Origin of the sequence: Rhodococcus sp. NPDC056506, from assembly GCF_042794945.1 — a bacterium.
GTDB lineage: Bacteria > Actinomycetota > Actinomycetes > Mycobacteriales > Mycobacteriaceae > Rhodococcus_F.
The window spans coordinates 1-45,943 of the sequence record NZ_JBHTSW010000049.1; the positions used below are offsets into that span (position 1 = coordinate 1).

The 45,943-nt window shown below is 62.8% G+C and carries 44 protein-coding genes; 31 read left to right on the plus strand and 13 right to left on the minus strand.

Annotation, left to right across the window (positions count from 1 at the left end):
• Positions 1–1,114 (plus strand): S1 RNA-binding domain-containing protein (locus ACFQ6H_RS26070; RefSeq protein WP_378649480.1); only part of this gene is annotated, 1,114 nt, incomplete at its 5' end.
• Positions 1,115–1,288: 174 nt separating this feature from the next.
• Here the strand turns inward: ACFQ6H_RS26070 and ACFQ6H_RS26075 are convergent.
• A complete protein-coding gene (locus ACFQ6H_RS26075) occupies positions 1,289–1,504 on the minus strand; it encodes a hypothetical protein (protein ID WP_003944056.1) in 216 nt (71 codons plus the stop codon).
• A 159-nt stretch (positions 1,505–1,663) separates the two neighbouring features.
• On the opposite strand from ACFQ6H_RS26075, the gene coaE reads away from it, so the two are divergent.
• Positions 1,664–2,878, plus strand: a complete 1,215-nt coding sequence (gene coaE, locus ACFQ6H_RS26080; RefSeq protein WP_378649482.1) for a dephospho-CoA kinase — start codon at positions 1,664–1,666, stop codon at positions 2,876–2,878.
• Positions 2,879–2,882: 4 nt separating this feature from the next.
• Here the strand turns inward: coaE and ACFQ6H_RS26085 are convergent, their stop codons facing one another.
• Positions 2,883–3,401 carry a DUF402 domain-containing protein gene (locus tag ACFQ6H_RS26085; protein WP_378649484.1) on the minus strand — a complete coding sequence of 173 codons (519 nt, stop codon included), beginning with the start codon at positions 3,399–3,401 and terminating at the stop codon, positions 2,883–2,885.
• An 86-nt stretch (positions 3,402–3,487) separates the two neighbouring features.
• On the opposite strand from ACFQ6H_RS26085, the gene uvrB reads away from it, so the two are divergent.
• The 3 genes from uvrB to ACFQ6H_RS26100 all read left to right on the plus strand — a co-directional run bounded on the left by uvrB (position 3,488) and on the right by ACFQ6H_RS26100 (position 7,212).
• Positions 3,488–5,650, plus strand: a complete 2,163-nt coding sequence (gene uvrB / locus ACFQ6H_RS26090; protein ID WP_019748629.1) for an excinuclease ABC subunit UvrB — start codon at positions 3,488–3,490, stop codon at positions 5,648–5,650.
• 45 nt (positions 5,651–5,695) lie between these two features.
• On the plus strand, positions 5,696–6,571 hold the full coding sequence (locus tag ACFQ6H_RS26095) for a hypothetical protein (RefSeq protein WP_378539703.1): 876 nt from the start codon (positions 5,696–5,698) through the stop codon (positions 6,569–6,571).
• Between the two features lie 188 nt (positions 6,572–6,759).
• Positions 6,760–7,212 (plus strand): universal stress protein, encoded by a 453-nt coding sequence (locus ACFQ6H_RS26100; RefSeq protein WP_019748627.1) that lies wholly within the window; start codon positions 6,760–6,762, stop codon positions 7,210–7,212.
• 1 nt (position 7,213) lies between these two features.
• Here the strand turns inward: ACFQ6H_RS26100 and ACFQ6H_RS26105 are convergent, their stop codons facing one another.
• The 3 genes from ACFQ6H_RS26105 to ACFQ6H_RS26115 all read right to left on the minus strand — a co-directional run bounded on the left by ACFQ6H_RS26105 (position 7,214) and on the right by ACFQ6H_RS26115 (position 11,106).
• The gene (locus tag ACFQ6H_RS26105; protein WP_378649534.1) at positions 7,214–7,621 is read right to left on the minus strand and encodes a hypothetical protein; all 408 of its coding nucleotides are present in this window, start codon (positions 7,619–7,621) and stop codon (positions 7,214–7,216) included.
• Between the two features lie 137 nt (positions 7,622–7,758).
• A complete protein-coding gene (locus tag ACFQ6H_RS26110) occupies positions 7,759–10,041 on the minus strand; it encodes a HelD family protein (RefSeq protein WP_378539702.1) in 2,283 nt (760 codons plus the stop codon).
• 132 nt (positions 10,042–10,173) lie between these two features.
• Positions 10,174–11,106, minus strand: coding sequence for a DoxX family membrane protein (locus ACFQ6H_RS26115; RefSeq protein ID WP_378649502.1), 933 nt, complete (start codon positions 11,104–11,106; stop codon positions 10,174–10,176).
• Positions 11,107–11,351: 245 nt separating this feature from the next.
• Between ACFQ6H_RS26115 and ACFQ6H_RS26120 the strand changes: the two genes are divergently transcribed.
• Complete coding sequence (locus tag ACFQ6H_RS26120) at positions 11,352–11,921, plus strand: DUF2716 domain-containing protein (protein ID WP_378649504.1); 570 nt, start codon at positions 11,352–11,354, stop codon at positions 11,919–11,921.
• 28 nt (positions 11,922–11,949) lie between these two features.
• On the opposite strand, the gene ACFQ6H_RS26125 is transcribed toward ACFQ6H_RS26120, so the two are convergent.
• The gene (locus ACFQ6H_RS26125; protein WP_378539699.1) at positions 11,950–12,636 is read right to left on the minus strand and encodes an MBL fold metallo-hydrolase; all 687 of its coding nucleotides are present in this window, start codon (positions 12,634–12,636) and stop codon (positions 11,950–11,952) included.
• Positions 12,637–12,810: 174 nt separating this feature from the next.
• Here ACFQ6H_RS26125 and uvrA point away from each other — a divergent pair, with 174 nt between their 5' ends.
• Positions 12,811–15,771, plus strand: coding sequence for an excinuclease ABC subunit UvrA (uvrA, locus tag ACFQ6H_RS26130; RefSeq protein WP_176720913.1), 2,961 nt, complete (start codon positions 12,811–12,813; stop codon positions 15,769–15,771).
• A 57-nt stretch (positions 15,772–15,828) separates the two neighbouring features.
• Here the strand turns inward: uvrA and ACFQ6H_RS26135 are convergent, their stop codons facing one another.
• Positions 15,829–16,536 (minus strand): alpha/beta fold hydrolase, encoded by a 708-nt coding sequence (locus ACFQ6H_RS26135; RefSeq protein ID WP_378649506.1) that lies wholly within the window; start codon positions 16,534–16,536, stop codon positions 15,829–15,831.
• An 80-nt stretch (positions 16,537–16,616) separates the two neighbouring features.
• Between ACFQ6H_RS26135 and ACFQ6H_RS26140 the strand changes: the two genes are divergently transcribed.
• Positions 16,617–17,327 carry a helix-turn-helix transcriptional regulator gene (locus tag ACFQ6H_RS26140; RefSeq protein ID WP_378640276.1) on the plus strand — a complete coding sequence of 237 codons (711 nt, stop codon included), beginning with the start codon at positions 16,617–16,619 and terminating at the stop codon, positions 17,325–17,327.
• 5 nt (positions 17,328–17,332) lie between these two features.
• On the opposite strand, the gene ACFQ6H_RS26145 is transcribed toward ACFQ6H_RS26140, so the two are convergent.
• Both ACFQ6H_RS26145 and ACFQ6H_RS26150 read right to left on the minus strand, forming a co-directional pair.
• Positions 17,333–17,749 carry a DUF1801 domain-containing protein gene (locus ACFQ6H_RS26145; protein WP_378649508.1) on the minus strand — a complete coding sequence of 139 codons (417 nt, stop codon included), beginning with the start codon at positions 17,747–17,749 and terminating at the stop codon, positions 17,333–17,335.
• A gap of 1 nt (position 17,750) precedes the next feature.
• Positions 17,751–18,119, minus strand: a complete 369-nt coding sequence (locus ACFQ6H_RS26150) for a DUF1844 domain-containing protein (RefSeq protein WP_020907885.1) — start codon at positions 18,117–18,119, stop codon at positions 17,751–17,753.
• Between the two features lie 388 nt (positions 18,120–18,507).
• Between ACFQ6H_RS26150 and infC the strand changes: the two genes are divergently transcribed.
• The 6 genes from infC (at position 18,508) to pheT (ending at position 24,517) form a co-directional block, all read left to right on the plus strand.
• Complete coding sequence (infC, locus tag ACFQ6H_RS26155) at positions 18,508–19,200, plus strand: translation initiation factor IF-3 (protein WP_378450004.1); 693 nt, start codon at positions 18,508–18,510, stop codon at positions 19,198–19,200.
• 43 nt (positions 19,201–19,243) lie between these two features.
• Entirely contained in the window at positions 19,244–19,438 is a 195-nt protein-coding gene (gene rpmI / locus ACFQ6H_RS26160) for a 50S ribosomal protein L35 (protein ID WP_003944043.1), read from the plus strand.
• A gap of 63 nt (positions 19,439–19,501) precedes the next feature.
• The gene (rplT, locus tag ACFQ6H_RS26165) at positions 19,502–19,891 is read left to right on the plus strand and encodes a 50S ribosomal protein L20 (protein WP_019748616.1); all 390 of its coding nucleotides are present in this window, start codon (positions 19,502–19,504) and stop codon (positions 19,889–19,891) included.
• Positions 19,892–19,914: 23 nt separating this feature from the next.
• Positions 19,915–20,745: a TrmH family RNA methyltransferase gene (locus tag ACFQ6H_RS26170; protein WP_378539694.1), complete on the plus strand. Its 831-nt coding sequence runs from the start codon at positions 19,915–19,917 to the stop codon at positions 20,743–20,745.
• Between the two features lie 154 nt (positions 20,746–20,899).
• The gene (gene pheS, locus ACFQ6H_RS26175) at positions 20,900–21,970 is read left to right on the plus strand and encodes a phenylalanine--tRNA ligase subunit alpha (protein ID WP_378649510.1); all 1,071 of its coding nucleotides are present in this window, start codon (positions 20,900–20,902) and stop codon (positions 21,968–21,970) included.
• A 60-nt stretch (positions 21,971–22,030) separates the two neighbouring features.
• Positions 22,031–24,517 carry a phenylalanine--tRNA ligase subunit beta gene (gene pheT / locus ACFQ6H_RS26180; RefSeq protein ID WP_378649512.1) on the plus strand — a complete coding sequence of 829 codons (2,487 nt, stop codon included), beginning with the start codon at positions 22,031–22,033 and terminating at the stop codon, positions 24,515–24,517.
• Positions 24,518–24,575: 58 nt separating this feature from the next.
• Here the strand turns inward: pheT and ACFQ6H_RS26185 are convergent, their stop codons facing one another.
• A complete protein-coding gene (locus tag ACFQ6H_RS26185; protein ID WP_378649536.1) occupies positions 24,576–25,607 on the minus strand; it encodes an Lrp/AsnC family transcriptional regulator in 1,032 nt (343 codons plus the stop codon).
• Between the two features lie 88 nt (positions 25,608–25,695).
• Between ACFQ6H_RS26185 and ACFQ6H_RS26190 the strand changes: the two genes are divergently transcribed.
• The 15 genes from ACFQ6H_RS26190 (at position 25,696) to ACFQ6H_RS26260 (ending at position 41,463) form a co-directional block, all read left to right on the plus strand.
• Positions 25,696–27,015, plus strand: coding sequence for a flavin-containing monooxygenase (locus ACFQ6H_RS26190; protein WP_378649514.1), 1,320 nt, complete (start codon positions 25,696–25,698; stop codon positions 27,013–27,015).
• Positions 27,015–27,560 (plus strand): bile acid:sodium symporter family protein, encoded by a 546-nt coding sequence (locus ACFQ6H_RS26195; protein ID WP_378649516.1) that lies wholly within the window; start codon positions 27,015–27,017, stop codon positions 27,558–27,560. The genes ACFQ6H_RS26190 and ACFQ6H_RS26195 overlap by 1 nt, the downstream gene beginning before the upstream one ends.
• Positions 27,557–27,925, plus strand: a complete 369-nt coding sequence (locus ACFQ6H_RS26200) for a bile acid:sodium symporter family protein (protein ID WP_378649518.1) — start codon at positions 27,557–27,559, stop codon at positions 27,923–27,925. The genes ACFQ6H_RS26195 and ACFQ6H_RS26200 overlap by 4 nt, the downstream gene beginning before the upstream one ends.
• On the plus strand, positions 27,922–28,857 hold the full coding sequence (locus ACFQ6H_RS26205) for an SDR family oxidoreductase (RefSeq protein ID WP_378649520.1): 936 nt from the start codon (positions 27,922–27,924) through the stop codon (positions 28,855–28,857). The genes ACFQ6H_RS26200 and ACFQ6H_RS26205 overlap by 4 nt, the downstream gene beginning before the upstream one ends.
• Positions 28,858–28,974: 117 nt before the next feature.
• Positions 28,975–29,442: a hypothetical protein gene (locus ACFQ6H_RS26210; protein WP_378649522.1), complete on the plus strand. Its 468-nt coding sequence runs from the start codon at positions 28,975–28,977 to the stop codon at positions 29,440–29,442.
• A gap of 38 nt (positions 29,443–29,480) precedes the next feature.
• Positions 29,481–30,551 carry an N-acetyl-gamma-glutamyl-phosphate reductase gene (argC, locus tag ACFQ6H_RS26215; protein ID WP_378649524.1) on the plus strand — a complete coding sequence of 357 codons (1,071 nt, stop codon included), beginning with the start codon at positions 29,481–29,483 and terminating at the stop codon, positions 30,549–30,551.
• 44 nt (positions 30,552–30,595) lie between these two features.
• Positions 30,596–31,807 carry a bifunctional glutamate N-acetyltransferase/amino-acid acetyltransferase ArgJ gene (gene argJ / locus ACFQ6H_RS26220; protein ID WP_317828995.1) on the plus strand — a complete coding sequence of 404 codons (1,212 nt, stop codon included), beginning with the start codon at positions 30,596–30,598 and terminating at the stop codon, positions 31,805–31,807.
• Positions 31,804–32,727: an acetylglutamate kinase gene (gene argB, locus ACFQ6H_RS26225; protein WP_019748607.1), complete on the plus strand. Its 924-nt coding sequence runs from the start codon at positions 31,804–31,806 to the stop codon at positions 32,725–32,727. Before argJ ends, argB begins: the two co-directional genes overlap by 4 nt.
• A complete protein-coding gene (locus ACFQ6H_RS26230; protein ID WP_378649526.1) occupies positions 32,724–33,923 on the plus strand; it encodes an acetylornithine transaminase in 1,200 nt (399 codons plus the stop codon). Before argB ends, ACFQ6H_RS26230 begins: the two co-directional genes overlap by 4 nt.
• Complete coding sequence (gene argF, locus ACFQ6H_RS26235) at positions 33,920–34,870, plus strand: ornithine carbamoyltransferase (RefSeq protein ID WP_021334039.1); 951 nt, start codon at positions 33,920–33,922, stop codon at positions 34,868–34,870. The genes ACFQ6H_RS26230 and argF overlap by 4 nt, the downstream gene beginning before the upstream one ends.
• Complete coding sequence (locus ACFQ6H_RS26240) at positions 34,867–35,346, plus strand: arginine repressor (RefSeq protein ID WP_020907875.1); 480 nt, start codon at positions 34,867–34,869, stop codon at positions 35,344–35,346. The genes argF and ACFQ6H_RS26240 overlap by 4 nt, the downstream gene beginning before the upstream one ends.
• 47 nt (positions 35,347–35,393) lie before the next feature.
• A complete protein-coding gene (locus tag ACFQ6H_RS26245) occupies positions 35,394–36,593 on the plus strand; it encodes an argininosuccinate synthase (protein ID WP_003944066.1) in 1,200 nt (399 codons plus the stop codon).
• A 3-nt stretch (positions 36,594–36,596) separates the two neighbouring features.
• Positions 36,597–38,066, plus strand: a complete 1,470-nt coding sequence (gene argH, locus ACFQ6H_RS26250) for an argininosuccinate lyase (RefSeq protein WP_378649528.1) — start codon at positions 36,597–36,599, stop codon at positions 38,064–38,066.
• Between the two features lie 169 nt (positions 38,067–38,235).
• Complete coding sequence (locus ACFQ6H_RS26255; protein ID WP_378450017.1) at positions 38,236–41,217, plus strand: acyl-CoA synthetase; 2,982 nt, start codon at positions 38,236–38,238, stop codon at positions 41,215–41,217.
• 39 nt (positions 41,218–41,256) lie between these two features.
• Positions 41,257–41,463 (plus strand): Trm112 family protein, encoded by a 207-nt coding sequence (locus ACFQ6H_RS26260; protein WP_003944045.1) that lies wholly within the window; start codon positions 41,257–41,259, stop codon positions 41,461–41,463.
• On the opposite strand, the gene ACFQ6H_RS26265 is transcribed toward ACFQ6H_RS26260, so the two are convergent.
• The 3 genes from ACFQ6H_RS26265 to ACFQ6H_RS26275 are packed head-to-tail and all read right to left on the minus strand — an operon-like array spanning position 41,460 to position 43,560.
• On the minus strand, positions 41,460–42,077 hold the full coding sequence (locus ACFQ6H_RS26265) for a TetR family transcriptional regulator (protein WP_378649530.1): 618 nt from the start codon (positions 42,075–42,077) through the stop codon (positions 41,460–41,462). The genes ACFQ6H_RS26260 and ACFQ6H_RS26265 overlap by 4 nt on opposite strands.
• The gene (locus ACFQ6H_RS26270; RefSeq protein WP_003944033.1) at positions 42,074–42,829 is read right to left on the minus strand and encodes an ABC transporter permease; all 756 of its coding nucleotides are present in this window, start codon (positions 42,827–42,829) and stop codon (positions 42,074–42,076) included. Before ACFQ6H_RS26270 ends, ACFQ6H_RS26265 begins: the two co-directional genes overlap by 4 nt.
• Positions 42,826–43,560: an ABC transporter ATP-binding protein gene (locus ACFQ6H_RS26275; protein WP_378649532.1), complete on the minus strand. Its 735-nt coding sequence runs from the start codon at positions 43,558–43,560 to the stop codon at positions 42,826–42,828. Before ACFQ6H_RS26275 ends, ACFQ6H_RS26270 begins: the two co-directional genes overlap by 4 nt.
• 86 nt (positions 43,561–43,646) lie before the next feature.
• Between ACFQ6H_RS26275 and ACFQ6H_RS26280 the strand changes: the two genes are divergently transcribed.
• Together ACFQ6H_RS26280 and tyrS are read left to right on the plus strand one after the other, a co-directional pair.
• Positions 43,647–44,255 (plus strand): DNA-3-methyladenine glycosylase, encoded by a 609-nt coding sequence (locus ACFQ6H_RS26280; protein WP_378640245.1) that lies wholly within the window; start codon positions 43,647–43,649, stop codon positions 44,253–44,255.
• Between the two features lie 19 nt (positions 44,256–44,274).
• Positions 44,275–45,552: a tyrosine--tRNA ligase gene (gene tyrS, locus ACFQ6H_RS26285; protein WP_037131306.1), complete on the plus strand. Its 1,278-nt coding sequence runs from the start codon at positions 44,275–44,277 to the stop codon at positions 45,550–45,552.
• Positions 45,553–45,943 lie beyond the last annotated feature (391 nt).

Here is a 45,943-nt window from a genome sequence, read left to right on the forward strand (position 1 = left end):
GTGCCGCAGCGGAACTGACTATCGCAAACGGGGCGGCCTCATCCTTGACATCGGTCTTCGTGGCTTCCTCCCCGCTTCGCTCGTCGAAATGCGTCGCGTCCGCGACCTCCAGCCGTACGTCGGCAAGGAGATCGAGGCCAAGATCATCGAGCTCGACAAGAACCGCAACAACGTGGTCCTCTCGCGCCGCGCATGGCTCGAGCAGACTCAGTCCGAGGTTCGCAGCGAATTCCTGCACCAGCTCCAGAAGGGCCAGGTCCGCAAGGGCGTCGTGTCCTCCATCGTCAACTTCGGTGCATTCGTGGACCTGGGCGGCGTAGACGGTCTGGTTCACGTTTCCGAGCTGTCTTGGAAGCACATCGATCACCCGTCCGAGGTTGTCGAGGTCGGCACCGAGGTCACCGTCGAGGTTCTCGACGTCGACCTGGACCGCGAGCGCGTCTCCCTGTCGCTCAAGGCAACGCAGGAAGATCCGTGGCGTCAGTTCGCCCGCACGCACGCCATCGGTCAGATCGTGCCCGGCAAGGTCACGAAGCTGGTTCCGTTCGGTGCATTCGTGCGCGTCGAAGAGGGAATCGAAGGCCTCGTTCACATCTCGGAGCTCGCTGAGCGCCACGTCGAGGTTCCGGACCAGGTTGTCGGCGTCGGCGACGATGCACTCGTGAAGGTCATCGACATCGATCTCGAGCGTCGTCGTATCTCGCTGTCGCTGAAGCAGGCCAACGAGGATTACAACGCCGAGTTCGATCCGTCCAAGTACGGCATGGCTGACTCGTACGACGACCAGGGCAACTACATCTTCCCCGAGGGCTTCGATCCCGAGACCAACGAATGGCTCGAGGGCTTCGACAAGCAGCGTGAAGAGTGGGAGAACCGCTACGCCGAGGCTGAGCGTCGCCACAAGATGCACACCACTCAGATGGAGAAGACTGCTGCAGACGAGGCCGCTGAGGCTGCCACCGCTGCTGCCGGCTACTCCTCGGAGACGGCTGCTGCAGACGACACCGAGGCTCCGGCTGCTGCCGGCTCCGCTCCGGCCGAGTCTGCTGGCGGATCGCTTGCCAGCGATGCACAGCTCGCCGCACTTCGCGAGAAGCTGTCGGGCAACGCATAAGGATTACCGCTTGATCTGATCAAGCGAGATCTGTGAAGAACCCCGGCCCTGCACTTGCAGGGGCGGGGTTCTTTTCCTGTCAGGTATCACTTGTCGGCGGAAGATTGCGTGAGTGAACACAAAAATGACCGGCACCGAATGGTTGCCGGTCATTTTGTATTTCGTGAAGAGAACTCAGTTTGCGGGAGCAGGCACCCAATAGGTGGCGGTCGCTTCGGCTGTGCGCTTACGCATCGATGCGAAGCTGTGTCGGCCTTGGCTCACGAGCATCGTGAACCACGTACGACGGTGCTCTGCCAGGGCAAAAGCGACTTCGGGAAACTCTATGCAGTGCACGCCGTTCGGCATTCCGAGGCGGTGCTGACCGTGATGGTCGCGATCTGCTCGCATGGCGTCCACTTTCTCGAGAAGTTGCAGGTACAGGTGCGTTCGCTAGAACATAACCGCACGGTCACCGAAATTGTGGTATTTGAGCCTCGAAGGCCTCGGCGTGTTCGATCCGTAGGCGTGTCTGAATCTCTCGGGCGCAGAGATGAGAGACTGTCGAGTGTGTTGAGAGTAGGCCTCACTGGAGGCATCGGAGCCGGTAAGTCGACAGTGTCGAAAATCCTCAGCGAACTGGGAGCCGTCATCGTCGATGCCGACTTGATCGCCCGAGAAGTGGTCGAGCCCGGTACTCCTGGACTTGCCGCTCTGGTCGATGCATTCGGCGACGGGATTCTGTCCGAGGACGGCAGCCTCAACCGCCCCGCGTTGGCGTCGTTGGCGTTTGCCGACGACACGTCACGCGGAACTCTGAACGGCATCCTTCACCCATTGATCGGTGCGCGGACGATGGAGCAGATCTCGTCCGCGCCGTCGGATGCAGTGCTCGTTCAAGACATTCCGCTCTTGGTCGAGGGTTCCATGGCGCCGGCATTCAACTTGGTCGTCATCGTCTACGTCGACGAGGAGGAGCGAGTTCGACGCCTGGTGGGCTCACGCGGTATGCCGGAATCCGACGCGCGTGCGCGCATCGCAGCGCAGGCAAGTGACGATCAGCGTCGTGCTGTTGCCGACGTGTGGCTCGACAACAGCGGCGAGCAGGGTTCACTTGACGACGTGGTCCGCGACCTGTGGGCGAATCGACTTGTTCCCTTCGAGAAGAACCTCCGCGAGGGCACGGTGGTGCGCGCGCTTCCCGAGCTGACTCCTGCTGACCCGACGTGGCCGGCGCAGGCGGAACGAATCATCGGCCGGTTGTCACTGGCGGCCGGTGACCGCGCGCGCCGTATCGATCACATCGGATCGACCGCAGTGCCTGGTCTCGATGCCAAGGACGTGATCGACATTCAGATCACTGTCGAGCACCTCGGCGTTGCCGACGACCTCGCGCAGGATTTGGCCGCTGCCGGGTTCCCCCGGATCGAGCACATCGTCGCTGACGACCCGAAGCCGTCGTACCTCGGTGGCGAGACCGACCCGGCGGTGTGGGCGAAGCGAATTCACGGCAGCGCAGATCCAGGCCGCCGCGCGAACATCCACATTCGGGTGGACGGTTGGCCGGGTCAGCAGTTCGCGATCCTCTTCCGTGACTGGCTTCGCGCCGACGCGTCGGCGCGTGCCGAGTATGCCGAACTCAAGGTCAAGGCAGCCTCGAGCGCTGCCGGCATCGACGACTACGCCTCGGCGATCGACGCCTATCTGGGGGTCAAGACCCCGTGGTTCGACGCCGCATTCCACCGGGCGTGGGAATGGGCCGAGAAATCAGGCTGGTCCCTCTAACGGCTCAGCGCCACGTGACCGGCATGCCCAACGAGTCGAGCCAGGCGTCGAGGTTGTGACCGTGGGCGGCGATACCGTCGATGGCTCGGGCAGCGTTCAGCATTGCGCGCTCGGACGTCTTCGGGTCGAGGATTCCGACGGTGTTCGCCTCGAGCAACTCGTCGACGTCGAGCAGTTCGATGCTGTGTCCGGTCTGCACGATCAGGTCCAGGTAGTGGTCCTCCGAGGTCCACAAGTGCTCGCCGCGGGTGAATTCACCGATGTCGACGTAGAAATCCCAGTCTTTGACGTGTTCCGGGGTGAAGTGGAAAATCGATGCCCGAATTCCGAGTTCGGGAATGATCCAGGACTCGAGATAGTGAAACTGGGGATGGTCGGCGTGGCGCGCCATGTACAGCCCCCACGGTTCCTCGCGGTAGTGCTCGACCGGGCGAACGAAACCCTTGGGATCGACGTTGGTGCGAGCTGCGATGTCGAAGGTTTCGACCTTCGGCCGGTGAATGTGGGGACGTTCCTCGCTCATGGTCGAAGAACCTACCGCCGAAGTGCGATTTCAGCTGAATGCGGACGAGCGGGCATTGTGTCGGTGGGTGCGCTTACCCTGGTTTCATGGCGTTTGCTTCCGAACATCCCGTGGTCGCCCATTCCGAGTTTCGTCCGGTTGGTGACATCGAGCGCTCAGACGCGCGCTTCGAGGTCGTCAGTCCGTACGAACCGGCAGGCGATCAGCCGGCGGCTATCGCCGAGCTGGAAAAACGGATCAACGAGGGGGAGAAGGACGTCGTCCTTCTCGGTGCGACCGGTACCGGTAAGTCCGCGACCACAGCGTGGTTGATCGAAAAGCTGCAACGCCCCGCTCTGGTGATGGCTCCGAACAAGACTCTGGCTGCTCAGCTCGCGAACGAGCTTCGGGAGATGCTTCCCAACAATGCGGTCGAGTACTTCGTCTCGTACTACGACTACTACCAACCCGAGGCGTACATCGCCCAGACCGACACCTACATCGAGAAGGATTCGTCGGTCAACGACGACGTGGAGCGGCTGCGCCACTCGGCGACGTCCAGCCTTCTCTCACGACGGGACGTGGTCGTGGTGGCCTCGGTGTCGTGCATCTACGGCCTCGGTACGCCGCAGTCGTACCTCGATCGCTCGATTCAGCTCGACGTCGGTGTCGAGGTACCGCGCGATGCATTCCTGCGTCTACTCGTCGATGTCCAGTACAACCGCAACGACATGGCGTTCACGCGAGGTTCGTTCCGCGTGCGCGGCGACACGGTCGAGATCATTCCGTCCTACGAAGAGTTGGCGGTACGCATCGAATTCTTCGGTGACGAGATCGAAGCGCTGTACTACCTGCATCCACTGACCGGTGACATCGTTCGTCAGGTCGACACGGTCCGTATCTTTCCGGCGACACACTACGTCGCCGGCCCAGAACGCATGGAGCGTGCGGCCAAGGACATCGAGGCAGAACTCGAAGAGCGGCTCGCCGAACTCGAGGGCAAGGGCAAGCTTCTCGAAGCTCAGCGTCTGCGCATGCGAACGCAATACGACCTCGAGATGATCAAGCAGGTCGGGTTCTGCTCCGGCATCGAGAACTACTCGCGCCACATCGACGGCCGCGGTCCTGGAACTGCCCCCGCAACGCTGATCGACTATTTCCCCGAAGATTTCCTTCTGGTCATCGACGAGTCGCACGTGACCGTCCCGCAGATCGGCGCCATGTACGAAGGCGATATGTCGCGCAAGCGCAACCTGGTCGAATTCGGATTCCGGCTGCCGTCGGCCACCGACAACCGCCCCCTGACGTGGGAAGAATTCAGTAAGCGGATCGGTCAGACCGTCTACCTGTCGGCAACCCCCGGCAAGTACGAGTTGGGTCAGTCCGGCGGTGAGTTCGTCGAGCAGGTGATTCGCCCGACCGGATTGATCGATCCCGAGGTCATCGTCAAACCCACCAAGGGGCAGATCGACGATCTCGTTCACGAGATCCGTGAGCGCGCCGAACGCGACGAGCGTGTGCTGGTGACGACTCTGACCAAGAAGATGTCGGAAGACCTGACCGACTATCTTCTCGAACTCGGTATTCGCGTCCGGTATCTGCACTCGGATATCGATACGCTCCGGCGAGTCGAGCTGCTCCGGCAGCTCCGCCTGGGGGAGTACGACGTGCTGGTCGGCATCAACCTCCTGCGTGAGGGACTCGACCTTCCCGAGGTGTCGCTGGTCGCGATCCTCGATGCCGACAAGGAAGGCTTCCTCCGTAGCTCCACCAGCCTTATTCAGACGATTGGTCGAGCGGCTCGAAATGTGTCCGGCCAAGTGCACATGTATGCGGACAAGATCACCGCATCCATGGCGCAGGCGATCGAGGAAACCGAGCGACGGCGCGAGAAGCAGGTCGCCTACAACGAGAAGATGGGCGTCGACCCGCAACCGCTACGCAAGAAGATCGCGGACATTCTCGATCAGGTGTACGAGGAGGCGGAGGACACCGCAGCTTCGGTCGACGTCGGGGGTTCGGGTCGCAATGCGACGCGCGGTCGGCGCGCACAGGGCGAGGCCGGTCGTGCGGTCAGCGCCGGTGTGTACGAGGGGCGCGATACCAAGTCGATGCCTCGCGCCGAATTGGCGGATCTGGTCAAGGAACTCACCGATCAGATGATGAATGCTGCACGCGACCTTCAGTTCGAGTTGGCTGGGCGATTGCGAGACGAAATCTCGGATTTGAAGAAGGAACTTCGAGGGATGGACGCCGCAGGCCTCAAGTAGGTCGCCTCGCGCACGTTCGTGCTCGCGCCCGCTACGGTTTCAGGTATGGATGCACAGACTGCAGGCAAGACCGCGCGGACTCTCGAACTTCTTCACTCGCTGGCCTACTTCGTGCCGGAGACGGAGAAGGAACTTGTCGGCGTCGGGTTGGAACCTGGCCGAATGGTGTACTTCGCGGGGCGATCAGCGCCGCTCGGCGCTCCGCCCGCGACTGTCGTCACGGCCACCTTCTTCAACTTCAATCCTGAACTGATCGCCAGTGTCATTCCGCGTGCCTGGGAATTGGCAAGGGCCACAGAGGTTGTCGCGGCGCGGTATCGAGCAGTCGACGCTGCGTACGTCCGCCTGTTCGGTGCAGATGTGACGGGGTCGGCGGACATGGCCGAGGCCGCCGAACTCGTCTCGATCGCGGCGCAGAACATTCCCGGAGTGGACGGCCGCCCGCTGTACGCGGGTTGGGCGTCGCTCGACTGGCCGACCGAACCGCACCTGCGTTTCTGGCATGCGCTGACACTGCTGCGTGAGTATCGCGGCGACGGCCACATTGCTGCCCTTCAGACCGCGGGATTGAACGGACTGGACGCGTTGATCACGCACACAGCCACGGGAATCGGGTTTCAGCGTAAGTTCGCACAGACTCGCCGCGGGTGGTCGCAGGAACAGTGGGACGAGGCAGTGGAAAGCCTGAAGGATCGCGAACTGCTCGACCGTTCGTCCGGTGCGCTGACCGAGGACGGGCAGGAACTGCGCGACGTCGTCGAAGACCTGACGGACGACCTTGCGCTTGCCCCATGGGATGCGCTCGGAGAAGAAGGTGCCAAGCGATTGCTGGAATTGGCGACGCCGTGGCGTGGTGCCCTGGTCGAGCAGGAAGTTTTCCCGGCGGCGCTGTTCGGGCCTCGCTTCGGCAAACTTCGCTGATCGGTCACTACGGGACAAATGTGTCTGTGACTGATGATCACATTCACTGTGGGCTTGTGGCGTGTACTGCAAATAACACTATCCGCGGCACAATCCCGCTAATGTCAGCGCAGCGGTTGTCGAGCGGGCGCAACAGCGTTGCGCCCGTTGCCGGCCGTACCGTCCGTCCCGTAACCATGGAGGAATGAATGAGTGCCTACCGGACCGTTGTCGTAGGAACCGATGGCTCCGAGTCGTCACTGAAGGCAGTCGACAGAGCTGCCGCCATCGCCAGTGGCTCGGACGCTCAGCTCGTCATCGCGTGTGCGTACTACCCGGCCGATCCCAAGGACGTGAGCGCTGCCGCTGATGCGTTGGGTAACGAGGCCTACCAGGTCACCGGTTCCGCTCCGACCTACGAGATCCTTCGGACGGCCCGTGAGCGTGCACACGCCCAGGGCGCCAAGGACGTTGTCGAACGCGCCATCGTCGGCGCTCCCGTCGAATCGCTTCTCGCTTTGCTCGACGAGGTGAAGGGCGACTTGCTGGTCGTCGGAAATCGCGGATTGAACACTCTGACCGGGCGTCTACTCGGATCGGTGCCTTCCGATGCCGCGCGCAAGGCGACGTCCGACGTTCTGATCGTGCACACCGTTCGTTGATTTACCGGCAGTAGTCGGCCTCGGCCGCATCGACGAACACTTCAGCCAGCTGATCAGCGCTGGGAAGTGGCGTCGATGCGGCCGAGCCGTTTCCGCTCGTGATCACCGGTTCGCTCGCTCCATTGAGTGATACCTGCCGCAGATTCGCGATGATCGTCCCTCGATCCGTGCCGGCCGCGAGCTGCTGGCAGACGCCGTCACCGAGCGCCTGCAACATGTCGTCGGAAAACGCGGGGTTCACCCCGGACGACGCGATCGCCGCTCGCAGACGTTCGGCGTCGTCCACCGGGGTTTCTGTGGGTGCGGCAGCAACAGCAGCAATGTCGTCGCTGCCTGCAGTTGCCGTCGAACTCGAATCGTCTTTTGAACAACCTGCGGTCACCGCTGCCAGCATCCCGACACCGATCATCACGCGACAGATTTTGCGGATGGGTGCGGCGGAACTTGCGGGCAGGCCAAGCACGAGGGGTCATTCCTTCAGTCGTCGACACAAATCGGGGTGACACCACCATTCGTGGTGTCACGCACGAACCTACTCCGTGAGGCTCACGAATCGAAGGCCAACTCTGCGGCCTCGACGCCGTCGAGAACCGCGGGGAGCGACTCGATGTGAATGATGCCGAGCCTCTGGGTAGCTCGGGTCAACGCGACGTAGAGGTCGTTCATTCCCCGGGGTGACTCGTCGAGAATGTCGGCGGGTTCGACTATCAACACGGTGTCGAACTCGAGCCCCTTGACGTCCTTGACCGACAGGACGCTCACGGTCTCGCTCGCAAGGCCCGCCAGATCGGCAACAACCCCGGAGCCGGCGATCACGGCAGTAATACCGGGGTGCGACTCGGACTCGATGCAGCGGCGCACGGTCGATTCCAATTCTTCGGCCGTGGTCTTGAGTGCCCACGGCGCGAATCCGCTGTCGCGCACCGACCGGGGCACCGACTGCTCCGGGTCGATCTCTTCGAGCACGCGGTGAGCGACATTCATGATCTCCGACGGAGTTCGGTAGTTCACGGTCAGTTCGGTGAGCTTCCAGCGCTTGGCGACGTAGGGCTCGAGGATCGTCTGCCAGGACGAGGTTCCCGCAGGATCGCCGGTCTGGGCCGTATCGCCGACCAACGTCATCCACCGATTCGGTATGCGCCGCATCAGCATTCGCCACGCCATCTCGGAGAGCTCTTGGGCTTCGTCGACGATCACGTGACCGTAGGTCCAGGTTCGGTCGCCGGCAGCGCGCTCCGCCGTAGTCTGGCGCTGGCCTTGATCGTGGCGCTGGGCGAGTTGGCTGGCGTCGATCAAGTCGTACGCCATCAGGATCTCCGGATCCATCTCGTCCTCGAGGTCCTGTGGTGCGGAGCCGGTGAGGATGTCGAGAGCACCCTGGGCGTCGGCGATCTGTGCACGCCATTCGCGTTGTGCGCGTTCGCGTTCGGCGGCATCGTCGACGCCGAGTATCTCGGCGAGTTCGTCGAGAAGGGGAGCGTCGGCCGCACTGAATCCTGGCCCGACGCTCTGCAGAAGCTCGTCGCGTTGTCCGTCGTCGAGTTGCGGCGCTGCCTTGGCCAACCTCGCCGGAGACGTCCACAGTTCCGCGAGGATTTGCTGCGGCGACAACTCTGGCCAGAGCTTTCCGATGGCGGACATGATGTCGGAGTCCTCGCGCATCTCGTCGCGAATGTCGGCGATGTCGTCCCGGCTGAGGAGTGAGCCGCCGTCGACGAGGTTTCCGCCGATGAGTTCGGCCATCTGCAGCGCCAACGCCTCGATGACCGCTGCTACGAAGATCGGGCGCGCCAGGTTGTGTGGGCGACGCGACGATCGAGCCCGACCGCGCGCCTTCGTGACGGTTTTGCGATCCAGCTTCAAGTCGTACGTGTCGAATCGCAGGGTGATCGGCTTGGACGGAACTTCCTGTCGATCCCTGACGGCGTTCTTGAGCACGTCGAGAATCGCGAGCGAACCCTTGATCTCACCGGCGGCGAGGGAATCGGTACGTGTTGCGCGCACTCCGGGGTACAGGTCACCAATCGTCGAGAGCAGGACGCCGGTCTCACCGAGTGAAGGGAGGACCTGGCTGATGTAGTCGAGGAAGGTCGCGTTCGGCCCGATGATGAGAACGCCGGCCTTGGCCAGCTGCTGACGGTACGTGTAGAGCAAGAAGGCGGCACGGTGAAGTGCGACAGCTGTTTTGCCGGTACCCGGACCGCCCTGGACCACCAGAACGCTCTTGTGTTCGGAGCGGATGATGGCATCCTGCTCGCTCTGGATTGTCTCGACGATGTCGTTCATCTGGCCCGTACGTGCTGCGTTCAGAGCATCCAGGAGTGCGCTCTCACCGGCGACGCCGCCGGCTTCGGTGACTACTCCGGCGGCGCGGGCCGCATCGAGGTCCAGGTATTCGTCGTTGATACCCGTGACCGTGCGGCTACGGCTGCGAATATGACGTCGCCGTTTCACACCTTCAGGTGCCGCCGGCGTCGCCAGATAGAACGGCCGTGCCATCGGGGCGCGCCAGTCGAGGAGCAGCGTTTCGTAGTCGTTGTCGGTGTCCAGAATTCCGAGTCGGCCGACGTAGCGTCGCTCGTCGTCGAAGTCGATGCGTCCGAAACACATTCCGTTCTCGGCTGCGTCGTACTTGGCGAGATCCTCGGTGTACATGGCATTGAAGGACTCGCGTTCACTGCGTGCCTGCGGGGTGCCGCCGGTCTCGAGGAGGACCGTGCTCAAGCGTGTTTGGGCATACTTTCGAAGATCGTCGAGACGGGAGTACAGCATCGTCACGTACTGCTGCTCGAGCTCTTGCTCGTTCAGTGACGGGTCCGCGTCGGGCAAAGGATCTCCTAGGCTTGATGAGAAATTCATGCGCTGCAAAAGCGCCAAGACAGTCTAGTTCCCCCAGATGAACTGCCGCATAGATACAGGTCAGGCCACCCGAAGGTGGCCTGACCGTGATTTTCGGTGCACTCAGTGCGTCAATTCGTCCTTCTTGGCGCGAGCCTTTTCGAGTGCTTTCTCGGCGCGCTTGCGGGCCCGCTTACCCAGCACCTCGGTCTGTTCCGACGCCGTCTCTGCCCACTCGTTGCTCTTCTCGAGCGCGAGTTCGGCGAACTCGGAGCTGCGCTTGCTCGCCAGCTCGGCCAGTTCGGCGCTGCGCTCGCGTGCGGTCTCGGCCAGTTCGGAACCGCGCTTCTGCGCGACTTCGAGGATGTCCGGGCCGCGCTCCTTGGCGACCTCGCTGAATTCAGCGGCACGCTTGCTCGCGATCTCCGCGAACTCGGAACCACGCCCCTTGGCGAGTTCGAGCCAATCCGTTCCGTGTGCCTTCGCGGTTTCGGCGAGTTCGGAACCACGCTCGGATGCCACCGACAGAGCATGTTCGACGCGATCGCTCGTGTGATCGGTCTGCGATGCGACCAACGGAAGTGCCGCAGCGATAGACGCCTGGGCCTTCCTCGCGGCGCGGCGGCCACGCCAGCCGAGCGACGGCTTGCCCTCGGTGTCGACGGACGCGATCATCAGTCCGCCGAGCAAGCTGACGTTCTTGATGAAGTTGGTGCGCTGCATCGCTCGCAGTGATGGATCGGTTTCGTTCCAGAAGTCGTGGCCGGCCAGTGTGGTGGGCACCAGGCTTCCGGCGAGGACCAACGACGCGAGCCGCGGAGCCTTGCCTGTGGCGAGCAGGGCACCGCCACCGATCTGGACGACGGCGTTGATCTTGACGAGTGTTTCCGGATCAGCAGGCACCTTCTGCGTCACTGCTCCTGGCAGCGTCTCGACGGATTTGTCGATCAGGGGTGACGCTTTGGCTGCTCGCTGAGCGGGGTTGCGCAAAGCATCGATTCCCCCGGCGATGAAGATCGTGGAAAGCAGTGGACGAGCAATTCGACGTACCAGCATGTTTCAAGCCTCCCGATGTAGGTTCGTTTTCCACCCTAGCGATCTCACGAGGAATTGGTCCGGTTCGGCGATCCGGCCACGCCTGACCCGGCTGACGGGTTCTTGGTCGCCGAAGTGCGCTGTCCTGCGTCGATGACTTCGTCTTGGGTTCGGACAACTCGCTCGGAAGTATCCGTTACCGCGTATCCGCCCACGGCGTGTTCGAAGGCGGCACACAATGCAGACCGATCGACCACCATGGTGCGGTGACTACGAAGATGACACAGAACTTCGGCTCGACCCTTCCCTCCGGCTGGGGACAGCTGTCGGACGAGGAGAACGTGAAAAACTGGGAGATCTTTCGTGCGCGCTACGGGTTCACGCCCGGCATCGACGCACGATCTTGGCCCGCTATCGCCGAACCCATCCCATCCGTGGTCTTCGATTTGGGTGCGGCGCCAGCTGCGACTCCAGGGGCGTGGGCCGCTCGCGTCGATGCGATCAACGCCGAAGCGTTGCGCTGCTTTGTCACCGTCTGGAACGACGACCCCAACTTCGTCGTTCTGGATTGGCAGCATCCGGGCTACACCTTCGACGCGGAGGCACATGCTGCTGCGAATGAGCTTGCGGAGTGGCGTGTTCCGGTCTATCCGAACGGTGACTACTACATATTCAGTCGGGACGACTTCACGGAAGGGACCTTCGGCCATCCGTGGGAACGCACGCTGTGTGTGTTCGGGGAACGGATGGTCGAAGGACTGGGCCGGACTCTGTCGACCTGGCTTCCGCGACTTCGAGTCAACGGTGAGCAGGTCGACAGCTACGAAGCCGGTTAGCGGGGTCCAGTACGGAACAGGTGAAACGTCACCAACCGCGTTCGCGCCACTCCGCCAAGTGCGGACGCTCGGCGCCCAGTGTCGTGTCCTTGCCGTGCCCCGGGTAGACGACGGTTGCGTCGTCGAACCTTCCGAACAGCTTGTTTTCCACGTCGTCGAGTAGGGAAGTGAACTTCTCGGGGTCGGCGGTCTTTCCGACGCCTCCGGGGAAGAGTGAATCACCGGTGAAGAGGTGAACCTGCCCGCTCGGTTCGGTGAGAGCCAGCGCGATGGAGCCGGGAGTGTGTCCGGACAGGTGAATGACGTCGAGGCTCAAGTTGCCAACGTTCACCTTGTCGCCGTCTTCGAGGAGAACGTCCGGGGTGACGGGAAGGACATCCGCATCGAGGGGGTGAGCGGCGGTCGGCACCTTCGTGGCGGCGTGGACGTCCTGCAAGGCCAGCCAGTGGTCACCGTGCTGGTGGGTGGTGACGATGGAATCGAAAACAGGTGCTTCCTGTTCGATGAGCGCGATGATCTTCTCGGCTTCGTTGGCCGCATCGATCAGGAGAGATTTCCCGGTCGTGGAACAGACGACGAGGTAAGTGTTGTTGTCCATGGGGCCGACCGACATCTTCGTGATGACGGCGCCTTCGACTGTGCGCCGCTGAGGGGCAGAATCGGGGGAGACCTGACCGGTGTAGGAGTCGTCGATCACGATGGGCTGATTCGTCATGAATCGCAGGCTACCTTCGAATAGGGGCAGGTAGAGCGATGGGCTCGCTTGGTGAGATAAACGTGTCGGTGGCTCGGCCTACGATGACGATCGCTCGAGGACTCGCGTTTGCGAGGCCGCTCGAGACTTCTCCGGGGGGACGGCCCCAGATGATTGACAATGAAGGGAATTGGTGTGGCGGATCGCCTGATCGTGCGGGGTGCGCGTGAGCACAATCTGCGAGGAGTCGATCTCGACCTCCCGCGAGACAGCCTGATCGTCTTCACCGGGTTGTCGGGCTCCGGCAAGTCCAGCCTCGCCTTCGACACGATCTTCGCGGAAGGTCAGCGCCGCTACGTCGAGTCGCTCTCGGCATACGCGCGTCAGTTCCTCGGTCAGATGGACAAGCCGGACGTGGATTTCATCGAAGGACTGTCGCCTGCGGTGTCGATCGACCAGAAGTCGACCAACCGCAACCCGCGTTCGACGGTGGGCACCATCACTGAGGTCTACGACTACCTCCGACTCCTCTATGCCCGCGCAGGTTCAGCGCACTGCCCGGTGTGTGGTGAGAAGATCGCACGTCAGACGCCCCAGCAGATCGTCGACCAGGTGCTCGAGATGGACGAGGGCATCAAGTTCCAGGTCCTCGCACCGGTGGTTCGTACACGCAAGGGCGAGTTCGTCGATCTCTTCGATCAGCTCAACACCCAGGGCTATTCGCGAGTGCGCGTCGACGGTGTGGTCCATTCACTCGCTGATCCGCCGAAGCTCAAGAAGCAGGAAAAGCACGACATCGAAGTTGTTGTCGACCGCTTGCAGGTCAAGGCGAGCTCGAAGCAGCGCCTGACCGATTCGGTCGAGACCGCCCTTCGATTGGCCGAAGGCATCGTCGTCCTCGACTTTGTCGACCGCGAGGAAAATGCACCTGATCGAGAGCGTCGTTTCTCGGAGAAGCTGGCCTGCCCGAATGGCCACGCTCTTGCCATCGACGATCTCGAACCGCGCTCGTTTTCCTTCAACTCGCCCTACGGCGCCTGCCCCGAATGCACCGGCCTCGGTATCCGCAAGGAGGTCGACCCGGATCTGGTGGTTCCCGATCCCGACCTGAGTCTCGAAGACGGAGCAATCGCGCCGTGGTCGATGGGCCAGAGTTCGGAGTACTTCGGACGTTTGCTGTCCGGCCTCGGCGACATCCTCGGTTTCGACATGAAAACGCCGTGGAACAAGTTGCCGGCGAAGGCCCGCAAAGCGATCCTCGAAGGTAGTGAGGAGCAGGTTCACGTCCGGTACAAAAATCGGTACGGCCGTACCCGTTCTTACTACGCGGAGTTCGAAGGTGTGATGCCGTTCCTGCACCGCCGCCTCGAACAGACTGAGTCCGATCAGATGAAGGAACGCTACGACGGGTACATGCGCGATACCCCGTGCCCGGCGTGTGGTGGTGCTCGCCTGCGCCCGGAAATCCTGTCGGTAACTATCGCGGCTGGGGACTTCGGCAGTAAGTCCATCGCCGAGGTCTGTGAACTGTCGATCTCCGATTGCGCGGACTTCTTGAACAGCCTCACTCTCGGCTCGCGCGAAGAGGCGATTGCGGGTCAGGTCCTCAAGGAAGTTCAGGCACGACTCGGGTTCCTGCTCGACGTCGGCTTGGAATACCTTTCCCTCTCGCGTGCCGCGGGCACGTTGTCCGGTGGCGAGGCCCAGCGAATCCGCTTGGCAACGCAGATCGGTTCCGGACTCGTCGGCGTGCTGTACGTACTCGACGAGCCGTCCATCGGCCTGCATCAGCGTGACAATCGACGACTGATCGAAACCCTGACGCGCTTGCGCGACCTCGGCAACACGTTGATCGTGGTCGAGCATGACGAAGACACCATCCGTACATCTGACTGGGTGGTCGACATCGGACCGTACGCCGGCGAGCACGGCGGCAAGGTCGTCCACAGTGGGCCGTACGAAGAACTGCTGACGTGTGAAGAGTCCCTGACCGGCGCCTACCTGTCGGGTCGCAGCTTCATCGAGGTTCCGGCCATTCGTCGGCCGGTGGACCGCAAGCGTCAGGTCACAGTCGTCGGAGCTCGCGAGCACAATCTCGACGGCATCGACGTGAGCTTCCCGCTGGGCGTTCTCACCGCTGTCACCGGTGTCTCCGGTTCGGGTAAGTCGACGTTGGTCAACGACATTCTCGCGACAGTCATGGCGAACAAGCTCAACGGCGCACGCCAGGTGCCCGGCCGTCACACACGAATCAACGGTCTCGATCAGCTGGACAAGCTTGTGCAGGTCGATCAGTCTCCGATCGGCCGGACTCCGCGATCGAATGCGGCGACGTACACCGGTGTCTTCGACAAGATACGAACCCTCTTCGCAGCCACTACGGAAGCGAAGGTCCGCGGATACCAGCCTGGCCGGTTTTCGTTCAACGTCAAGGGTGGACGCTGCGAGGCGTGCTCCGGCGACGGAACGCTGAAGATCGAGATGAACTTCTTGCCGGACGTGTACGTGCCGTGCGAGGTGTGCCACGGCGCTCGGTACAACCGCGAAACGCTCGAGGTTCACTACAAGGGCAAGTCGATCGCCGAGGTTCTCGACATGCCGATCGAGGAAGCAGCCGAGTTCTTCCAACCGGTCACCTCCATTCACCGGTACCTCAAGACTCTGGTCGACGTTGGTCTGGGCTACGTTCGACTGGGTCAGCCGGCTCCCACCCTGTCCGGTGGTGAGGCACAACGCGTCAAGCTCGCCGCCGAACTGCAGAAACGGTCGACCGGCCGGACCGTGTACATCCTCGACGAGCCCACCACGGGTCTGCACTTCGAGGACATCCGCAAGCTCTTGATCGTGATCAACGGTCTTGTCGACAAGGGCAACAGCGTGATCGTGATCGAGCACAACCTCGACGTGATCAAGACGTCGGACTGGGTCGTCGACATGGGGCCCGAAGGTGGATCCGGCGGCGGAACCGTTGTGGCGCAAGGTACTCCGGAGGACGTGGCCGCGGTCCCCGAGAGCTACACGGGCAAGTTCCTCAGTGAAGTTCTCACCGCACAGCACGCACCGGTCAAGGCCAAGCCGATCACCAAGAAGCGCGCAACGAAGGCAGTTGCAGCTAAGAAGGCTGCGCCACGGAAGAAAGCCGCTTCCGTGAGCTAGCAGAAGTCGGTCAGCGATGCCGGGTCGGAATCCGACCCGGCATCACTGCTCTGTCGGTCAGGAAGCGGTGGCCTCGAGGATCACCTGGGCAACGTCTTCGGGGCGCGACCACATCGGCCAATGGCCGGTCGGGAGGTCGACATACGTCACTGGGAGTTTCGCCAGTTCCGCGGCCATCGGATGACCCCCGTCGGCCATCTGGGCGATCACCGCTGACGGGAACGTGCTGCAAACGATGGTTGACGGCACCTGGTAGCGCTTCTCGTTCGTCAGGACAATCGGCTCACGTGCCGGTCCGGCCGGTTCGGGGACGGCGTTGGCGCGAAACGCGTCGAGAGCTTTCTCGTCGAGTCCTTCGAGGCTGCTGCCGTCTGCTTCGAGTTCTGCCCACGTCGGCAGAGGAATCTCGACGACATCTGCGGCCAAATCCGGTCGCAGCGCTGCGCCGTCGGGCATCGGGCCCGAGTCGACGTAGACGATCCGAGCGACGCGATCCGGGATGCGATCGGTGACTGCGTACCCCACCGGGCCGGCGCCGCTGTGAACGACCAGGACCGTGCGTTCGTCGGAATCCGTTACAGCGTCGATGACTGCGCGGACGTGGGCGTCGAAGGTGACCGCTGATCGATCTGCATCGACGGCGTCGAGTCCGGGCAGCGTCAGACTGGTCACGCGGGTGTCGGAACGCTCGAGGTGCGGGAGGACTGCATCCCATGCCCATGAACCGAGCCAGAATCCGGGAACAAGAACGATGTGAGTTTTCATGTACTCACTGTGCAGCCGGGATGGTGACAACGGACTGTCACCAAATATGTCACCGTTTGATATCGAAATCTGAGACACTCGTGGGTGTGAATCGAGCTGCGAGATTGCATGCTCTTGTCGAGGAGCTTCGGCGACAGGGTGATCGAGGGACTACGTGTTCCCGATTGTCCGAGGAATTCGGTGTCACCACCCGAACGATCAAACGCGATATCGAGACGCTGATGATGTCGGGTGCGGCGATCGAGGCGCGCTCAGGTCCTGGGGGTGGATACCGACTCGTAGGTCGCGCCACGCTACCGCCGGTGAATTTCACTGTTCCGCAAGCAGTTTCAATCGCTTTGGCGTTGACGGCGATGGGCGATGCTCCGTTTGCGCCGGATGGACGTGCGGCGCTGGCAAAACTGCTCGACGTGATGGACGAGGAGAGTCGTCGTAAGGTCGCCGAACTCGGTGGCCGCGTGTGGATTCGCGGAGACGTCGGGGCTCTGACGGATTCGCGCGCGAACCGGCAGGCAGTCGAGCAGGGTCTCGAACAGAGTCGCGTCGTGTCGTTGCACTATGTGGATGGGGACGGTTCGGAGACGGTGCGGGCAGTTGAGCCGCACATTCTGGCGCAGGACCGTGGACTGTGGTTTCTCATCGGCTGGTGTCGCCAGCGCGACGCCGTGCGGTGGTTTCGACTCGATCGAATGCGTCGGGCCACGCTGACGAACAATCACTTCACACCACGGGATTCGAGCGTCTTCGGCCAACCGCCCGACGACGCTCGGCCTGTCGCGCCCCGAAGGTGAGTGACTCAGTCCATCATGTTGCGGGCTGCGGCAACGGAATCCGTGATCAGCTCGGTCAAGACGGCTGGGTCGACGTCGCTCAGCCGTTTGACGTACAGGCAGCCTTTACCGATCTTGTGCTTGCCGAGGCGCGCGAGCGTGTCCGTGTATTCGTCGAAGTTCAGCGACAAGTACAACGTGAGTGCGGTGGCCCTGGGGGAGAACCCGATCAGTGGAGTGTCTCCCTCGTGGCCACTCGCATACCGGTAGTGCCGTGCGCCGAATCCGATGATGCTCGAGCCCCACATCACAGCAGGCTCGCCCGTGGCGGCCGACAGCAAGGAGATCAACTCCACACTGTCGGCGCGCTTGCGATCGTCGACGCGGGAAATGAACGCGTCGACGTCCTCGGGCGTCGGTTGAGTCTTGTTGGCGGTTGCCAACTCAGTAGACCGGGCCGGTGAACTTCTCGCCCGGTCCCTTTCCTGGCTCGTCCGGATGCGAGGAGGCCTCACGGAATGCGCGCTGCAAGGCTTGGAGGCCTTCGCGGATGGGTCCGGCGTGGGGGCCGAGGTACTCGACCGACGCAGTCACCAGTCCGGCAAGAGCGGTGATGACTCGACGCGCTTCGTCGAGGTCGAGGTAGGGGCTGGAAGACGGGTCGGCATCGGAGAGGCCGAGCTTTTCGGCAGCCGAACTCATCAGCATCACTGCGGCGCGGCTGATGACCTCGACCGCGGGAACTTCGGAGAGTTCGCGGACGTCGGGATTCGCGCCGTCGGTGTTCTGATCTGCCTCGAAGTTCTCACTCATGGATGTAAGGATTCCATCAGGCCGTGATCGCGTTGAATCGGGCCTCTCCCCAAAGTGGGGGACCGGCACCGATTTCTTTCATCTCCGGCGACCTGTTACTCTTGTTGCAACGACCGCCTCCGACTTGTTCGGGGGCAGCAAGTGGAGTCCGACTCCCACCTCTGCACGGCAGGTAATACTGCAGTTCAGCGGTTCCGGTCACCTGATAGCGGAGATCCGTTCTTGTAATGGAGATCAGTTCTTCGTCAGGTTCCTCGCACAGTCGAGGAGATAGGTTTCGGCGTGAGCTGGATCTTATGTGATCGGTCGACATCGGGCCCCGCGGATGAGCAATCATCACAGCGGGGCTTTTTTGTTGGGGTGCGGGCGGTACGGGCTGCGTGCGGTCATGAAGACCGCACCGTTCAACCTAGGAGGCCCCATCAGCACTGAGACCCGCATCAACGATCGTATCCGCGTTCCCGAGGTTCGTTTGGTCGGACCTGGCGGCGAACAGGTAGGCATCGTGCGTGTTGAAGATGCACTCCGCTTGGCCCTTGAGGCCGACCTCGACCTGGTCGAGGTAGCTCCTGATGCCCGTCCACCGGTCTGCAAGATCATGGACTACGGCAAGTTCAAGTACGAGGCTGCACAGAAGGCACGTGAGTCACGTAAGAACCAGCAGCTGACGGTCATCAAGGAGCAGAAGCTCCGACCCAAGATCGACGACCACGACTACGAGACCAAGAAGCGCAACGTCGTTCGCTTCCTCGAAGCCGGTTCCAAGGTCAAGGTCACGATCATGTTCCGCGGACGTGAGCAGTCACGCCCCGAACTCGGCTACCGCCTTCTGCAGCGTCTGGGAGCAGACGTCGCAGATCTCGGATTCGTCGAAACCTCGGCAAAGCAGGACGGCCGAAACATGACGATGGTGTTGGCACCGCACAAGGGCGCCAAGACTCGCGTCAAGGCGCAGGAGAGCGCTCAGGCGCCAGTGGCTCAGGCCGCACCGCGTCCGGCTCCGGCCGCACCGGCTACGAGTGAAGCAGCTCCGGAAGCACCGGCGACCGGCGATGCCGCTCCCGAGGCTCCGGCCAGCTAGTCGATTTCCCAAGATCCACCACGTAACAAGAACTGAGGACTCCATGCCCAAGATGAAGAGCCACAGCGGCGCCTCGAAGCGATTCAAGGTGTCCGGCAGCGGAAAGCTCATGCGCCAGAAGGCCGGCCGTCGCCACCTTCTCGAGCACAAGTCCAGCAGGGTTACCCGTCGTCTCGACGGTGTCGCTGTTGTCAGCCCTGACGACGCTCCGCGCATCAAGCGCATGCTCGGCATCTGAGTCGCCCCCTTACTGACCACCCGGGGTCGTACTTTCAGCCCCTAGATTGACAGGATTTTTCAAGTGGCACGCGTAAAGAGGGCGGTCAACGCCCAGAAGAAGCGTCGTTCAATTCTTGCTGCATCCAGCGGCTACCGTGGACAGCGTTCGCGTCTGTACACCAAGGCCAAGGAGCAGCAGCTCCACTCGCTCACCTACGCGTACCGCGACCGTCGTGCGCGCAAGGGCGAGTTCCGCAAGCTGTGGATCACGCGTATCAACGCTGCAGCTCGCGCAAACGACATCACGTACAACCGCCTCATCCAGGGCCTGCGCCTGGCAGAGGTCGAGGTCGACCGCAAGATCCTGGCTGAGCTCGCTGTCTCCGATGCCGAGGCCTTTGCCGGCCTGGTCGCACTCGCGAAGGCTGCTCTGCCGGCTGACGTGAACGCTCCTGCCGGAGAAGCAGCCTGATTCACGCATCACAGCAACGGCCCGTGGACCCGCTCACCGAGCGGACTCCGCGGGTCGTTTCTGCTGTCAAGCTCCTGCGCACAGCAGAACGACGTAAAGCAGGACGTTTCCTCGTCGAAGGCGAGAACTCGGTCACCGAACTGTTGAACGGTGCGCTCGCGAACGGCGAGAACCGCCCGGTCCACGACCTCTTCTACACAGAAGACGCAGCCGAGCGGTATCAGCACGTCATCGATCGGGCGCTGACCGCGGGAGTTCGCGTTTCTCTTGTCACCGATCGGGCAATCAAAGCTCTGAGCGATACCGTCACGCCGCCCGGTCTCGTTGCTGTCAGTGATCTCCTCGACGTACCGCTGAGCGCAGCCGTCAACCAGGACACCCGCCTGCTCGCAGTGCCGGTCGAGGTCAACGAACCCGGCAATGCCGGCACCGTCATTCGCATCGCCGACGCGGTGGGTGCCGATGCGGCAATCCTCGCCGGTGACAGCGTCGACCCGCACAACGGCAAGGTGGTTCGTTCGTCGGCGGGCAGCCTCTTTCACCTGCCGGTTGTCCGCGAACGAGACACGGTGTCGGTGATCGAACAGATTCGCGCCGCCGGCATTCAAATTCTCGCGACCGCGGCCGACGGCGAGGTCGATCTCGACGAGGCCGACGAGCTGCTGAGCAAGCCGACGGCCTGGCTGTTCGGAAACGAAGCTCACGGTCTCGATCCGGCGATCGCAGCGCAGGCCGATCATCGGGTGCGGATTCCGATCCACGGCCGCGCCGAAAGTCTGAACCTTGCAACAGCGGCGGCAATTTGCCTGTATGCAAGTGCGAGGGTGCAGAATCGCACGACCGATCGCAGCTGAAAACGCGCGCGAAGACCTCACGGAATCCCATTTGCGGAAGCCTGAGACAATACAAGAGCAGAGACAATGCTCGAACGAGCTCGAAAGCTCGCAAGCAGTACGAGTAGCACGCAGTACGAGAAGCAAACCGAGAAGCGACAGGAGTGTCACAGCCGTGGCCAAAAATGAGGGCGCGACACCGCCGGAGGTCGACGCGAATGTGCTCACCGAAGAGGCGTTGACCGCTGCGGCTGAGAATGCCGAGAAGGCGCTCGCGGACGCCGCTGACCTGGATGCGCTGGCGCACGTCAAGGTGGAGCATCTGGGGGACAAGTCCCCGATCGCCCTCGCTCGCCGGGGACTCGGCAGCCTTCCGGGTAAGGAAAAGGCGGACGCAGGCAAGCGCGTCAACATCTTCCGCACCCGGATCAACAACGCGTACGACGCTCGTCGTGAGGTCCTTCTCGCCGAGCGCGACGCCGCGGTGTTGGTCGCCGAGGCAATCGACGTCACTCTGCCCTCCGATCGCCACCCTGTCGGTGCGCGTCACCCGATCAGCCTGATTTCCGAGCAGGTCGCCGACGTATTCGTCGCGATGGGTTGGGAAGTTGCCGAGGGCCCAGAGGTGGAGACCGAGCACTTCAACTTCGACGCGCTCAACTTCTTGCCGGATCACCCTGCCCGCACGATGCAGGACACCTTCCACCTGGCGCCCGAGAACTCTCGCCAGGTGCTGCGCACCCACACCTCACCCGTGCAGGTTCGCACCATGCTCTCGCGTGAGGTGCCGATCTACGTGGTGTGCCCGGGTCGCACGTTCCGCACCGACGAACTCGATGCGACGCACACGCCTGTCTTCTCGCAGGTCGAAGGACTGGCCGTCGACAAGGGCCTGACGATGGCCAACCTGCGCGGCACTCTCGACGCGTTCGCTCGCGCCCTTTTCGGCCCCGAGACGCGTACCCGTATGCGCCCCAACTATTTCCCGTTCACGGAACCGTCGGCAGAGGTCGACGTCTGGTTCGCGAACAAGAAGGGCGGGGCAGGCTGGGTCGAGTGGGGTGGCTGCGGCATGGTCAACCCGAACGTTCTGCGCGCCAGCGGTATCGATCCTGACGAGTACTCGGGTTTCGCATTCGGAATGGGCCTCGAGCGGACCCTGCAGTTCCGCAACGGCATCCCGGACATGCGTGACATCGTCGAAGGCGACGTGCGTTTCACGCTGCCCTTCGGTGTCGCAGGCTAACTGACCCGGTACGCGGAACCTTCACAAAGACTTATCGACAAACGAGAGAGCTGAGCAGACGTGCGAGTAGCGCAATCCTGGCTGACCGAGATCCTGCAGCGGGCAACTCCGGACTGGGAGGTGACCCCGGAAGAGTTGGACGCCGGGTTCGTCCGGGTAGGACTCGAAGTCGAGGAACTCGACACACTCGAGGCGATCGACGGCCCCTTGGTCGTCGGCAAGGTCGTCTCCATCACCGAACTGACCGAGTTCAAGAAGCCGATCCGCTTCTGTCAGGTCGAGGTCGGTGAGCCCGAGCCTCGCGGCATCGTCTGCGGCGCGCGCAATTTCAACGAGGGCGACCTCGTCGTCGTTGCACTGCCCGGCGCGGTGCTGCCCGGCGGATTCGAAATCGCCACTCGCAAGACGTACGGCCAGGTGTCCGACGGCATGATCTGCTCCGTCTCGGAACTCGGTATCGGCAAGGACCATTCGGGCATCCTGGTGCTCGAGCCCGGTACCGCCGAACCCGGCGCCGATGGCAACGAGTTGCTCGGTCTCGGTGACACGATCATCGAACTGAACATCACCCCGGACCGTGGCTACTGCTTCTCGGTCCGCGGCCTCACGCGTGAACTCGCCTGCGGATTCGATCTCGAATACGCCGATCCCGCTTCGGTTCCCGCGCATCCGGCCGAGGGTGAAGCCTGGCCGGTGCATCTCGAACCGGAGTCCAAGGCGTCGCGTTTCGTGATGCGAAAGATCACGGGAATCGATCCCGAGGCGGTGAGCCCGTGGTGGCTGCAGCGTCGACTGCTGCTTTCCGGTGTTCGCCCGATCTCGCCGGCCGTCGACGTCACCAATTACGTGATGCTCGAACTCGGTCAGCCTCTGCACGCGTTCGATGCGACCGCGGTGCAAGGCGACCTGGTGGTCCGTCGTGCCAAGGCGGGGGAGAAGCTGACGACGCTCGACGACGTCGAACGCACGCTTGATCCCGAAGATGTTGTCATCGCCGACGATTCCGGAGTCATTTCTCTGGCGGCCGTCATGGGCGGCGCCACCACCGAGGTGGGAACTGCAACGACGGACATCCTGCTCGAAGGAGCTACCTGGGATCCGCTCGCAGTCTTCAAGACAGCCCGCCGGCACAAGCTGCCGAGCGAGGCGAGCAAGCGTTTCGAGCGCGTCGTCGATCCGGCGATTCCGCTCGCGGCTGTCGATCGCGCAGCCGCTCTGCTGGTCGAGATTGCCGGCGGACGGATCGAGCCGGTCCTGACCGACGTCGGTGACGTCGCCCCTCGCGCTGCCATTCGCATGGATATCGACCTGCCCGACCGTGTCGCCGGAGTCACGTACCCCAACGGCACCGCCGCTCGCCGCCTCACCCAGGTCGGGTGCAACGTCGAGGTCGGCGTCAGCGAAGAGGGGCACGGGCAGTTGGTCGCGACGCCGCCGTCGTGGCGTCCAGACCTGGTGCAGCCTGCAGACCTCGTCGAGGAAGTACTCCGCCTCGAAGGTCTCGAGCAGATCCCGTCGGTTCTTCCCGCCGCTCCGGCCGGACGCGGTTTGACTGCGTCGCAGCGGCGCAAGCGCACGGTCTCGAAGGCTGTCGCTCACGCCGGCTATGTCGAGGTCCTTCCTCCGGTGTTCCTGCCCACCAACGTCTTCGACGTCTGGGGTCTTGACGCGGACGATCCGCGCCGTAACACCAGCAAGGTACTCAACCCGCTCGAAGCCGATCGTCCGGAGTTGGCGACAACTCTGCTTCCGGGTCTGCTGGAGATCTTGGCTCGCAACGCTTCTCGCGGCCAGCGTGATCTGTCGCTGTACGGCATCGCGCAGGTCGTGCTGCCAGGCCCCGACACCAAGCCCGTGGATGCATTGCCGGTCGATCGCCGTCCGACGGATGAGCAGATCGCGAACCTGATCGCGTCGTTGCCGGCGCAGCCCGTTCACCTCGCTGCTGTTCTGAGTGGATTGCGGGAGCCGAGCGGCCCCTGGGGTCCGGGTCGTCAGGCCGAGGCTTCGGACACTTTTGCAGCAGTGCGGGTCATCGCGGCTGCAGCGGGCGTCGAGGTGGAACTGCGTGCGGCGCAGTATCTGCCGTGGCATCCCGGCCGCTGCGCCGAGGTACTGGTCGACGGCAACGTTGTCGGTCATGCCGGCGAATTGCACCCGGCTGTACTCGAGCGTGCCGGACTGCCTGCGCGTACCTGCGCATTGGAAATCGACCTCGACGCTTTGCCTTTGGTCGAGAACCTACCGGCGCCGCGCATTTCGCCGTTCCCCGCAGTGCTCCAGGATGTGGCAGTTGTCGTCGATCGCGACATTCCGGCGGCCAAGGTGCAGGAAGCTCTGCGTTCCGGCGGTGGCGAGCTTCTCGAAGACATTCGCCTGTTCGACGTCTTCGAAGGTGAGCAGGTCGGTCAAGGTCGCAAGTCGCTAGCGTTCGCATTGCGCTTCCGCGGCGTCGACCGCACGCTGACCGAGGACGAGGCCAGTGCCGCGCGTGATGCGGCAGTGGAGGCGGCGTCCAAGGCTGTCGGTGCGCAGATGCGGGGCTGATTTTCCCAACTGATCACAGAGCCCACGACCATCCCTGGTGGTCGTGGGCTCTTTCGTGCTATCGATTTCCCGGTGATTCGGTGCGGCTCGGCAACCACACGTCCGGGGCGATCGTCGATGTCCTGCGTCCGTTCTGATCGAGTACGTGACCGAGGAGTTTGCGTAAGTAGAGGACGATCGACCGTTCGCCGACGTGCAGTCCTGGGAATTCTTGGCGCAGGCGAATCTCGAAAGCATCGAGTTCTGCCGGAGAATGCAGCCACAACTGAACCACCAGGTTGTCAGCGCCGACCACGGCGAAGCAATTCCGAACTTCCGGCGCCCGACTCAGTACTCGACCTGCTGCATCGAGAAGTTCGGGTTCGATGCGGCACCACAGAGTGGCGAGTACAGGAAGCCCGGCCAGTGGACGGGCGAATTCACACCGCAGCGCCACCAACCCGGAGGACGTGAGCCGGTCGACCTGGCGTTTGCACGCAGCGGGACTGACACCGATCGCGTCGGCCAACTCCCGCATGGGAGCCCGCCCGTCGTAGGCGAGCATTGTCAGAACCTTGCGATCCTGTTCCGAGATGCCGACTGTGCGTGCTCTTCCGGCTTGACGTGTGTCACCAGTGGTCAGGACACCGCGCTCGGCAGGTGCCAGCGCGTTGAGTCGCCAACGACCTCCTTCGGTGAACCAACGTGTGATGACAGACGTGCGTAGCGCCGATACGCCGTCGATCGTTGCGACCTCCTCCGAGATGAAACGTGACATCGACGCCAAGTCCGCAGTACCGGCCGTGACGAGCAGATCTGCTCTGCCCGTTGATGCTTCGATCGTCACGGCGTGGGCCGAGCAAGTCAGCCGTGCCGCGACGGCGTCGAGAAGAGCAGGTGAGCAATCGATTTCGATGATCGCTGTGACGATGCTTCCCAGCACCTGTGGCCCTGGAGTGACCGTGACCCAGGCCAACGACGATTCGGAGAGTCGATTCCAACGACGGGCGAGAGTCGCGGCGTCGAGTTCGAGTGGTCCGGCCAACGAAAGCCACGTGGATCGAGGTGCGAGCTGGAGCGCATTGATTATCCTCAGATCGATTTCATCTATCCGCGACCGTTGCCGGCATCTGGTTTGCTCATAACGTCATTATCCGGCATATTGCTGCGAGATTCGGTCTATCTGCGACGCTCGACGGATGATCACAGAGGACAAGTACGCGCTGATCGGGGCGGGCCCGTCTGGATTGGCCGGCGCGCGAAACCTCGATCGGGCCGGGATAGCGTTCGACGGCTTCGAGAGCCACGACAACGTCGGTGGGCTCTGGGACATCGACAACCCGCACAGCACCGTCTACGAGTCGGCGCACCTCATCTCTTCGAAGGGCACCACCGCGTTCGCGGAGTTCCCGATGGCGGATTCGGTGGCCGACTACCCGAGCCACGTCGAACTCGCCGAGTATTTCCGCGACTACGCCGACACTCACGATCTTCGCAGGCACTTCACCTTCGGTACTACGGTCATCGACGTATCGCCCGTGGATTCGCTGTGGCAGGTCACCACGCGCAGCCGCAACGGTGAGACTACGGTTGCGCGGTACCGAGGCGTGATCATCGCAAACGGAACGTTGTCGAAGCCGAACATGCCGACGTTCCGCGGCGACTTCACCGGCACGTTGATGCACACGAGCGAGTACCGCAGCGCCGAGATCTTCCGGGGGAAGAAGGTACTGGTCATCGGAGCGGGCAACAGCGGATGTGACATCGCAGTTGACGCAGTCCACCAGGCAGAGTCCGTCGACCTGAGTGTTCGGCGAGGCTACTACTTCGTTCCCAAGTATCTGTTCGGCCGTCCCTCGGACACCTTGAATCAGGGAAAGCCGTTGCCGCCGTGGATCAAACAACGCGTCGACACGCTGGTGCTCAAGCAGTTCACGGGAGATCCGGTGCGGTTCGGATTTCCGGCGCCGGACTACAAAATCTATGAATCGCATCCGGTCGTGAACTCGTTGATCCTGCACCACGTCGGGCACGGTGACGTGCACGTGCGCGGCGATATCGACCGGTTCGACGGCAGGACGGTTCATTTTGTCGACGGTTCGTCCGCCGATTACGACCTCGTTCTCTGCGCCACGGGGTATCACCTCGACTACCCCTTCATCGCGCGCGCGGACCTGGACTGGTCGGGCGCTGCCCCGGACCTGTTCCTCAACGTCGCGAGCCGTCGCCACGACAGTCTCTTCGTTCTCGGGATGGTGGAAGCCTCCGGGCTCGGGTGGCAGGGTCGCTTCGAGCAAGCCGAGTTGGTGGCCAAATTGATCACAGCACGCACCGAAGCTCCCGACGCGGCACGCGAGTTCTCGGCGGCGGCAGCCGGCCCACCACCCGATCTGTCCGGGGGATACAAGTACCTGAAGCTGGGTCGAATGGCCTACTACGTGAACAAGGACGCCTACCGATCGGCGATCAAGCGGCACATCGGACTGCTCGATACTGCTCTGGCGAAGGGAGGGCAGTGATGCCGATCGACGACGTGGTTCTCAACTTCAACCCGGGATCGTTGATGATCCTCAACGTGGTGCTCGCTGCGATCATGCTGGGGATCGCCCTCGACACCTCGGTCGACGACTTCCGTCGTGCTCTCACCAAACCCAAGGCGATGGCGGTGGGTATCGCTGCCCAGTTCCTGCTGTTGCCGGCAGTGACATTTGCCCTGACGCTGATTCTCTCGCCGGCTCCGTCGGTAGCACTCGGCATGATCCTGGTGGCGTGCTGCCCGCCAGGAAACATCTCGAACGTCCTGACGCACCGGGCGGGCGGCGACGTCGCGCTCTCGGTGTCCATGACGGCGGTGTCGAACGTCCTCGCGATCTTCCTCATGCCGCTCAATCTTGCGTTCTGGGGGAGCCGACGCTCGGAGACCGACGCGCTGTTGCAGTCGGTGAACTTGAATGCGCTCGAGATGGCGTTCAAATCGCGCTCATCATCGGTGTGCCGTTTGTTGTCGGCATCTGGGCGGCGCGAAAGTTCCCGGAGGTCGCGGCGAAAGCGCAGCCGTGGGTGAAGAACGGCTCGTTGGTGGCGCTGTTGATCTTCATCGTTGCGGGAGTGTCGGGGAACGCGTCGTACTTCGTCGACTACATCGGGGTGGTACTGCTTGCGGTCTTCCTGCACGACACGGTTGCCCTCGCACTGGGATACTTCTGCGGCGCCGTCACCGGGTTGAATGAATACAGCCGTCGCGCAGTTTCGTTCGAGGTCGGCATCCGCAACGCCGGACTGGGCCTCGGATTGGTATTCACGTTCTTCGACGGACTCGGCGGTATGGCCATCGTGGCCGGCTGGTGGGGGATCTGGGACATCGTCGCCGGGTTGGCTTTGGCGACGGTCTGGTCCAAGCGCCGTACCAGAAAGGCGGTGCCGGCATGACTGTCGCGCTGATAACGGGCGGAAACGGCTTCCTGGGCACGGCTGTCATCGACGCACTGATCGCACGAGGCATCACCGTCGTCTGTGCCGACCTCACGGTGAAGGCAACACCGGACGATCGAGTCCACCGCGTTCGAGCGGACGTGTGCGACCCCGCAGAATTGGGGCGGGTGTTCGATGAGCACCGACCGGACGTCGTGATCCACCTCGCTTCTATCGTGAATCCCGGCAAGAACACGACAGCGGAGCAGGAGTACCGCGTCGACGTCGACGGGACACGAAACGTGCTCGCGGCCTGCGTCGAATACGGGGTTGGACGGATTGTCGTGTCTTCGTCCGGGGCGGCGTACGGCTACCACTCCGACAGCCCGGCGTGGATCACCGAGGACGTTCCCGTTCGCGGCAACGACGAATTCACTTACAGTCGGCACAAACGCCTGGTCGAGGAGATACTCGCCGAGTATCGCGTCGTACATCCGCGGTTGGAGCAAGTTGTCTTCCGGATCGGCACGATCTTGGGGGAGAGCGTCGACAACCAGATCACCGCGTTGTTCGATCGCCGCAAGCTGCTCAAGGTCGCCGGGAGCGACAGCCCTTTCGTGTTCGTCTGGCACACGGACGTGGCGAGCGCCTTTGCCGAGGCTGTGACCGGAAACCAGGTGGGCGTCTTCAACGTCGCGGGCGACGGTGCGCTGACAGTCGACGAACTGGCTTCCCGGATGGGCAAGAGCATTGTGACGCTTCCCGCTTGGCTGCTCCGGGGCGTTCTACGCGTCGGACGGAGATTGGGTTTGACGGAACACGGTCCGGAGCGGATCGGATTTCTCCAGTACCGGCCGGTCCTCGACAATCGGCGGCTCAAGGAACAGTTCGGATACGTCCCCGAGTATTCGAGCGAGGGCGCGTTTGCGGCTTACCTCGCCTCACGCTGACCCCTTTCGGGAGACGGTCGTGGAAGGATCGGAGTTGTCCGTCGACGTTTCGAGAAGGGACTGCCAGTGTCACACAATGATGGGGCCGAGAATGATGGGTCAGCACCCGGTATTTCCGTGCACCAGGTAGTCGAAGCTGCTGATGCACTCGACGACAAGGACTTCCTCGCGGTCGTCCGCGCAGTGGTCGAGCGTCGTCCGAGATTGTCGGTCCTTCTTTCCGTGGTGGACACCGCTGCCGCGAGCCTCGATCCGACCCGTGTCGAGGACGCGGACGCGGACACGATAACCGACGCCGAAGAGGTCGAACTGCCCGACACTGTTGTGGAGGTCGACGAGATCATCGATGTCCCGGTGGTCCTTGCGACAGATCCGAGAATCCCCGAACCCGACTACACCGAAGGGGGAGTCCCCACTTTCGACCGCGTTCGGGAGAAGATAGAGGGGCGCTTCGGTACTTCCATAGGTTCGTCCGAATTGGCACACGAAAGTCCTGCCGGAAAGTCCGTCGACGAGCAGTGGGACGAGCGCCAGAAGGCTGCAAAAGCCAAGCTCGAGGAGATCCGGCGATCCATGGGTAAGTAATTATGCATTCCGATGCACAATGATGCATACTGTGTGACATGACTGAAGGTGGTACGACCGAGAACGCACGCAAGCCGATCAGAGTCGCCGTTGCCGGCGCCAGTGGGTACGCCGGTGGTGAGGTTCTGCGTCTGCTTCTCGGACACCCCTCCTATGCCGACGGCACTCTGGTGATCGGTTCGCTGACCGCCGGAGGCAACGCCGGTTCGACGCTCGGTGAGCATCACCCCCACTTGCTCCCACTCTCTTCGCGGGTACTCGAAGAGACCACTGTCGAAATTCTCTCGGGCCACGACGTCGTCTTCCTCGGTCTCCCACACGGAAATTCGGCTCAGTACGCCAAGCTGCTACCCGAATCGACGGTCATCATCGACTGCGGTGCGGACTTCCGGTTGCAAGATTCCGCAGCCTGGGAGAAGTACTACAAGAGCACTCATGCCGGCACTTGGCCCTACGGGCTTCCTGAACTGCCCGGCGCCCGCGAGAAGTTGGTAGGCGCCACCCGCATCGCCGTTCCGGGCTGCTACCCGACGGCGGCGAGCCTCGCGCTGGCCCCCGCCGTTGCCGCGGGGATCGTGGACTCACACGTGAACGTGGTTGCGGTCAGTGGCACTTCGGGCGCCGGCCGGGCACCGAAGGCTGATCTGCTGGGTTCGGAGGTCATGGGCTCGGTCCGCGCATACGGCGTCGGCGGCGTGCATCGCCACACCCCTGAGATCATTCAGAATCTCTCGGCAGCAGGCGGCAAGGACATCACAGTGTCGTTCACTCCGGTCCTCGCGCCCATGCCGCGCGGTATCCTCGCGACCTGCACGGCGGCCACCACCGCGACCGAAGAGCAGGCACGCGAAGTCTATGAAAAGGCATACAACGACGAGCCGTTCATCCACGTGCTGCCTGCCGGAGTCTTCCCGCAGACCGGCGCCGTGATCGGATCCAACGCAGTACAGATCGGTGTCACCGTGGACGCCGACGCCGGTCAGCTCGTTGTCATCTCGGCAATCGACAATCTCACCAAGGGCACCGCCGGTGGCGCTGTGCAATCGATGAACCTTGCCCTTGGCCTACCCGAGACCGCAGGTCTCTCTACCGTGGGAGTAGCTCCGTGAGCACCGACAATCCGCAGCAGATCGACAACCCAACCGAATCCGACGTGGTTCACGTCGCCGGGGGACGTCTGCTCCGTACACAGGGCGTCACCGCACCTGCCGGATTCCGCGGTGCCGGAATTGCTGCCGGTATCAAGAAGAGTGGCAAGTCGGACCTCGCACTGGTGCTCAACGAGGGCCCTGATCTGGCCGCTGCCGGCGTCTTCACCCTGAACAAGGTCAAGGCGGCTCCGGTGTTGTGGTCTCAGCAGGTCCTGACGACGGGCAAGCTGCGCGCGGTGGTGCTCAACTCGGGCGGCGCGAACGCCTGCACGGGCGCGGGTGGATTCCAGGATGCACACAAGACTGCCGAGGAAGTTGCTTCGGCACTGAGCAATTGGGGAACCGAGACGGGCGCGATCGAGGTCGCCGTCTGTTCCACCGGACTCATCGGTGACCGGTTGCCCATGGACAAGCTGATCCCCGGTGTCACGGAGGTCGTGCACGAACTTGCCGGCGGAATCTCCGGCGGCACCGACGCGGCATACGCGATCATGACCACGGACACCGTGCCGAAGCAGGCGTCGCTGCACCACGCGAACAAGTGGAACGTCGGCGGAATGGCCAAGGGCGCAGGCATGCTCGCGCCTGCGCTGGCCACCATGCTGTGCGTCGTCACGACCGATGCCGTCGCAACGGCCGAGCAGCTCGACACCGCGTTGCGCGCCGCCACCCACCTGAGCTTCGATCGTCTCGACGTCGACGGCGCGACGTCCACCAACGACACAGTGCTCCTGTTGGCCTCCGGCGCCAGCGGTGTCACGCCGACGCAGGACGAGCTCAACGCCGCAGTATTCGCCGTGTGTGACGATCTCGCGGATCAGTTGATGGCAGACGCCGAGGGCGTCACCAAACGGGTCAAGGTGACGGTTCGCGGCGCGGCGTCCGAATCCGACGCGCTGATCGGCGCTCGGACCGTTGCTCGGGACAGCCTGGTCAAGACGGCGCTTTTCGGATCCGATCCCAACTGGGGTCGCGTCCTCGCAGCAGTCGGTATCGCTCCCATCGAGCTCGATCCGGATCGAATCAGTGTGTCCTTCAACGGGAGTCCGGTCTGCATCGACGGCGTCGGCGCTCCGGGGGCACGTGAGGTCGACCTGAGCGGGATCGACATCGAACTCGACATCGATCTGGGAATCGGCAACGAGTCCGTGAGCATTCGCACCACGGATCTCTCGCATGCCTACGTCGAAGAGAACTCGGCGTACTCGTCATGACCGAGACATATCCCGTGATCAGCGAGCATCAGAAGGCACATGTCCTTGCGGACGCTCTGCCGTGGCTGCAGCGATTCCGCGACAAGGTGGTCGTGGTCAAGTACGGCGGAAACGCCATGATCGACGAGACGCTCAAGACGGCATTTGCCGCCGACATGGCGTTTCTGCGGACTGTCGGCATCCATCCCGTCGTCGTTCACGGCGGTGGCCCGCAGATCAATGCGATGCTGGCGCGCCTTGGCATGAAGGGTGAGTTCCGCGGTGGTTTCCGTGTGACGACGCCCGAGGTGATGGACGTCGTGCGGATGGTGCTTTTCGGTCAGGTCGGCCGTGAACTCGTTGGCTTGATCAACGCGCACGGTCCTTACGCGGTCGGTATCTCCGGTGAAGATGCGCACCTGTTCACCGCTACTCGACGCACTGTTGCGGTCGAGGGGGAGCAGACCGACATCGGTCTGGTCGGAGACGTCACCACCGTGAACCCGGACGCGGTACTCGATCTCATTGCGGCGGGACGTATTCCGGTGGTCTCGACCATCGCCCCCGACGCCGACGGTGTCGTCCACAACATCAATGCCGATACTGCTGCTGCGGCACTGGCCGAGGCAATCGGTGCGGAGAAGCTCGTTGTCCTCACCGATGTCGAAGGTCTGTACACCGATTGGCCGGACCGATCCTCGCTGGCCACCGAAATCGACACCGACGCCCTTGCTCAGTTGTTGCCGAGCCTCGATGCCGGCATGGTGCCCAAGATGGAGGCCTGCCTTCGCGCGGTGCGCGGAGGTGTGCCGTCGGCGCACGTGATCGACGGCCGGCTCGAACATTCAGTCCTACTCGAACTTTTCACCGGCGAAGGAATCGGCACGATGGTCGTGCCGGGATCCTCGGTCGCCGGTCCCCAGCAGGGAGCTACCTCATGAGCACGATCGATCTCCAGCAGCGGTGGTCCGCTTCGCTGATGAACAACTACGGCGTACCCCGGGTTGCTCTCGTCCGCGGTGACGGGGCCGTACTCACTGACGCCGACGGCAAGCAGTACGTCGACTTCCTGGCCGGAATCGCCGTCAACATTCTCGGACACGGGCATCCGGCCGTCGTCGAAGCCGTCACGAATCAGTTGTCGACACTGGGCCATGTGTCCAACCTGTACGCCAGCGAGCCGGTCGTCGAGTTGGCGGAGCAGCTGCTCGCTCATCTCGGCAATGTGAGCGGGCGCGCGTTCTTCTGCAACTCCGGTACCGAGGCGAACGAGGCTGCCTTCAAGCTCGCTCGCGCCACCGGACGGAAGAAGATCATCGCAGCCGAGGGCTCTTTCCACGGTCGCACGATGGGCGCACTCGCTCTGACGGGTCAGCCTGCCAAGCGGGCGCCGTTCGAACCGATGCCTGCCGGTGTCGAGTTCGTGCCGTACGGCGACGTCGAGGCACTCGAGCGGGCCGTCGATTCCGACACCGCCGCTGTGTTCCTCGAACCGATCATGGGTGAGAGCGGCGTCGTGGTGCCACCGGAGGGATACCTCGTGGAGGCTCGGCGGATCACCGCCGAACGCGGTGCGCTTCTCGTACTCGACGAAGTGCAGACCGGCATCGGCCGGACGGGCTGGTTCTACGCCCATCAGGCCGTCGGTATCGTTCCCGACGTCATCACGCTTGCGAAGGGGCTCGGCGGCGGAATGCCGATCGGCGCCTGCATCGCGACCGGAGCAACGGCAGAGTTGTTTGGGCCGGGTAAGCACGGGACGACATTCGGTGGAAATCCGGTGTGCGCCGCGGCTGCACTTGCCGTGCTGAAAACCATTGCAGCGGAAGACCTGATCTCGCGCGCGGACAGTTTGGGTAAGTCGATCTCGACTGGCATCGAAGATCTGGGCCATCCGTTGGTCGACTACGTACGGGGATCAGGACTGCTGCTGGGTGTCGTGCTGACCGAGGACGTCGCGCCGGCGGTGGAAAATGCAGCCCGCGAAGCCGGGTACCTTGTGAATGCAGCGCAACCCGGAGTAATCCGGTTGGCGCCGCCGCTGATCCTCACGGATGAGCAGGCCGAAACCTTCGTGGCAGCACTACCTGCCATCTTCGACAGTGCACTATCGGCTGACCAGCCGGGGGAGAAGTGACTACCGTGGTGAAACACTTTCTCAGGGACGACGATCTGACTCCGGCGCAGCAGGCCGAAGTTCTGGAACTCGCTGCGATTCTCAAGAAGGATCCGTTCGCTCGGCGTCCACTCGAGGGTCCACGCGGAGTCGGCGTCATCTTCGAGAAGAACTCGACGCGTACACGTTTCTCGTTCGAGATGGGCATCGCACAGATGGGCGGCCACGCCGTCGTCGTCGACGGGCGCAGCACCCAACTCGGGCGTGAAGAGACGCTGGCGGACACCGGACGCGTTCTCTCCCGCTACGTCGACGCCGTCGTGTGGCGCACGTTCGGCCAGAAGCGCTTGGAGCAGATGGCAACGGGCGCAACCATTCCCATCGTCAACGCGTTGTCGGACGAGTTTCACCCCTGTCAGGTTCTGGCCGATCTGCAAACGCTGATCGAGCAGAAGGGTGAGCTCAAGGGGCTGAAGCTGACCTACCTGGGTGACGGCGCCAACAACATGGCTCACTCACTGATGCTCGGCGGAGTCACCGCAGGCATCGACGTCACCATTGCCAGCCCCGCGGGCTTCGAACCGGCGGACTGGGTAGTGGCAGCAGCACGCAAACGCGCCGAGGAAACCGGCGCGACCATCACGCTGACGCAGGACCCGCAGGCCGGCGTCGTCGGCGCCGACGCGTTGGTCACCGACACCTGGACCTCGATGGGTCAGGAGAACGACGGACTCGATCGGGTCGGACCTTTCCGTCCGTTCCAGATCAACAAGGAGCTGCTCGCAAAGGCAGATCCGAAGGCCGTCGTCCTGCACTGCCTGCCCGCGCATCGCGGCGAAGAAGTCACCGACGAGGTTCTCGACGGGCCGCAGAGTGTTGTCTGGGACGAGGCGGAGAACCGTCTGCATGCCCAGAAAGCTTTGCTCGTGTGGCTGCTGGAGCAGCGAACCCAACTGGACCCGGCGTGAGCGTCGCTCCCACTCGGGCTGGTCGCCAGTCGCGCATCATCGCGCTTCTGGCGGCTCACCCCGTCCGAAGTCAGACGGAGCTGGCGGCCTTGCTCGGTGCCGAGGGCATCGAAGCAACGCAGGCGACGCTCTCGCGTGACCTCGAAGAGCTGGGAGCGGTGAAACTGCGTGCCGCCGACGGCGGCGCCGGTGTTTACGTGGTGCCGGAGGACGGGAACCCGGTACGCGGTGTATCCGGCGGTACAGACCGCCTCTCACGGCTGTTGGGTGAGCTGTTGGTCTCCACCGATTTCAGCGGCAACATGGCGATCCTCCGGACACCGCCGGGAGCCGCGCACTACCTCGCGAGCGCACTGGATCGGTCCTCGATGCCGGACATCGTAGGCACGATCGCCGGAGATGACACCATCTTCGTAGTGGCCCGGGAACCGCTTTCCGGAGCGGAACTCGCGGCCATGATCGAATCGCTCGCCTGACCCCTTATTCTTTGATAGAGATTTTCAACCGAAGGAGCACAAAAACCATGGCCGATCGCGTCGTACTCGCCTACTCGGGCGGGCTGGACACTTCTGTTGCCATCAGTTGGATCGGTAAGGAGACGGGCGCTGAAGTTGTCGCCGTCGCCATCGATCTGGGGCAGGGTGGCGAGGACATGGAGGTCGTGCGTCAGCGCGCGATCGACTGCGGCGCAGTCGAATCCGTTGTCGTCGACGCCCGCGACGAGTTCGCGGACGAGTACTGCCTGCCGACCATCGCGGCCAACGCCCTGTACATGGACCGCTACCCGCTCGTCTCGGCCATCAGCCGTCCGCTGATCGTCAAGCACATCGTCGAAGCTGCACGCTCGCACGGCGGCACCATCGTCTCGCACGGTTGCACCGGTAAGGGCAACGACCAGGTTCGCTTCGAGGTCGGATTCGGCGCCCTCGCACCCGACCTGCAGGTCATCGCACCGGTCCGCGACTACGCCTGGACCCGCGAGAAGGCCATCGCCTTCGCCGAAGAGAACAACATCCCGATCAACGTCTCCAAGAAGTCGCCGTTCTCGATCGACCAGAACGTCTGGGGCCGCGCCGTCGAGACCGGATTCCTCGAGGATCTGTGGAACGCGCCGACGAAGGACGTCTACGACTACACCCAGGACCCGACGGTCAACTGGAATGCACCCGACGAGCTCATCATCAGCTTCGACAAGGGCCGCCCGGTCGCCATCGACGGCCGCCCGGTGTCGGTTCTCGAAGCCATTCAGGAACTGAACAAGCGCGCAGGCGCTCAGGGCGTCGGCCGCCTCGACGTCGTCGAGGACCGTCTCGTGGGCATCAAGAGCCGTGAGATCTACGAGGCTCCCGGCGCGATGGTTCTCATCACCGCACACCAGGAACTCGAGCACGTCACCCTCGAACGCGAACTCGGTCGCTACAAGCGTCAGATGGAGCAGCGTTGGTCCGAGCTGGTCTACGACGGCCTCTGGTTCTCGCCCCTCAAGGACGCACTGGACACGTTCGTCGACAAGACGCAGGAACGCGTCACTGGCGACATCCGTCTCTTCCTGCACGGTGGAGCCATCACCGTCAACGGTCGTCGCAGCCCGGAGTCGCTCTACGACTTCAACCTCGCGACGTACGACGAGGGCGACAGCTTCGACCAGTCCGCATCGAAGGGCTTCGTCGAGATCCACGGTCTGTCGTCGAAGGTCGCCGCGAAGCGCGATCTGGGACTCTGAGCCATGACGGCTCACGGTGACGGAGACGCCCAAAAACCTTACGGTGACGGAGACGCCCGAAAACACGGCACCAACGAAGGTGCGCTGTGGGGCGGGCGGTTCGAGTCCGGACCGGCCGCTGCCATGGCGGCGCTGAGCAAGTCGACTCACTTCGACTGGGTCCTCGCTCCGTACGACGTGCGGGCGTCGCAGGCGCATGCACGTGTGCTGAACAAGGCCGGCCTGCTCAGCGAAGCCGACCTCGCGACGATGCTCGACGGTCTCGACCGTCTGGCGGCAGATGTCGCCAGTGGCGCCTTCGCGCCCAGTGATTCGGACGAGGACGTACACGGCGCACTCGAGCGTGGTCTGATCGAGCGCGTCGGGCCTGAGGTCGGTGGACGCCTGCGTGCTGGTCGTTCACGTAACGACCAGGTGGCCACGCTGTTCCGCATGTGGCTTCGCGATGCGGTCCGCCGCATCTCCACCGGAGTTCTCGACGTGGTCGACGCATTGGCGACTCAGGCCGGGGCGCATCCGGATGCCGTGATGCCGGGCAAGACGCACCTGCAGGCGGCTCAGCCGGTCCTGTTGGCGCATCACCTGCTCGCTCACGCACATCCACTGTTGCGCGACGTGCAACGCCTTCGCGACTTCGACGTGCGAGCTGCGGTGTCCCCGTACGGTTCCGGTGCACTGGCCGGTTCCTCACTCGGACTCGATCCCGAAGCGATTGCGGCGGAACTGAAGTTCGACAGCTCGGCCGAGAACTCGATCGACGCAACGGCTTCGCGTGATTTCGCAGCCGAGGCAGCGTTCGTGCTCGCAATGATCGGTGTCGATCTCTCCCGGATGGCGGAAGAGATCATCATCTGGAGCACACCGGAGTTCGGCTACATCACTCTTGCCGACGCGTGGTCCACGGGATCGTCGATCATGCCGCAGAAGAAGAATCCGGATGTCTCGGAACTCACGCGCGGTAAGTCGGGTCGTTTGATCGGTAACCTCACCGGATTGTTGGCGACGCTCAAGGCTCAGCCGCTGGCGTACAACCGCGATCTGCAAGAGGACAAGGAACCGGTCTTCGACTCGGTTGCGCAGCTCGAGATGTTGCTCCCGGCCATCACCGGTCTGGTGCAGACTCTCGAGTTCCACACCGAGCGTATGGCGGAACTTGCTCCGGCAGGGTTCACGTTGGCCACCGACATCGCGGAGTGGATGGTGCGTCAGGGCGTGCCGTTCCGGGTTGCACACGAGGCAGCCGGAGCGTGTGTGCGTGTCGCCGAAGCGCGAGGCGTCGGACTCGAAGATCTCACGGACGAGGAACTGGCCGGCGTCGACAGCGCGCTGACGCCCGCTGTTCGTGAGGTGCTGACAGTCGAGGGTTCCATCGCTTCGCGTAATGCACGGGGCGGCACCGCGGGGGTGCGGGTGGCAGAGCAGTTGGACGGAGTCCGAGCAGTGGCGCAGTCGCTGCGGGGATGGACACTCTGACCTCGAGGTCGCGAGTGTCGTCCCTCTCTTTTCGGCAGTAGTCCTTCGGTCGTACGCGGTCAGGGAGCAGAATTTGCTCCCTGACCGCGTACGCGTATTCGTCGTCAGTAGTCTTGTCGCGCGCGGGAAAAATGAGACTGACGTCACATGTGAGTAACTTGGGAGTGAAATGGTGGGATTGAATTCCAAGTCTGTGCTGGGCCCGATTCGTCGGGTGGTTGCGACAGCACAAAACGGCCTCGAGGTCGTCCGGTTGGGTGGGTTGGAAACGGATGCGACCACGTCGCCGTTCGAGATCGTCGAACGCGCAGCGATGTATCGACTACGGCGTTACTTCCCGGACAGTGACCCGGAAACCGTCGGCGCACCGATCTTGCTGATCCCGCCGATGATGATGTCGGCGAACGTGTACGACGTGACCCGCGACCAGGGCGCTGTGGGAATTCTGCACGAGATGGGCCTTGACCCTTGGGTCGTCGATTTCGGTTCGCCCGACTCCGAAGAGGGCGGTTGGGATCGCAATCTTGCCGATCACATCATCGCTCTCAGCGACATCGTCGATCACATCCACCGTCACACCGGTAAAGATGTTCACATCTCCGGTTACTCGCAGGGTGGAATGTTCGCCTATCAGGCTGCTGCCTACCGACGCAGCCGAAACATAGCCAGTGTCATCACCTTCGGCAGCCCGGTAGACACACTCGCTGCATTGCCTTTCGGCATCCCGGCCGGATTGGCTACCAAGGGTGCGGATTTCCTCGCCGATCACGTATTCAATCGCCTGGCAGTCACCGGATGGATGGCTCGTACCGGGTTCCAGTTGCTCGATCCCGTGAAGTCGCTGAAGATGCGCGTCGACTTCCTGCTTCAACTGCACGACCGTGAGGCGTTGCTACCGAGAGAGCAGCAGCGACGCTTCCTCGCCACCGAGGGTTGGGTTGCGTGGTCGGGGCCCGCAGTTGCCGAACTGCTCAAGCAGTTCATCGTGCACAACAGGATGATGACCGGCGGTTTTGTCATCAAGGATCAATTGGTGTCTCTCGCCGAAATCACCTGCCCCATCCTGGCCTTTGTCGGCGAGGTCGACGACATCGGTCAGCCGCAAGCGGTTCGCGGTATCAGTCAAGCGGCTCCGCGGGCGAAGGTCTATGAATCGACTTTGCGCGCAGGTCATTTCGGTTTGGTTGTCGGTTCCACCGCGGCCAATCACACATGGCCGACAACCGGTGAATTCGTGCAGTGGACCGAAACGGGTGGGCCGCTCCCGGACCGCATCGCGAACATGGTCTACGGCGCCGACCTCGAAGACCAGACCGGTGTGTCGATCAGCAATCGGATCATCCACACCGTCGCCTCGGTCGCCGAAGTAGGGGCAGGCGTCACCAAGGGAATCAGTGACCTTGCCGCCGGCGCATTGCGCGGCACTTTCGAGTTGTCCGGCGAGGCAGCGCGCGCGTTGCCACGTCTGGCGCGGCTCAACCAGATTCAGCCGCACACCAAGATCTCCCTGAGCCAATTGCTCGCGGAGCAGCGTCGAAAGGCGCCGAACGGCGAGTGCTTCCTCTTCGACAATCGCGTGCACACCTACGAAGCGGTCAACGCCCGCATCGACAATGTCGTACGCGGATTGATCTCCGTGGGAGTGCGTCCGGCAGCACATGTCGGTGTTCTGATGGAGACCCGTCCCAGCGCGCTCGCGGCCATCGCGGCTCTCTCGCGCCTCGGTGCCGTCGCGGTCATGCTTCCGCCAGGGTCCGACATCACGGCGGCGGTCAAGCTGGGATCGGTCGATCGGATCATCACCGATCCGGAGAACGTCGATGCCGCAGTGGTTACCGGTAGGCCTGTTCTGGTTCTCGGCGGCGGCGATGCCCGTGGCCTCGAGGTGGATCCGTCGCACGACGTGATCGATCTCGAACAAATCGATCCGACGAAGGTCAATCTGCCCGGGTGGTACCGACCGGATCCCGGTGTCGCCCGCGAACTCGCGTTCATCATTTTCGCGGAATCCGGCGGTGTGCTCGAAGCCAAGCAGATCACCAACTACCGGTGGGCATTGTCGGCCTTCGGCACGGCCACGGCGGCAGATCTCGATCGCGGTGACACCGTGTACTGCCTTGCGCCGCTCCATCATTCGTCGAGTTTGCTCGCGACCATCGGTGGCGCAATGGCGGGCGGTTCCCGGATTGCTCTCTCGCGCGGACTGAACCCGGCGAGGTTTGTCGAAGAAATCCACCGCTACGGCGTGACGGTCGTGAGTTACACGTGGTCGATGATGCGCGAGATCCTCGACGAGGATCTTCTCCTCATCGACGGTAGCCATCCGGTCCGCCTGTTCATCGGTTCGGGAATGCCCCATGGTCTGTGGAAGCGGACCACGGAGGCGTTCGACCCCGCGCAGGTGCTCGAGTTCTATGCGTCGACCGAAGGCGACGTGATTCTCGCCAACGTCGCAGGCTCCAAAGTTGGCTCCAAGGGTCGCCCGCTGCCGGGGAGCGCGCAGGTTCGGTTGGCGGCCTACGACCCGCTCAGTGGTCGGCTCCTCGAAAACGGCAACGGATTTGTCCGTGAGTGCGCCGAAGACGAGGTCGGCTTGCTGCTCGGGCGCGCGGGATTCACCGCTGATCTCTCGGGCGGCGCCATGCGAGGTCTCTTCCAAGCCGGCGATTCGTGGATTCCCACCGAGAATCTCTTCCGCCGGGACGGCGACGGCGACTACTGGCTGATCGATCACAAGAACACGGTCATTTCCACCCTCCGCGGTCCCGTGTTCACCCAGCCGATCGTCGACGCTTTGTCGAGTGTTGCGCGGGTAGATCTTGCAGTCGCGTACGGCGTCGGCGACGCACCGCATCAGTTGGCGGTCGCTGCCGTGACCTGGCGTCCGGGGCGGCAGTTCCGGTCTGCCGAGCTTGCAGAGGCGCTCTCGCGCATCGATTTCGACGCTCGCCCGGACATCGTGCACGTAGTGGACGAGATCCCGGTGGGCTCGTCGTACCGTCCGAGCTCTACTGCTTTGGCTGCGGCCGGACTGCCGGCGCCGGGGCCACGGACCTGGTTTCTCGATTCCGAGACGCAGTCGTACAAGCGGCTGACCAAGGCAATTGCCGCGCAGTTGATGCCGACGAGGGTGGGCACCGGAGCACGGTAGCCTGAGGACATTCTGTTTGATCGGTTCGAGAGGACTCACGTGGCTATTGATTCGACGTTGCTCAGCATTCTGGCCTGCCCCCAGGACAAGGGCCCGCTGCTGCTGGTCGGGGACGAGTTGCTCTACAACCCCCGTTTGCGGCGCGCGTATCCGATCGAGAACGGTATTCCTGTTCTGTTGATCGACGAGGCACGCGATGTGGCCGACGACGAGCACGAGAAGTTGCTCGCACGGGCCGAAGGCTAGATCGGCAACTCGCCGGTGAGGTACCGCTGGAGGTTCGGAGCTACCAGCGGTACCAGTGCGTCGACGCTCAACGTCGCGAGCGGTTCGAGTCCGAGCACGTATCGCGTGACCAGCAGCCCGGCCATCTGAGAGGCCACCAATTCTGCTCTGATCAGGCCGGTGCCGGGTGGTGTGTCCACCCGCGGAATGATGTCGCGCAATACGATATCGAGCAGAAAGCTCTGAATCAGTTGCGATCCGTCTCCGGAAATAGCTGATCGAAAAGCCGCCAGAATCGCCGGCTGATGTTCCGAATCCCATAGCCCGATCACCGCCCGGAGAAGGCTTTCGCCGAGATTTTCGGTCGGGGAGGTGTGAACCGGTCCCAGTACCTGTGCTGGATCGATCGGTAGCGCGATCGCAGCGGTGAACAACTGCTCCTTGCTCCCGAAATGGTGATGAATCATAGCCGGATCGACGTCAGCGGCCGCGGCTATCGATCGAACGGTAGTTCTTCGAAAACCGTTCCGGGAGAACTCTCGTCGCGCCGAATCGAGAATCTGCGCGCGAGTCTCCGACTTGCCCGGTCGTCGCCCCGAACGAGTCGGCGTCGGCGCGGCGCTGTTGTCGGTCATGGAGTGCGGCGATCGAGTGTGGCTGCGGCCAGCGATAGTGCGGCGGCGGCAAAGCCCGCCATGACGGCGAGATCACGCCACATCTGACCTGTCGCGTCGGCATGCATCGACACTTGTTGAAGCGCGTCGACGGCGTAGCTCAAGGGGAGGACGTTGCTGATCCATTCGAGCCAGGTCGGCAATTGGTCACGAGGTACCAGGAGTCCGCAGAGGAAGAGCTGTGGAACCACTACGACAGGCATGAACTGCACTGCTTGGAATTCGGTCTTCGCGAACGCACTGGCCAACAGACCAAGAGCAACGCCGAGGATCGCGCCGAGAACTGCGATGACGATGACCCACGCAAGACTGCCAGCGATGGTGAGCCCGAGAAATCCGAAAGCTACCGCGCACGCGAGAGCTGCTTGAGCGGCTGCGGAGAGTGAAAATGCTGCACCGTATCCGGCGAGAAGATCGAGTTTGCCCATCGGAGTGGTGAGCAGGCGTTCGAGTGTGCCTGAACTGCGTTCGCGTTGCATCGCGATGGACGTGACCAGGAACATGACGACAAACGGCAAGATTCCCAACATCGTGATCGCCACTCGTTGGAAGAGCGAAACCTGGCCGGGTGGCGTCGGGACGTCTTGGTAGAGGAAGTAGAGCAGAATCATCAGTAACGACGGGACCAACAAGATCATGGCCACCGTACGGTGATCTTGGCGGAGCTGAAGCAGAATTCGAACGGTAGTAGCACCGAAGATCCTGATGCTCATGATATTTCGCCTCCGACGGGTGAAGTCCGAATCAGCTCGAGGAAGGCGTCCTCGAGCCGTTCACATCTGGTTTTCGCGCGCAGTTCGTCAGGGGTGAGTTGCGCGAGAAGGTACCCGTCGCGCATCAGAATCAGTTCTGCGCAGTGGTCCGCCTCGTCCATGACGTGGCTCGAGACCAACAGGGTGGTTCCGCTGCGAGCGAGGTCGGCAAATCGTTCCCACAATTCGACGCGAAGGACTGGATCGAGCCCGACGGTCGGTTCGTCGAGGATCAACACATCAGGTGACGCCACCAGCGCGCATGCCAGCGAAACTCGACCGCGTTGACCTCCGGACAGGTCGGCTGCGGTCTGGTCGGCATAACGGCTCAATCCGACGGCGCCGACTGCTGCTGCGACGTCTGCGCCGGATTTTCCGTACAGAGCGCCGAAATACTGAACATTTCGCGTGACCGTCAGGTCGCCGTACACACTGGGGGATTGGGTGACGTACCCGATCCGACGGCGAAGGGCGACGGACCCGGCGCGATTTCCCAGGACTCTGACCTCACCACTTTCGACGATCTGCGTTCCGACTATCGCGCGCATGAGGGTTGTCTTGCCGCAACCGGAGGGTCCGAGCAGTCCGGTGATCGATCCCGCCGAGACTTGCAGGTCAAGCGAGTGGAGTACTTCGTGTTTGCCGCGAATGACTCGGAGTCCGCGGATGTCTATTGCCGGCGTTGTGGTCACTGTGCGCCTCGTTTCAATAATTCATCACTTGTTGAATTATGCGACTCGGCCGACCGGCGAGTCAACGGTGTGGGCACAATCGAAGGGTGAGTATCGAGACCTTGGTAAATGTGAAAAACCCGTTGGAAGCGGGCTTGGCGGTTCTCGGCTCGACCCTGATCGTCGACGAGGTCGCTCTGAGAATTGTCGAGGTGGAGGCTTACGGCGGGGAGAAGGACGGGCCCTGGCCGGATCCGGCAGCGCATTCGTATCGGGGGCAAACGCCGCGAAACAGCGTGATGTTCGGGCGGGCGGGGCGTCTGTACGTATACCGCAGCTACGGAATGCACTTTTGCATGAACATCTCGTACGGCCCGGATGGTGTCGCGGGCGGTGTTCTGCTCCGAGCCGCCGAAATCGAAGCCGGCCACGATGTGGTGTCCGCACGGAGATCGCCGGACCGGCCGTCTCACCAATGGGCCAGAGGGCCAGGTAATCTCGGCGCTTCCGCCGCAATCACGCTGGGGGACAACGGAACAGACGTGTTCGACCCGGCGTCGCGGATTCGGCTCGAATTGGGGGAGTCGAAGGAATGGGTGAGCGGACCGCGGGTGGGTGTCAGCACCGCGGCGGAGGTCCCGTGGCGCCTCTGGATTCCGGACTCCCCGGCGGTGTCCGCGTATCGCCGAAGCCCGCGAGCGCCGGCCATTTCGTGAAGATGGGATGATCGAGTCCGTGACTGAGAATATTCTCGACGAACTGACCTGGCGCGGGCTGATCGCCCAATCAACCGATCTCGACGCTTTGCGTAAAGATCTCGAGGCCGGACCGGTCACGCTGTATGCGGGGTTCGACCCGACCGGACCGAGTCTGCACGCAGGTCACTTGGTTCCGCTCCTTGCGCTCAAGCGTTTTCAGCGTGCAGGCAACCGCCCGATCGTTCTTGCCGGCGGTGCGACGGGCTTGATCGGTGACCCCCGTGACGTCGGGGAACGGACGATGAACTCCGCCGACACCGTCGCAGACTGGGCGGGTCGCATCCGTGGTCAGCTCGAACGATTCGTGGATTTCGACGATTCGCCGACGAGTGCGGTCATCGAGAACAACATGAACTGGACGGGCAAGATGTCGGCCATCGACTTCTTGCGTGATGTCGGCAAACACTTCTCCGTGAACGTGATGCTCGCGCGCGACACCGTCAAGCGTCGCCTCGAATCGGACGGCATGTCGTACACCGAGTTCAGCTACATGCTGCTCCAGGCCAACGACTACCTGCACCTGCGGCGCGATCTCGGCTGCACGTTGCAGGTCGGCGGGTCCGATCAGTGGGGCAACATCATTGCCGGCGTCGAACTCAACCGTCGTGTCGACGGTGAGAGCGTCCACGCAATGACGGTTCCGCTGGTGACCTCGGCCGATGGCAAAAAGTTCGGAAAATCGACCGGTGGCGGCAGTTTGTGGCTCGACCCCGAGATGACCAGCCCGTACGCCTGGTACCAGTACTTCGTGAACACTGGCGACGCCGACGTGATCAAGTACCTGCGCTGGTTCACCTTCCTCACTGCGGACGAACTCGCGGAGTTGGAGACTGCAACGGCGGAGCGGCCGCATGCGCGAGAAGCGCAGAAGCGACTCGCCGCGGAGATGACGACCTTGGTTCACGGAGAACACAACACCCGTGCTGTCGAGCTCGCCAGCCAGGCGTTGTTCGGCAAGGCGGAGCTGGCGGAACTCGACGAGTCGACGCTCGCTGCCGCGCTGAAAGAAGCATCTGTCAGCGAATTGGCGCCGGGGGAGCCGCGCACGATCATCGATCTGCTCGTGACGAGCGGTCTGTGTGAGAGCAAGGGAGCTGCTCGACGCGCAGTGAAAGAGGGCGGCGCTTCGGTGAACAACCAGAAGGTGTCGGCCGACGACTGGGAGCCCACCGCATCCGATCTGCTTCACGGCAGCTGGTTGGTCGTCCGGCGCGGAAAGCGCAACTTCGCCGGCGTGAAAATCCTTCCGAACTGACGTGTGTGGGGTCACAGTTGTCTTGCGGGGCTCCTGTGGCCGCTGGTGGCCCGCCTGCGAGCGGGCTACCAGCGGATTTAACCTGAAGAACACCTGCGACCTGCACGTTTGACGCTCAGTTTTCATTCGCGTAACTTTGTCCAAGTCAGAGCGACACGGACACCAACCCCGACCGAGAGGCCGGGGACACGCGGTTGGACGAAGTCGGAGACAATCACGCTCAGCGGGAACTTGCTTCCCTGGAGCGAACAAGCTAAGATTGTAACCCTTGCCCCGGAGCTTTCAACCTGGTTGAAGTGATGGTGTGTGCGTGTTCTTTGAGAACTCAACAGTGTGTCGATGAATGTCAGTGCCAAAATTTTTTGGTACTTCACATCCGCGAATGATCAAC

Coding starts and splice junctions, on each gene's coding strand:
- ACFQ6H_RS26075 (WP_003944056.1), bottom strand. CDS start 1,504: ATGCGAGCAGATCGCGACCATCACGGTCAGCACCGCCTCGGAATGCCG.
- ACFQ6H_RS26085 (WP_378649484.1), bottom strand. CDS start 3,401: ATGAGCGAGGAACGTCCCCACATTCACCGGCCGAAGGTCGAAACCTTC.
- uvrB (WP_019748629.1), top strand. CDS start 3,488: ATGGCGTTTGCTTCCGAACATCCCGTGGTCGCCCATTCCGAGTTTCGT.
- ACFQ6H_RS26095 (WP_378539703.1), top strand. CDS start 5,696: ATGGATGCACAGACTGCAGGCAAGACCGCGCGGACTCTCGAACTTCTT.
- ACFQ6H_RS26100 (WP_019748627.1), top strand. CDS start 6,760: ATGAGTGCCTACCGGACCGTTGTCGTAGGAACCGATGGCTCCGAGTCG.
- ACFQ6H_RS26105 (WP_378649534.1), bottom strand. CDS start 7,621: ATGATCGGTGTCGGGATGCTGGCAGCGGTGACCGCAGGTTGTTCAAAA.
- ACFQ6H_RS26115 (WP_378649502.1), bottom strand. CDS start 11,106: ATGCTGGTACGTCGAATTGCTCGTCCACTGCTTTCCACGATCTTCATC.
- ACFQ6H_RS26125 (WP_378539699.1), bottom strand. CDS start 12,636: ATGACGAATCAGCCCATCGTGATCGACGACTCCTACACCGGTCAGGTC.
- ACFQ6H_RS26135 (WP_378649506.1), bottom strand. CDS start 16,536: ATGAAAACTCACATCGTTCTTGTTCCCGGATTCTGGCTCGGTTCATGG.
- ACFQ6H_RS26150 (WP_020907885.1), bottom strand. CDS start 18,119: ATGAGTGAGAACTTCGAGGCAGATCAGAACACCGACGGCGCGAATCCC.
- infC (WP_378450004.1), top strand. CDS start 18,508: ATGAAGACCGCACCGTTCAACCTAGGAGGCCCCATCAGCACTGAGACC.
- rpmI (WP_003944043.1), top strand. CDS start 19,244: ATGCCCAAGATGAAGAGCCACAGCGGCGCCTCGAAGCGATTCAAGGTG.
- ACFQ6H_RS26190 (WP_378649514.1), top strand. CDS start 25,696: ATGATCACAGAGGACAAGTACGCGCTGATCGGGGCGGGCCCGTCTGGA.
- ACFQ6H_RS26195 (WP_378649516.1), top strand. CDS start 27,015: ATGCCGATCGACGACGTGGTTCTCAACTTCAACCCGGGATCGTTGATG.
- ACFQ6H_RS26205 (WP_378649520.1), top strand. CDS start 27,922: ATGACTGTCGCGCTGATAACGGGCGGAAACGGCTTCCTGGGCACGGCT.
- argC (WP_378649524.1), top strand. CDS start 29,481: ATGACTGAAGGTGGTACGACCGAGAACGCACGCAAGCCGATCAGAGTC.
- argB (WP_019748607.1), top strand. CDS start 31,804: ATGACCGAGACATATCCCGTGATCAGCGAGCATCAGAAGGCACATGTC.
- ACFQ6H_RS26230 (WP_378649526.1), top strand. CDS start 32,724: ATGAGCACGATCGATCTCCAGCAGCGGTGGTCCGCTTCGCTGATGAAC.
- ACFQ6H_RS26245 (WP_003944066.1), top strand. CDS start 35,394: ATGGCCGATCGCGTCGTACTCGCCTACTCGGGCGGGCTGGACACTTCT.
- argH (WP_378649528.1), top strand. CDS start 36,597: ATGACGGCTCACGGTGACGGAGACGCCCAAAAACCTTACGGTGACGGA.
- ACFQ6H_RS26255 (WP_378450017.1), top strand. CDS start 38,236: ATGGTGGGATTGAATTCCAAGTCTGTGCTGGGCCCGATTCGTCGGGTG.
- ACFQ6H_RS26265 (WP_378649530.1), bottom strand. CDS start 42,077: ATGACCGACAACAGCGCCGCGCCGACGCCGACTCGTTCGGGGCGACGA.
- ACFQ6H_RS26270 (WP_003944033.1), bottom strand. CDS start 42,829: ATGAGCATCAGGATCTTCGGTGCTACTACCGTTCGAATTCTGCTTCAG.